The organism is Lysobacter concretionis Ko07 = DSM 16239 (assembly GCF_000768345.1).
Classification (GTDB): Bacteria; Pseudomonadota; Gammaproteobacteria; order Xanthomonadales; family Xanthomonadaceae; genus Novilysobacter; species Novilysobacter concretionis.
Window position 1 is genome coordinate 1 of the sequence record NZ_AVPS01000006.1, and the last position, 57,365, is coordinate 57,365.

A 57,365-nucleotide genomic window follows, 5' to 3' on the forward strand; every position below is an offset into this window, starting at 1 on the left:
TTCGCGGCACGGCTTAACTCTGGTGTTAGGCGCTTATGGACACTTCGTCGCTCGTCAACACGGTAGTACGGCAAGTACTGACTCCCCTGTGCGAGCCGGTGCATCCCGCCTGGATTGACGGAAACACCACGCCACTCGCCACGAGCGCGGCCGTGCTCGAGCTTTCCGACGGAGGCTTGGTCATGCTGGCTCCGTGTGAGGTGTACCTCGACCCAGATAAGTATCCTTCGCTTGGCCTCTCTTTAGAGAGGTGCGATCCGGGAGCACTACAATGGGCGAGAAACGGTAAGACCTACTCGATGAGTCCCTTTGCCGGCGCAGCTGGGCTGTTGCCGTTTCCCGTGGCTCAAGTTGTGGAGTCTGATCCGCTCGGGGAAGGAGCACTCAGCGAAGTACTGCTGATTGGGCCGCTGGGCCAACTGCTGTTTCGCCACATCATGCCGCCAATGTCGCTCGGCATTGAGGTGACGCAGTCGGGCCAAGCGCCTAACAAGTCATTCAAGCCGATGCCGCTTCGCGGCACGGCTTAATTCTGGTGTTAGCGGTCATGGGCAGATTCGCAGCACCCGCTCTTCTCATCGCGACAGCGCTGCTGTCGATGCCTGCGTTCGCCTGCCGCACCATCGAGCCGTCGGCCACCACGCTCGATCAGTACTCCTCGGTGTTCGTGGGTCGCGTCACAGGGCTTCACTTGGAGGGCTACGAGAACCGTCTACTCGGCCTCCCGGATGCCGTCGACTCTGAGCTAGGCCAGATCAGCATCACAAATGGTGCTGCGCCGGCTAGCCTGCGCGTGGCGGTCCTTCAGACTATCCGTGGGCCAGCGAACGGCGCTGTTGAGTTACGTCTAGCTGGTTGCACCTTTGACCTGCCGCAGCCCAAGGATCGCGGCATCTTTTTCGTCTTGCCCGGCGGTTCGGCCACAGTAGTCGTCTGGGAGCAGGACCAAGTTGCCTTCCAAAGTTGGCTTGCCAGGCTGGGGGTGGCGCAGAATGACCGCTAACAGTTCGTTCAAGGGGATGCCGCTTCGCGGCACCCCTTAACTCAGGCGTTAGGCGTCACTGGGCAAGCGCCGTCGTGTGCCGCGGGTTGCTCTTCGGATAATCCGCACCAGCGCGAAAGGTCGCTTCGTTCAACACCGCCTGAGCCCGCAGCGGGCTCAGCACCAACACCGTGACCTTGAGCATTTGGCGCTGCCAAGCGGCCCCGACTTCGGCAGCAGTCGCTCGTCTCAGCGGTACGCAGGTCTGCCGCAAGCAGCTTTGCGGCGCGTCCGGACGTCCCGGCCAGATTGGCCCAAGGTGTTGTAGTGTTCGGCTCAGGGGTTGGGCTGCGGTTCGTCCGGGTCGGGGAGTGCACCATCCGGGCCAGCTGCCGCCTAACAATGCGTTCAAGCCGAACCCGCTTCGCTACGCGGCCCAGGCGGCAGGTAAAGCTTGCCACCTGGTCCACTCCACTGCGCGGGTCGGCTTAACTTAGGTGTTAGGCGGCGCATGTACAGACTCGGCCACTTGGTAGAAGAGCAATGGGTGGAGCACTCGCACCCCGCAGTGTTCCGCTGCCGCATGTCTGGTTCGGGCACGCCCCGAATCACGGCTGGCGTGCCAAGTGCAGATCCGGAGATCGTCCTAAAGTTGGCGCAGTGCTTAGAAGAGCCGCTCTTCGTTTTGTATGTGCTGCACACACCTCGCGGTGAAGCCGAGCCGGGTCGCTATCAGAGCCCGGATCTATCGTTTGCTGAGGTCCAGGAGTTCTTTGAGCAGTTCCGCCCTTTCCTGTCGGGCGATGGGCGCTTTGATTTATGGCTTTACTCGCCTAGTCAGCGGGCAACGGTCGTCTGGGATCGGCACAACCTGCTGTATGGGTATGGTCCAATTCAGCGTTATCGAGCGTCACTTGTGGCCGAAGGCTTCGTTGAAGGAGAACTACCGCCCCTCGGGCAGCACACCCATCACTACCGAGCTGAGCTAGACGCCTACGCTAAGGCACTAATATCTCACTACCACTGGCTGCGATCGCCGCTGCGCCCAGAAGATGAGCAGTAGCCCGCCGCCTAACAATTCGTTCAAGCCGAACTTGCTTCGTTACACCAAACACATGGCAGAAAAAGCTTGCCATGTGTTTGGCTCCACTACGCAAGTCGGCTTAACTCAGGCGTTAGGCCGTAGGGGAAAGTTATGAGACTCGTCTTGCAGATCGCTCTCTACTTGCCGCTGCTTTACGGCTACTGGCACGTTCACTCGCGACTCGCGTTGTGGGTGCAATGGATGCCTGACTTGTTCTCCTCACGCCCATTCCAACTGTCTGGGCTTCTTGCGGCCTCCGCCCTCTGCGGTTTGTTGGCCGGCATCGCCTTCTCGGTTCCAGTTGCGCTGCTCTATCGCCAGAACGCCGTTCTTGTTGCCCTTACTATCTCGCTCATGGGCGCTGCCTTCGACTTCTATCTCATGTCGGCACCATCTAGGCCATTCACGGTCGCAGCACTGGCAGTAGACCTGCTCGCGTTCGCGGCTGCACTCCCGATTGTAGTTCTGGTGTTTCGTCGGCTGCGGCCTAACAATTCATTCAAGCCGAACCCGCTTCGCGGGTCGGCTTAATTCAGGCGTTAGGCCTCATCAACAAGCATCATCAGCCACTCACATGAAAAGCATCTTGCTGGTCGGTCTCGGAGGGTTCATCGGCTCGGTAGCGCGCTACAAGCTTGGCGGCCTGGTACTGCACCTCACGGCACAGGAGCGCTTCCCTTACAGCACGTTCGCGGTCAACATTCTTGGCTGTCTGGCCATAGGCCTTCTTGCGGGCCTCGCCGAGCGGTATGAGTTGTTCGGCCCGGGCACACGGCTGTTTCTTTTCACTGGCCTGCTCGGCGGGTTCACAACCTTTTCCGCGTTCGGTCTTGACGCAATGTTCCTTGTGCGTCGCGGTGAGCTGTTGGTGGCTGCGTTGTATGCTGGCGCCAGTGTTGTCCTTGGCATCACCGCAGTTTGGCTAGGCCTCAAGCTCATTGCAGCATTCCCGCGCTGAGGCCTAACAATTCGTTCAAGCCGAAACCGCTTCGTTACACCAAAGCCATGGCAGGAAAAGCTTGCCATGCCTTTGGCTCCACTACGCGGTTCGGCTTAACTCAGGCGTTAGGCGGTTGCTGTTGAGAGTTTCATGGCGGCTCGCTGCTTCGGATACCACATCGCAACGTGTCGGCCGGCTCCGGTTACTTCATCGCACACACTGGCTCTGCGCCTTCGTTTGGCACGGGCTTCGGCCGCTCGTTCTTCGGCTGGGTTCTCGCGTGCGTTCGCACCGGCTTGCCTGACTTCGGCAACAGGCTGCGCTTGTGGCTCCTGGCTTCTTCACTTTCCGGCTTCGGCGGCATCAGCCACATCGCATCTGGTACTGTCTCGGCTGGTGGCAGTGTTGTGGGGCCGGTTCTTGGCAAATTCGTCCATCATCCGGAGCAGCACCGCCTAACAAGTCATTCAAGCCGAACGCCACAAGTGGCGTCGGCTTAATTCCGGCGTTAGGCGGTTGCTGTTGGGAGTTTCATGGCGGCTCGCTGCTTCGGATACCACATCGCAACGTGTCGGCCGGCTTCGGTTACTTCATCGCACACGCTGGCTCTGCGCTTCGCTTGGCACGGGCTTCGGCCACTCGTTCTTCGGCTGGGTTCTCGGGTGCGTTCGCACCGACTTGCCTGACTTCGGCAACAGGCTGCGCTTGTGGCTCCTGGCTTCTTCACTTTCCGGCTTCGGCGGCATCAACAACATCGGATCTGGTAGTGTCTCGGCTGGCGGCGGGATTCTCTGGGCGGTTTCTTGCAAGCTCGTCCATCGTCCGGAGCAGCACCGCCTAACAAGTCATTCAAGCCGAACACCACAAGTGGTGTCGGCTTAATTCCAGCGTTAGGCGCGTAAGAGAGGATTTCGCATGTCACGTTTAAGCTCAGGAATTGTTACGATTGCCATCGGCGGCGCACTGGCTCTATTTATTGTGTGGTGCTGGGCATACATTGCTGCGTATAGCCCGATCCCTGGCTTCTTACTGCGTAACGGACTTCGGGGCATAGGTTTCTGGAGTACCATCACCCTCACAGACTTCTTGTTCAATATCGCTCTTTGCCTGCCCGCCGCTTGGGCTCTATGGCGCCTCAGCACAGCGCATATCCGCACCAATATCTTCTTGGCATTGGCATCCTCTGCGGGTACCGCATGGCTTGTTTTTGGCTTGCCCTTGTTCTCACACAGCATCGGGGTTGGGGTTCAGTACTTTCTTCAGCTTTCCGCACTACCTACCGCTATCTGGTTAGTGTCCAAATTTGGTCGCCACGCGCCTAACAATTCATTCAAGCCGAACCCGCTTCGCGGGTCGGCTTAATTCAAGCGTTAGCCACTTAGGGAGAGTTCGTGGCAGTTGATGATTGGGGTTCAATTGCGGATTGGGTGTCTGGCATCGGCTCGTTCGCCGCTGCTGCAGTTGCTCTTTACGTTGCGCATTCATCTCAGCGCATCAAGCTGCGCGGCTACGCTGGCCACCGCCTAATCATCGGTCCAGGTCAGCCGCGCATAGACGTTTTCTCTGTGTCTGTGACCAACATTTGTCAGCGTCCAACCGTGGTTACAAACATCGGCTTCACGTTTGGCGTCTGGCGGTGGAAGCGACATGGAATTGTTACGTTCATGCAAGACCAATTTAGCCATGGCATCCCCAAGTCTCTCGGCGATGGAGAGACTGGCAACTGGATCGTTCCACTCGGTCAAGACAATAGCTGGCTTAAGGACTTGGCGTCCAAGTTCCCAGTTGGTCGTTGGGCCGTTCTTACTTGGCGTGTGCACGTCCACACCTCAAACGGTGGCACTACTACGCTTCGTCCTGACAAAGAGACCCGGAAAATGCTGTTGGCTCTCGCAGGCACAGGGCAAAGTGGCTAACAATTCGTTCAAGCCGAACTTGCTTCGCTACACCAACAACGTGGCAGGTAAAGCTTGCCACGTTGTCGGCTACGCTACGCAAGTCGGCTTAACTCAGGCGTTAGACCGCTATGCATAAGAATCGCTCGCCCAAAGACCACGAGCTCTACCGCCGCACCGATGAGGTGCTGCATTACCTATGGGATCCGTGCGGCATCTCTGACGCACCGCAGGCTCGCGACGAGTACTCCAGCTATCTCCCCAGCGTGTATAGCTTGCTTCATGATGGCGCTGACGCGCATAAGATCGCCTCACTTCTCAGGGAGATTGAGGGCAAGTACATGGGGCTTTCCGGCAACACCGCTCGCAATCAAACGATCGGGACGCTTCTCGTGGAGTGGCGAGAGCACATCCATGGCGACGCGGTCTAACAGTTCATTCAAGCCGAACCCGCTTCGCGGGTCGGCTTAATTCAAGCGTTAGTCCTCAGCAAAGCAACATTCGGCAATGTGGTTGTGCGTCGACAAGTTCTTCGGCGTTTGTTGCAACGTAACTTCGGTCGGCATCGCGCGTCGCAGGTTCCGCAGTAAAGCCCGGTTTTTCGGCGTCGGATCGGTCAGCGGCTCGCGGATCGTTTCGCTGATAGTCTTTCGGTAAGGCCACAGTCGGACAGTCCATCGTTGCTGAGGTCTAACAATTCATTCAAGCCGAACGCGACAAGTCGCGTCGGCTTAATTCAGGCGTTAGGCAACACAAGGGAGTGAATCGTGACTTTGCCAAAAAACAAGCAAATCATCGGGTTCGTTACCTGGCTCGTGGTCAGCTTCATTGCTGCCGCCATCGGCAGCGCCGCGTCTATACAAGCTGGTCCGTTCTATACGCAACTCATACGCCCGGAGTGGGCGCCGCCGCCCGACCTGTTCGGCCCTGTCTGGACAATCCTTTACGCGCTCATGGGCATTGCGGCATGGCTGGTCTGGCGTGTCGGAGGGTTCCGTGCTGCACGTACAGCCCTTACTCTGTTTCTGGTGCAACTCGCGGTCAATGCGCTCTGGAGCTGGCTGTTCTTCGGGTGGCACTTGGGCAAATTGGCTTTCGCGGACATCGTTCTGCTTTGGGTGCTTATCGTTGCAACGCTTATTGCATTCTGGCGCGTCAGGCCATTGGCAGGGGCACTGCTCATCCCGTACCTGCTTTGGGTAAGCTTCGCCTCCGCGCTCAACTACTCAGTGTGGCAACTCAACCCGCAGATTCTGGGGTAGCGGGGTGTATTGCCTAACAATTCGTTCAAGCCGAACTTACTTCGTTACACCAAACACATGGCAGAAAAAGCTTGCCATGTGTTTGGCTCCACTACGCAAGTCGGCTTAACTCAGGCGTTAGCTGGCACTTGCCGCGTCAATGATTCGGAGCGTCACGATTTCCTCGCCCTTGTCGTCCTGCAACTCCACGTGCCGTTCGCCGTCGTCACACCAGCGGATCACTTCAAGGCCAATCGTTTCGCACCCCTCGCCAAAGGCCAGCTTGTGCAGTTCCAGGCTGTAGTGAATCTCGCGCAGGCAAACGTCCAGCTTCTCGCTCGGAACCTTCAGCAAATCATTGATCGTTCGGATTTCGTAGGTTTTCATCATCGGTTCCATGCGGGGGCCAGCTAACCAGTCATTCAAGCCGAACCAACTTCGTTGGTCGGCTTAATTCCGGCGTTAGGCGGTTGCTGTTGAGAGTTTCATGGCAGCTCGCTGCTTCGGACACCACATCGCAACGTGTCGGCAGGCTCCGGTTACTTCATCGCACACGGGCTCTGCGCCTTCGCTTGGCACGGGCTTCGGCCGCTCGTTCTTCGGCTGGGTTCTCGGGTGCGTTCGCACCGACTTGCCTGACTTCGGCAAGGGGCTGCGCTTGTGGCTCCTGGCTTCTTCACTTTCCCGCTTCGGCGGCATCAACAACATCGCATCTGGTACTGTTTCGGTTGGTGGCGGTGGTCTTTGGGCGGTTTCTGGCAAGTTCGTCCATCGTCCGGAGCAGCACCGCCTAACAATTCATTCAAGCCGAAGCCACTTCGTGGCTCGGCTTAATTCCGGCGTTAGGCGGTTGCTGTTGAGAGTTTCATGGCGGCTCGCTGCTTCGGACACCGCATCGCAACGTGTCGGCCGGCTCCGGTTACTTCATCGCACACACTGGCTCTGCGCCTTCGCTTGGCACGGGCTTCGGCCGCTCGTTCTTCGGCTGGGTTCTCGGGTGCGTTCGCACCGGGTTGCCTGACTTCGGCAACGGGTTGCGCTTGTGGTTCCTCGCGTCTTCACTTTCCGACTTCGGCGGCATCAGCAACATCGCATCTGGTACTGTCTCGGCTGGCGGCAGTGTTGTGGGGCTGGTATCTGGCAAGTTCGTCCAGGTACCGGGGGCAGCACCGCCCTTGAACGTCGCGTCGCGGCGAACCTCGCGACTGATGGTGCTGGGGCCAAGGCCTGGTTGTCCGGAAGTCTTCCGGCTATTTTCTCAGGCGCGTTTCGGGAGCACGGACTTGAAACCCGGCGGTTTCCCGGCCATACATTGAATCCACCACCACTCAAGGACGAGTCGATGAAATTCCCTGCGTTTTGTTTTCTGTTGTTGTGTCTGGTTTCCGGCGAGTTGTTCGCCGCCGAAGCCACACCTCCCCGGCTGATGCTGGCAACGGGCTATCAGGCCGGCATTGACGTCTCCGATTACTGGGTCAGCGAGAAACTGGACGGGGTCAGGGGGCATTGGGACGGGAAGGTGCTGCGCACGCGCGGTGGGCATGTGGTCACCGCACCCGGCTGGTTTACCGCGAATTGGCCGGCGGTGGCGATGGATGGCGAGTTGTGGATCGGACGGGGCCGCTTCGACGAGGTGAGCGGCATCGTGCGCGCGGAGGCGGCGGGGGATTCGGCGTGGCGCCGGGTGCGTTTCATGGTGTTCGACCTGCCGGCACATGGAGGTCCATTCGATGCCCGTGTGCATGGCATGCGTTCCCTGCTGGCCGCGACCGGGGTTGACTGGCTCCGACCGGTACGGCAGTTCCGGGTGGCGGACGCGGATCAGATCGACGCCCGCTTCGATGCGGTGGTTGCGGCCGGAGGCGAGGGTCTGATGCTGCACCATCGCGATGCGCGCTACGTGGTCGGGCGCAGCGAGGGGCTGCTCAAATACAAGCCGTTTGATGACGCCGAGGCGCGCGTAGTGGGACATACACCGGGCCAGGGGAAGTACTCGGGCATGCTCGGTGCGCTGATCGTGGAACGACCGGACGGGGTGCGGTTCCGGCTCGGCGGCGGGTTCACTGATGCGCAGCGCGCAGATCCGCCGCCACTCGGCAGCCATGTCACCTACCGTTACAACGGGTTGACGACAAAAGGGCTGCCGCGGTTCGCCCGCTTCCTGCGCGTCCGCCACCGGTTGCCGCCACCCGATCCGCAGTGACCTGCGCCAAGACCTCGTATTTATCCGGCCAACAGGGTTTCCAGCACCGCCATGCGGACGGCGACGCCATTGCGCACCTGCTGCAGCACCCGCGACTGCGGGCCGTCGGCGACCTCATCGGTGATCTCGATACCGCGGTTGATCGGGCCGGGATGCATGACGACGGCGTCGGGCGCGGCGCGGCGCAAGCGGTTGGCGGTGAGGCCGTAGTCGTGGTGGTAGTCGTCCAGCGAGGCGACCAGGCCTTCCTCCATGCGTTCGCGCTGCAGGCGCAGCGTCATCACCGCATCGACGCCGTCGAGCGCGGCATCGAGGTCGGCGACGACCGTGCAGCCATCCAGGGTGCCGTCGTCGGGCAGCAACGTGCGCGGGGCGCAGACGCGGATTTCGCCTGCGCCCAGGGTGTGCAGGGCGTGCAGGTCCGAGCGCGCTACCCGCGAATGTTTCACATCGCCGACGATCAGGACCTTGAGCTTGCTGAAGTCGTCGCCCTTGGCCTGGCGCAGGGTCAGCATGTCAAGCAGGCCCTGGGTCGGGTGCGCGCTGCGGCCGTCGCCGGCATTGATCAACGCACTGCCGGGGTTGGCGGCAGCGGCCAGCGCAGCCACCGCACCGTTCTGGTCGTGCCGCACCACGAAGCCGCGAACGCCCATCGCCTCGATGGTTTTCAGGGTGTCCTGTGCGGTCTCGCCCTTGCGGGTGGACGAGGTCGACACGTCGAAGTTGAGCACGTCGGCACCCAGTCGCTGCGCCGCCAGCTGGAAGCTCAGGCGGGTGCGCGTGGAGGCCTCGAAGAACAGCGTGCAGATGCCGGTGCCGGCGAGCGCCTGGCGGTTGTCGCGCCCCTCGGCGTAGCGCTGGGCCAGATCCAGCAAGGCGACCAGTTGCGTACGCGGCAGGTGTTCGAGCGTCAGCAAATGCTGCAACGGCAGGGCGGTGTCGGCGTGATGGCTCATGCGGTCCTTTGGCGGATCAGGTCGGTCGATCGGAGGTGGAGCTGCCGGTATCGGACTCCGGCGCAATGCGGCTGATGTCGATGGCATCGTCAGGCGCGGCGAGCCAGCGCTCGATGATCACCGCGGCAGCCATGGCGTCCAGGGCCTGCGCGTCGCGGCGGCGCTTGCGGCCTTCCGCGCGTTCGCCGGCAAAACGCTGCGCTGCCTCGATCGAGCTGGAGCGCTCGTCCACCAGCACCACCGGCAACCGGTAGCGCGCATGCAGGTCGCGCGCGAAGGCGTGGGCGCGCTCGCGCGCGGGCTGGTTGCCGCCGTCGAGGGTGAGCGGATCGCCAACCACCAGGCCATCGGGGCGCCATTCCTTGTGGAGGCGGTCCAGCGTCGTCCAGTCCGGACCGTGGCCATGCACGTCGATCACCGCCAGCGCACGCGCACGGTGGCCGAACATGCTGCCCACGGCGACACCGATCCGGCGCGCGCCGACATCAAAGCCGAACACCGTGCCATCGCGACGGATCGATAGCGGCGGGACCGGATCCTGTGCAGCCGGAGGCACGATGTCGCTCATGCGCGGCCGGAGTAGGCGGCCAGATGGGCGAAGTCGACCCCGATGCGACCGGCGGCCGCTTCCCAGCGCGCCTCCAGCGGCAGGCGGAACAACAACTCGGTATCCGGCGGCGCCGTCAGCCAGTCGTTGTCGGCCAGTTCCTGCTCGAGCTGGCCCGCGCCCCAGCCGGCACAGCCCAGGGTGACCAACGCATTGGCCGGGCCTTCTCCCTCGGCCATCGCCTGGAGGATGTCGCGGGAGGTGGTCAGGAACAGGTCGTCGGTGATGGCGAGGGTCGAGTCCCATTGCAGACCACCGTCGTGCAGGACGAAGCCCCGCTCCGGATGCACCGGCCCGCCGGCGAGCACAGTCTGCGTGCGCAACGTTTCGCTGCCGCCCTGGATACCCATTTGCCCGAGTACCTCGCCCAGCGTGTACTCGGACGCGCGGTTGACGACGATGCCCATCGCGCCATCGGCATCGTGCTGGCAGATCAGCGCGACCGTGCGTGAAAACGCACTTTCCTCCAGCGACGGCAAGGCGATCAGCAACTGGTTGGCAAGTGGAGTGGGAGCGGAAATCATGCCCGCATTCTAGCCCGGGTGCCGTGCAGCCGGCGGCATGAAGCGCGGTGGCAACGCTCCCGACGACTCCCTCGGCGACGCGGGAGCAAGGCCGGCGCGCGGTAGGATGACGCCCCACCCTGCTCCGGTTCACCGTCGTGCCTTTGCCCTGCCACCGCGACGTTTCCAGCCGTCCGATACCGCGCCGACGCTGGCGCTGCACCACCGGAGTGCAATAGCCGGCATGTCGGGTTATTGCGACATCGCGCCCGGCCATCCGCTGCATGGGCCGTATCACGACCATGAATACGGCTTCGTGCAGCGCGGCGAAGCGGTGCTGTTCGAGCGCCTGTTGCTGGAGATCAACCAGGCCGGCCTGAGCTGGGAAACCGTGTTGCGCAAACGCGAGAACTTCCGGCAGGCCTATGACGGCTTCGATGTCGACAAGGTCGCCGCCTACGGCGAGGTCGAGCAGGCACGCCTGCTGGCCGACGCGGGCATCATCCGCAACCGGCTGAAAATCCAGGCCGCGATCCACAACGCGCAGGTCATCCAGCGCCTGCGTGCGTCACACGGCAGCTTTGCCGTCTGGCTGGATGCCCAGGCCACCCACGACGGCAGCCTTCGCGACAAGGCCGGCTGGGTGGCGCTGTTCAAGCGGACCTTCCGCTTCACTGGCGGCGAGATCACCGGCGAGTTCCTCATGAGCCTGGGCTACCTGCCCGGCGCCCACCGCGAGGACTGTCCGGTCTTCGCGCGCACGCTGGCCGCCGGTGCGCCGTGGGCCCGCCATGCCCGCTGAGGTCGCTGGACTCGTCCAGACCCGTCCCGGACAAGTCCTGCCTGCAGGTGCGCGAGTGGACCTACGGCGACAACGGCCTGCTCACCACCACACCTGACGCCTGGCAACCGCTGCACCAGGATATCGAGGGCTACACCCACCAGCCCGGCGTGCGCCATGTGCGACGCCTGCAGCAATACACCATCGCCAATCCGCCCGCCGTCGGCTCGTCGGTCGCCTACGTGCTGGACATGGTGGTCGAGTCGGAACAGGTCACTCTCTGATCCGGACCGCACATTGCGCCTTCCGCCAAACGAAAACAGCCGGGTTGATCGCCCGGCTGCTTTTCATCGTGGCTTCCGGGGCGGGATCACTGCCGCCGCCCCGGCCGGGTCACCCCGGGTCTATCGCGCCTCGGCCACTTCGATGCCGTCCATGCCGGCCGACAGCGTCTTCGCGTCGCCGCCCTGCGCCAGCTTGATGCGCAGGCGCACCTCGTTCTGCGAGTCGGCATAACGCAGCGCGTCCTCGTAGGTGATCTCGCCGGCCTGGTACAGCTCGAACAACGCCTGGTCGAAGGTGCGCATGCCCAACTGCACCGACTCCTTCATCACTTCCTTGAGCTTGTGGATCTCGCCATCGCGGATGTAGTCCTGCACCAATGGCGTGCCGAGCAGGATCTCCATCGCCACCCGGCGGCCCTTGCCGTCCGGGGTCGGAATCAGTTGCTGGGCGATGATCCCCTTGAGGTTCAGCGACAGGTCCATCAGCAACTGGTTGCGCCGGTCCTCCGGGAAGAAGTTGATCATCCGGTCCATCGCCTGGTTGGCGTTGTTGGCGTGCAGTGTGCACAGCACCAGGTGGCCGGTTTCGGCGAACGCGATCGCGTGGTCCATGCCCTCGCGGGTACGCACCTCGCCGATCATGATCACGTCCGGCGCCTGGCGCAGGGTGTTCTTGAGCGCGTTCTCCCAGCTGTCGGTGTCGATGCCGACCTCGCGCTGGGTGATGATGCAGCCCTCGTGCTTGTGCACGAACTCGATCGGGTCCTCGATGGTGATGATGTGGCCGGTCGAGTTCTGGTTGCGGTAGCCGATCATCGCCGCCAGCGAGGTCGACTTGCCGGTGCCGGTCGCGCCGACGAACAGGATGATGCCGCGCTTGGTCATCGCCAGGGTCTTCAGCACCGGCGGCAGGTTGAGCTCGTCGATGGTCGGGATCTTGCTCTCGATCCGGCGCAGCACCATGCCAACCTGGTTGCGCTGGTAGAAGCAGCTCACGCGGAACCGGCCGACCCCGGCCAGGCCGATCGCGAAGTTGGCCTCGTGGGTCTTCTCGAACTCCTCGCGCTGCATCGGGTTCATCACGTTGAGTACCAGGTCACGGCTCTGCTGCGGCGTGAGCGGGTTCTGCGTGATCGGCTGCAGGGTGCCGTTGACCTTCATCGACGGCGGCATGCCGGCGGTGATGAACAGGTCGGAAGCCTTCTGGTGCGACATCAGCTTGAGGAACGAGGTGAAGTCGATGCTTTCTGCGGTGCTCATTGCGGTATTCCCCTTGCCACCGGACCCGATGCCCGAGGCGTGCTTCAACAAGGCGTGCTTCTGTCGATCAGTCGAACAGGCGTTTGTCCTTGGCGTACTCGCGGGCCTGCGGGCGCAGGATCAGGCCGCGCTTCACCAGGTCCTGCAGGTGCTGGTCCAGGGTCATCATCCCGGCGTTCTGGCCGGTCTGGATCGCCGAATACATCTGCGCGACCTTGTCCTCGCGGATCAGGTTGCGGATGGCCGGGGTGCCGACCATGATTTCCCAGGCCGCGGTGCGTCCGCCGCCGACCTTCTTCAGCAGCGCCTGCGAGATCACCGCGCGCAGCGACTCCGACAGCATCGAGCGCACCATCGGCTTCTCGCCGGCGGGGAACACGTCGATGATGCGGTCCACGGTCTTGGCCGCCGAACTGGTATGCAGCGTGCCGAACACCAGATGCCCGGTTTCCGCGGCGGTCAGCGCCAGCCGGATCGTCTCCAGGTCGCGCAACTCGCCGACCAGGATGTAGTCCGGGTCCTCACGCAGCGCCGAACGCAGCGCCTCGTTGAAGCCGTGCGTGTCGCGGTGCACTTCGCGCTGGTTGATCAGGCACTTCTGCGAGGTGTGCACGAACTCGATCGGGTCTTCCACCGACAGGATGTGCGCGTACTCGTTCTTGTTGATGTGGTCGATCATCGCCGCCAGCGTGGTCGACTTGCCCGAGCCGGTCGGGCCGGTGACCAGGATCAAGCCCTGCGGCTGGTCGATCAGCTCCTTGAAGATCCGCGGCGTGCCCAGGTCTTCCAGGGTCAGCACCTCGGACGGAATCGTGCGGAACACCGCGCCCGCGCCACGATTCTGGTTGAACGCGTTGACGCGGAACCGCGCCAGGCCGGGGATCTCGAACGAGAAGTCGGTCTCGAGGAATTCCTCGAAGTCGCGGCGTTGCTTGTCCGACATGATGTCGTACACCAGCGCGTGCACGGTCTTGTGGTCCAGCGCCGGGATGTTGATCCGGCGCACGTCCCCGTCGACCCGGATCATCGGCGGCATGCCGGCCGACAGGTGCAGGTCGGAGGCCTTGTTCTTTACCGAGAATGCCAATAGTTCGGCGATATCCATGCGTGCTCCCCTGCACTGTGGATGGTGGCATCCGGCAACATGCACAACCGTCCCGGACGATGCCGGCGCGGCTTGCTGTTGGTACGGATGAGCCCTGAGCGGCAGTATAGCCCCGGATCCGCGCCGCCAATCCAGCCCCCCATCACAGGACCAACGACGTGCCGACGCATGCCCTGGACGATACCGTCCGAATGCTCGAAAACGCAGCCACCGCCTCGGGCCGGCCAGCGCCGCGGCTGCTCGCGGTCAGCAAGACCCAGCCGGCGGCGGCCATCGCCGAGCTGGCCGGCCGCGGCCAGCGGGCCTTCGGCGAGAACTACGTGCAGGAAGCGCAGGCCAAGCAGGCCGCACTGGGCCCGGCGTCGGCCGGGCTGGAATGGCACCTGATCGGCCACCTGCAGTCGAACAAGGCGCGCGATGCCGCCACCGCGTTCGACTGGGTACAGACCCTGGACCGGCCGAAACTGGTCGGCGCACTCGCCAGGCACCGCGACCCCGCACGCGGCCCGTTGAACGTGCTGATCCAGGTCAACATCGACGACGAGGCCAGCAAGCACGGCTGCCGCCCCGACCAGATCGACGCGCTGGCCGCGCTGGTCGCCGCCGCGCCGAACCTCCGCCTGCGCGGATTGATGGTGATCCCGACGCCGCACGACGACCCGGAACTGGCCCGCCCGGCCTTCCGCCGCACGCGGGTCCTGTTCGAGTCGATGCGGGCGGGATATCCGCATGTCGACACTCTGTCGATGGGGATGAGCGCCGATGCCGCGATCGCGATCGCCGAGGGCGCGACGATGGTGCGGATCGGCACGGCGCTGTTCGGCGCGCGCTCGCCGGGATAGCGGTTTCGCCACGAACAAGGCTCCGCAGGCACCACGCGGCGCGGACTCTTACACTGGGCGCTGATTCCTATCGAAGGCCCCCACATGAAACCTCCAGCCAGCCAGGCCGAGTCCCCGATCGTCGCCTTCATCGGCGGCGGCAACATGGCGCGCAGCCTGATCGGCGGGATGATCGCGCGCGGCGCGGACCCGGCACGCGTGCGGGTCGCCGAGCCGGTGCAGGCGCTGCGGGAATCGCTGCAGGCCGATTTCGGTGTGCGCGGCTTTGCCACCGCCGCCGAAGCGGTCGCGGGCGCGACGGTCTGGCTGCTCGCGGTCAAGCCGCAGGTCATGCGCGCGGTATGCGGCGAGATCGCCACCGCCGCCCAGACCGCGCAGCCGGTGGCCATCTCGATTGCGGCCGGCATCACCTCCCGCCAGTTGTCGGACTGGCTCGGCGGCGGCATCGCGGCGGTGCGGGCGATGCCCAACACCCCGGCGCTGCTCGGCGCCGGCATCACCGGCCTGTTCGCGAACCCGCAGGTGGACGCCACCCAGCGCGACCAGGCCGCGCGCCTGCTGGATGCGGTCGGCCGGACGGTGTGGATCGAGGACGAAGCGCAGATGGACGCGGTGACCGCCGTGTCCGGCAGCGGCCCGGCCTATGTGTTCCTGCTGGCCGAGGCGCTGCAGGCCGCCGGCATCAAGCAGGGTTTGCCGGCAGACACTGCGCGCCGGCTCGCCAACCAGACCCTGCTGGGCGCGGCCCGGATGCTGACCGAGCTGGATGAGCCGGCCGAGGTACTGCGCCGGAAGGTCACCTCTCCGGGCGGCACCACCCAGGCCGCGATCGAGACCTTCGAGCAGGGCGGGTTGCGCGACCTGGTCGACCGGGCGGTGACCGCCGCAACGTTGCGCGGACGTGAACTGTCGGCGGCGAACGATGACTGACGATCCATTCGACATTGTGGCCGTTGCATCAACCTCCACATCCATCAGGAGCACCACCTTGCGCACTACCCTCACACTGCTGCTGGGCACGGCCCTGCTGCTGGGCTGCTCGGCCGAGCCTTCCAGCCCGCCCGCAGGCAACCCGGCGTCCTCCGCGAACCAGCAGGAAGCCACGGCACGCATCGGCGACACCACCGTGCGCGCCACGGTGCTGCAGACCGCGCTGCTCGGCGAACTGGTGGCGGACAAGTACGGCATCGCCCGCGCCGACAACCAGGTGATGCTGCTGGTCGGCCTGCGCCAGGGGGAATCCAGCAAAGAGATTTCGGTACCGGCCCGGATCACCGCCACCGCCACCGACCTGCGCGGCCAGCGCCACACCATCGAGCTGCGCGAACTGCACAGCGGCGAGCTGCTCGATTATCTCGGCACCGTGCAGGTGAGCCTGCCAGACACCCTGCGGTTCGAGCTCGACATCACCCTGGAGAACGGCGCGCACTCGACGATGCGGTTCAATCGCGAATTCCTGCCGCTTTGACCGGATAACGGTGCGATGCGCGGGGCGCTCCCCGAGTCGCCGCACATGAGGTAACAGCCACGCCCGTTGTAGGGGCGGCTTCAGCCGCGACCTGCACATCGCTGCCCGGGCCGCCGGGCGATCATCGGCGACGAGTGACCAGGCCGTTGTGAGAAACGCTGGGGACAGGGGAGCGCAATGACGCTGCGAATCCTGCGCGTTCGCGGCTTACGCCGCTCCTACGACCAAGCCGCTCCTACGACCGAAGGGAGTCCGGTCGGACAACACCCGGTTGCTGCGCCCTGTCTCACGGAAACTTCCTGCAGGCGTCCGTCTGGATTTCGTTTGGTCGCAAGTAGCGGCCTCAACCGTGCCGCACCGCCCAGTCGCGGATGATCGCGGCGATCGCGCCGACGCCGTCGGTCAGCGCGGCCGGGCCGGGCTGCAGGATCATCGCCGACTTGATCTCGTGCAGCTCGTTGTCGCGCACCGCCGGGATCGCCTGCCAGCCATCGCGCGCGGCGACTTTTTCGGGGCGGAACTTCTTGCCGCACCACGAGCCCAGGATGATGTCGGGCGCGCGTCGGACCACCTCCATCGGGTCTTCGAGAATGCGTTGCTTCGCCAGCGACTCGGCCGCGCGCTCGGGAAAGATGTCATCGCCACCGGCAATCCGCACCAGCTCGGCGACCCACTGGATCCCGCTGATCAACGGCTCGTCCCACTCCTCGAAATACACCTTCGGCCGACGCGGCAGCAGTGCGGCGGCCTCGGCGATGCCATCGAGTCCGTGCTGCAGTCCGTCGGCATAGGCGTTGGCCTTGCCGGCCGCGCCGACCAGTGCGCCCAAACGGCGGATGTAGTCGACGATGCCCTCGACACTGCGGTGGTTGCTGATCCACACCTCGACGCCGTGCCGGATCAGTTCGGCCGCGATATCGGCCTGGATGTCGGAAAACCCGACCACGAAGTCGGGCTGGAGCTTGAGGATCTCGCCGATCTTCGCGCTGGTGAACGCGCTGACCTTCGGCTTGGTCCTGCGCGCGATCGCGGGGCGCACGGTGAAGCCACTGATGCCGACGATGCGGTCCTGCTCGCCGATCGCATACAGCGTCTCGGTCGGCTCCTCGGTCAGGCAGACGATGCGCTGCGGGCCGGAGGTTTTCGCGGGCGCCGCATCCGCAACGGCGGTCACGGGTACAGCATCCGCTTCGACCACTCGCCGGCCGCGTCGCTCTCGTACAGGTAGCGCTCGTGCAGGCGGTACTGGCCGCCGTACCAGAATTCGATCGCGACCGGACGCACCCGCAGGCCGGTCCAGCGTGGCGGACGCGGCACGTCGCGGCCCTCGAACTCCTGTTCGAGCTGGGCGATGCGATCGTGGAAACGCGCCTCATCGAGCGTCTCGGACTGCAGGGAGGCCCAGGCGCCGATCTGGCTGCCGCGCGGACGGGTGGCGAAGTAGGCGTCCGCCTCCTGGTCGTTGACGATCTCGACCGGCCCTTCGATGCGTATCTGCACGCCCTCCTTGACCCGCGGCCAGTGGAACAGCAGCGCCGCCTGCGGGTTGGCCTGCAGCTCGCGACCCTTGCGGCCGTCGAGGTGGGTGTAGAACACGAAGCCGCGCTCGTCGTGCGCCTTCAACAGCACGATGCGGGCCGACGGTCGCGCGGTGAGGGTCGCGGTCGCCACGGTCATTGCAGTCGGGTCGGGTTCGCCGGCGATGCGGGCCTGCGCGAACAGGTCGGCAAACGTGGCGTGGGCTTCGGACAACAGGGCGGGAATGGTCATGGGCCTATTGTGGGCCGGACGCGCGGGCATCGCACCTGCCTGGCCGGGCGGCGACCCGATATGCAGTGCGTGGCGTCCCGCCCCGGGGTAACCCTGATCGGCCCCGCTTTTATCGTTATCCCCGCCTGCGCGGGGATGACGACAACGCCGCAGGCCTTTCCTAATCGACGATGAAGTTGATCTTCATGTTGGTCCGCCATTCGATGATGCTGCCGTCATCGCTGGTCACGACCTTGATCTCGTTGATCCATGCGCCCTTGATGTTCTTGACCGACTCGGCGGCCTTCCTGATGCCGCTCTGGACCGCGTCTTCCATGCTCTTTTTCGACGAGGAATTGATTTCGATGACCTTGGCAACCGACATGGCGATTCTCCTGCGGGACAAAAGTCGCACGATGCGACCGGAACCAGCACCGTAAATGCGCAAGCGTTAAGGCCGTGCAAGGCCGCAGGCACGACCCGGGGTTGGGCGTCTCCCTTGCCCCTACAATCGGCGCCATGAAGCTTGCGCCCAACCTGATCCTGGTCGGCCCGATGGGAGCCGGGAAATCCTGCATCGGCCGTCACCTGGCCACCCGCACCGGCTTGCCTCTGGTCGATCTCGACGACGAGATCGAACGGCGCGCAGGAACCAGCATCGGCGCCATCTTCGAGCACGAAGGCGAAGCCGGTTTCCGCCGCCACGAGCATCAGGCGCTGGCCGACCTGCTGGCGGTCGATCGCCCCGCCGATGGCCTGCTGCTGGCCACCGGCGGCGGCGTGGTGCTGGACGTCGGCAATCGACGCCTGTTGCGCGAACGCGGTTTCGTCGTCCACCTGCATGCCGAGCCGGCCACCCAGCTGGCGCGGCTGGCCGGCGACACGACCCGTCCGCTGCTGCAACGCGATGACCCCGGCGCGGTGCTGCGCGAACTGGCCGGACAACGCGCGCCGCTGTACGCCGAGGTCGCCGACCTGCGTTTCGCGACCGACGGGCTGGATGCCGCCGACGCCGCCGCGCTGCTGGCCGCACAACTGCGGCTGCACTGGCGACGCGGAGTCCCGGCATGAGCGTCGTACGCACCGTCGATGTCGCCGGCAGCCAGCCCTATACGATCGCGATCGGTCCCGGCCTGCTGGACGACGGCACCCGCCTCGCGGCCGCCGTTCGCGGCCGCCACGCATTGCTGGTCAGTGACGACAACGTCGCGCCGCTGCACGCCGACCGGGTGCAGGCCGCGCTGCTCGCCGCGGCGCCCGGCCTGGCGGTGTCACGCTTCGTGATTCCCGCCGGCGAGCATGAAAAGACCCTCGCCCGGTTTGCCCAGGCACTCGATGCGCTGGCCGCGCTCGGCGCGACACGCGACGCGGCCGTGATCGCGCTGGGCGGCGGCGTGGTCGGCGACCTGGCCGGTTTCGCCGCGGCTTGCTGGATGCGCGGCATCGACGTGATCCAGTTGCCGACCACACTGCTGGCGATGGTCGACTCCTCGGTCGGCGGCAAGACCGCGGTGGATCTGCCAGCCGGCAAGAACCTGGTCGGCGCGTTCCATCCGCCGCGCGCGGTGATTGCCGACACCAGCACATTGCGAACCCTGCCCGACCGCGAGCTGCGGGCCGGGCTGGCCGAGGTGGTCAAGTACGCTGCCATCGCCGCGTCGCTGGACGCCCGCGATGCCGGCTTCCTGGGCTGGCTGGAAGCCCGGGCCGACGCACTGCTGGCGCGCGACGACGCGGTCCTGGTCGAGACGATCGCACGTTGCTGCGCGTTCAAGGCCGCGGTGGTCGCGCGCGACCCGCTGGAACGCGGCGACCGTGCGCTGCTCAACTTCGGCCACACCTTTGGCCATGCGATCGAGACCGAACAGGGTTATGCCGGCACCCACGGGGACGGGCTCAACCACGGCGAGGCGGTGGCGGTCGGAATGGTGCTGGCGGCGCGCCTGTCGACCGCGCTTGGACTGGCTCCGGCCGCCGATGCCGAGCGCCTGCGCGCCCTGCTGCACCGCCTGGGACTGCCGACCACGCTGCCCGCCGGCCTCGCGCCGGCCGCGATGCTGGCCCGGATGCGACTGGACAAGAAGGCCGACGCGGTCGGTATTCGTTTCATCCTGTGGGATGGGGTCGGAACCGCGCGGGTCGTGGCCGGCGTGAACGACAGCGACGTGCGGGCGGTGCTGGCAGGCTGAACCGGCGGATCGGCACGCCGGCAAGCGAGCCAGCCGGCGCGTACGTCCGCGCGGCGCACGCGGTGGCGACAACACCGGCGAACGGCAGCAAGGCCGCAGCGGCAAGGGTCCCGTCGCGGCTTTGCCGCCGCCAGGCCCCAGCGCAAGCCCGTACAATCGAGCCATGCGCCTGCTCCTGCAACAACGCCCCGACGGCCCCGAAGCGCCCCGCTTCGTGCAACTGATGCTGCAGCCCGACCTGCTGGGCGGCTGGATGCTGGTGCGCGAATCCGGCCAGATCGGCGGACGCAGCCAGGTGCGCCGCGAGCAGTTCCTGGACCACGACAGCGCCCTGGCCGCGCTGGAACAGGCGCGCGACCAGCAACTCAAGCGCGGCTTCCACGTGATGTTCAGCCAGGGAGCCAACGCTCCACGCTGACACCCGCTGCGCTGTCCAGCCCTCTTCCTGCCCCTTTCACCATCCCCGTGCAGCCGCGATCCGGCGCCGACTTCTTCGAGGAACCCTGCCTTGTCCAGCCCTGTCCTGCCCAAGTCCGCCCTGTCCAGCCCGCTCAAGAACGACCGTTTCCTGCGCGCCCTGCGCCGCGAGCCGGTCGACCACACGCCCGTCTGGCTGATGCGCCAGGCCGGCCGTTACCTGCCCGAATACCGCGCCACCCGCGCCCAGGCCGGCAGCTTCATGAACCTCGCCAAGAACCCGGAGCTGGCCTGCGAGGTCACCCTGCAGCCGCTGCGCCGGTTCCCGCTGGATGCGGCGATCCTGTTCTCCGACATCCTGACCATCCCCGACGCGATGGGGCTGGGGCTGTACTTCGTCGATGGCGAAGGCCCGAAGTTCGAGCGCCCGGTGCGCACCGCCGCTGACATCGCCAGGCTCGGCGTGCCCGACATGGCGACCGACCTGCGCTATGTCATGGACGCGGTCAGCACGATCCGCCGCGAGCTGGACAACGCCGTGCCGCTGATCGGCTTCTCCGGCAGCCCGTGGACGCTGGCCTGCTACATGGTCGAAGGCGGCGGCAGCAAGGACTTCGCGCGGGTGAAGGCGCTGGCGATGAACGACCCGGCCGCGATGCACCAGCTGCTGGACGTGACCACCGACGCGGTGATCGCCTACCTGTCGGCGCAGCGTGCGGCCGGCGCGCAGGCGCTGCAGTTGTTCGACACCTGGGGCGGCGTGCTGTCGCCGTCGATGTACCGCGAGTTCTCGCTGCGCTACATGCAGCGCATCGCCGCCGAGCTGCCGCGCGGCGAAGGCAGCGATCGCACGCCGCTGATCCTGTTCGGCAAGGGCAATGGCGCCTACGTGGCCGATCTGGCCGACACCGGTGCTGAAGGCGTGGGCGTGGACTGGACGATCGACTTGGGCGAGGCCGTCCGCCGCAGCGGTGGCAAGGTCGCCATCCAGGGCAACCTGGACCCCGTCACCCTGTACGCCGAACCGGACGCGATCCGCGCCCACGTCGGCCGCGCGCTGGACAGCTACCGCGACGGCAACGGCGGCTCGCGCGAAGGCCACGTGTTCAACCTCGGCCACGGCATGTCGCCGGACATGAACCCCGAGCACGTGGCGGTGATGGTCGACGCGGTGCACGAGCTCAGCGCGCGCTGAGGCGGCCCCCATGTCCAATGGCGCCATGACACGGTAAGTCATGGCCCGGCCATTGAATCCCGACCCATGCCGTGGCAAGGCACCGGTCGGTATTCACGCCGGCAGCCGATTTCCGCACTCACCCGGAACGACGATGGCGGGCCGCCGACGACCGCCGTCGCTTGTCAAGACATCTGCTCAGCTTCTGACACCGGACCGGACTTTGATTCCTGCGCGACGAGCAGGTCGCGCAACATTCCGCCGGTCACCGGTTTGCGCACGAAGCGGTCGAAGCCGGCGGCCAGGGCCTGCGCTTCGGCATCGGTATCGGCGCGGGCGGTGATCGCGATCAGCGGTTGCACGAAACCCTGCGCGCGCAACTGGCGCGCGAGCGCGAGGCCGTCCAGGCCGGGCAGGTCCAGATCCAGCAGGGCGGCATCGAAATGGCTGGTCGCCGATTCCGCCAACGCGGCCAGGCCGTGGGCGGCGTGTACCACGCGGTGGCCCTGCGCGCGCAGCAGGTCGACCAACACCTCGGCAACGATCGGATCGTCCTCGACCAGCAGCAGCGACAGCCCATGCCCGGCGCGCGCGGAGGAATGCGGGCTGCCCTCAACCCGCTCCGCATCGACCAGTTCGGCATCGGCTTGCTCTGGAAGCGCCGCCTCGGCCAGCGGCAGCCTGACCTCGAACCGTGCCCCCTTGCCCGGCGCGCTCTGGACGCTGATGACGCCGCCCATTCCGGCCGCCAGTTCCTGACAGATCGCCAGACCCAGGCCGCTGCCGCCGTAGCGCGCGGCGGTGCGCACGCCATCGGCCTGCTCGAAGCGAAGGAACAGGCGCGAGATCTGCTCGTCGTTGAGGCCCGGGCCGGTATCGATCACCCGGAACACCACGCCGCCGTCATCGCCGCCGCCGGCGACACCCAGCCGGATCGTCCCGCGCTCGGTGAATTTGATCGCATTGCCCAGCAGGTTCAGCAGGATCTGGCGCACCCGCACCGGGTCGCCGCGCACGCCGCGCGGGGTGTTGTCGTCACGCTCGGCAACGAACGTCAGCCCGCGCACACGCGCCATTGGCGCGGCCATTTCCGCCAGCTCGTCCATCAAGGCATGCAGGTCGAACGCCTCGTCGGCCAGGTCGAGTTTTCCCGACTCGATCCGGGCCAGGTCGAGCGCGTCGTTGACCAGTCGCAACAGGTGCTCGCCGGCGCGGTGGATCGACCGGGTGTAGCTGCGTTGCTGCGGATCCAGCGCGGTGCCCAGCAGCAGCTCGCTCATGCCGAGCACGCCGGTCATCGGGGTGCGCACCTCGTGGCCGAGGGTGGCCAGGAAGCGGGTCTTGGCGACCGATGCCTCGCGCGCCACCTCACGCTCGTGCTCGGCGCGTTGCCAGTCCTGCCGTCGCCGCAGCTGCGCGCGGTAAACGTCGATACCCCACCACAACAACAGCGCGGCCACGGCAAGGAACCCGGCCAGCGCCCAACCGGTGTACCACCACGGCGGCAGCACCTGGAAGCGCAATGCCTGCTCGGGCGCCGCATTGCCGGCGGCGTCCACCGCCCGCGCGCGCAGCGTGTAATCGCCGGCAGGCAGGCCCGTAAACACCCGTTCGCCCTGCGCGCCGTGGTCGACCCAGCCCGGGTCGTACCCGTCCAGCCAGGTGAAGTAACGGTTTGCCTGCGGTTTGTCGTACGCCAGCAGACGCAGCTGTACGCGCAGCTCGCGGTCATGCGGCATCAGCGCCAACGGCTGGGTGCGATCGAGCGACTCCCATCGCCCGTCCCGGCGTACTTCCACCTGGTCCCAATGCAGTGCCGGGCGGATCGGCGCGGGATCGGCCGCCAGCGTGTCGATCATCACCACGCCGCCATCGGCCAGGGCCGAGACCAGCACGCCGTGCGGGGTCATCACCAGCGTACGGTCGACGAATTCCTGGCTGCCCAGGCCATCGGACAGTCCGAAAGGACGCGTGTGGTTTTCCTGCGGATCCCAGCGAAACAACCCGCGCAGGCTGGACATCCAGACCCGCCCCTGCCCGTCGATCTGCAGGCCGGCGGCTTCGACGGCGGGAATGCCCTGCCCGACGCCGACCTGCGCCACGCGCTGCCAGCCGCCATCTCCGCGTCGGTAGTGCTCCAGGCCGGACAGGCGCTGCAGCCACAGACCGTCGGGGCCCTCGAACTGGAACGCGAACACGCGCCCCTCGCCGTCGATGCCATCGACCTGCTCCAGCTTGCGGGCGACCGGGTTCCAGCGCCGCAGACCCTCGCTGCCGGCGATCCACAGCCGGCCCTCGGCGTCGAAATCCAGCGCCTCGTTGTCGCCGACGCCGAGCCCCTGCTCCGGCCCGGTCGCCATCGTGGCCAGCACGCGGCCGCTGGCGGCATCGCGTTGCTGCACCCCCGCGCCCGCGAAGGACATCCACAGGCTGCCGTCCGGAGCCAGCCTGAGCAGGTCCAGCGGACCGCCCAGGGTGGCATCGTCCGCGGAGCCGCGATGCCAGCGCCGCACACTGCCGTCGCGATCGATCCGCACCACGCCGCGGGCCTGGCCGAGCCACAAACGGCCGGCCCCATCCTCAAGGATCGACATCGCGCGCGCGCCTTCGAGCTGCGCCTGCACCGCCTCGTCCACCGGCAGCACGCGGCCGCCACTGTCCAGCCGCTCCAGTTCGGCGCGCTCGCCGGCCAGCCACACCCCGCCTTCGCGGGCCGGCGCGACACCGGGATACAACTCGGCAGCCAGGCCGTCACGCTCGCGGCTGAACTGTGCGATCCGGCGCCAGTCCGGCTGCAGGTAGCCCAGACCGACACCCGGCACCGGGAACCACATCGCGCCGTTGGCCTGGCGGATCATTTCGTAGATCGGCAGCACCGGCCCCTTGGCCCGGATCGGCACCGGCACCGGCACGCCACCCGAGGCCACCCGCCACAACTGGCGATGGCTGGCCAGCCACAACTCGTCGTCCGGCCCGGCCAGCACGCTGAAGACGGCGTTGGGGTACTCGAACATCCCCGACCACGCCGGCCGATGCCAACCGCCCGCGTCCAGACGGCGGAACACCCCGTTGCCGGCACCCACCCAGATGTCATCGCCGACCGGACTGATCGAGAAGATCATCGGCGCGGGATTCTCCTCCGGCAGCGCGATCCGCTCGAAATCGACCCCGGTCCAGCGCGCGATGCCCTTGGTGGTGCCGACCCACAGCCGGTCGGCCGCGTCCACCGCCAGCGACAGCACCACGTCCGATGGCAGGCTGCGCGGCGCGGCCGGATCCGGCCGGTAGCGGGTGATCGTGCCGTCGGCGTCCAGCCGGTGCAGGCCACCGCCGAAACTGCCGAACCACAACGCACCCTGGTGGCTGGCGATCGCCCAGACGTCGTCGCTGCCGATCTGCGGGTGGGTTGCCTGACGGTAGTGGCGGAACCCCTGCCGGCCGGGATCGAGCACGCTGAGCCCGCGCCCCTCGGGGGCGACCCAGATGCGGTTCTGCGGATCGACATGGACGACGGTCAGGTAATTGACCGGCAGCGAGGCCGGATCGCCCGGCACGTGCCGCCAGACCTGCATGCCGACGCCGTCGTAGCGGGCCAGGCCATCGGTGGTGGCCAGCCACAGGTAACCGTCGGCATCCAGCTTCAGGCTGTTGATGTTGCTGGACGGCAGCCCGGCGGCGACGTCGATGTGGCGCAGGCTGGGGATTTCCGGCACCCGGGCCGGCGCGGCGGGGCAGGTCGGAAACGCGGCAAGAAACACGGCCAGAAGCCCCGTCAGAACCCACGTCGCCATTGCAGTTGTGTGTCGCATCGGCCCTTCCCTGGTTGCAATTCCCGCCATTGCACGCCGGCCGCGACGAATGTCCGGCGCGGCAGCGCTCTTTCGATCCCCAGCGCAGGGTCGGCGATCAAGCCGGTGCGGGCAAGTCGAGTGGGTAGCCAAGGCAAGGCCCGGCTGCGCGACGAAGCCCGATGCATGAATCGACCCCCATCGAACGATGCGTTCCCGCACCGGTCTGCGCGCACGGCGACGCGCGTGTCTAGAATCGCTCCATGCCTGTTTCCCGTCCGCTCACGTCCTTCGTCCTGTCGTACCGATGCCGGACATACCGCGCCGGGACGCATCGTCGCGACTGGCACTGCGCGATCGCATTGGCCACCGCACTGGCGCTGTTGCCGGCCATGGCCAGTGCCGGGCAGGCGACCACCCCCGAAACCGGCACCGACAACCGCACGACGTGGCAACTGGATCCGGTCCATACCCGGGTGCTGTTCGCGATCTCCCATGCCGGCTTCTCGCAGGCGCTGGGAACGGTGTCCGGCAGCCAGGGCGTATTGCGGTTCGATCCGCAGGACTGGAGCCGTACGCAACTGCAGGTCACCGTCCCGCTGGATCGACTGGACCTGGGCGATGCCGACTGGAACCGCGCCGCGCTGGCCGGCAACCTGCTGGACGTCAAACACCATCCGGTGGCGCAGTTCGTGTCCACCAGCGCCACCGGGCCGGATGCCGGACACGCCCGGGTCTGCGGCGACCTGAGCCTGCGCGGGGTCACCCGCCCGCTGTGCCTGGAAGTCACCCTCAACGCGATCAAGCGCCACCCGATGCCGCCGTTCCGCCGCACCGCCGGCTTCTCCGCCACCGCCGCCTTGAGCCGCAGCGACTACGGCATCGACGCCTGGCCATCGATGATCGGCGACCAGGTCACGCTGCGGATCGAAGCCGAGGCGGTGCGCGCCAGCCGTTCGGCCGTCAATGAGCTGCCGGAACCGGGGGATCTCCAGACAGAGGGCGAACTTCCGCCGCCGGCCGTTGAGCAGCCTGCCGTCGGACAACCTGCCGTCGAGCAGCCTCCCGTCGCGCAACCCGCCGTCGAGCAACCCGCGACCGCGCCGCCGCCCGTCAACCCCACCGGGGTTGAGCCGCCTCCCGACGAGCCCTGCCCCGACCCCGAACCTGGAGCCCGATCATGAGCCTGAAAAACCCCGTCGACCGCTGGGGCCCGGTCAGCCAGCTGCTGCATTGGCTCATTGCCTTGCTGCTGCTGTGCCTGGCGGTCATCGGCCTGTCGCTGGACAGCTTGCCGAAGTCGCCGAAGTACTTCTGGGTCTACGACCTGCACAAATCGACCGGTTTGACGGTATTGGCGCTGGCGGTCGTGCGACTGGGCTGGCGCATGTACGCCGGGGCACCCAAATGGATCCCGGGCTTGCCGACCTGGCAGGCGCGGCTTGCCACGGTCACCCACGGGCTGCTGTACGCCCTCATCATCGCGATACCGCTGTCGGGCTGGCTGTTCGACTCCGCCAGCGGTCTGCGGCCGTTGCGCTGGTACGGCCTGGTCGAGATGCCCAAGCTGATCGCACCCAATGCCGGCATCCGCGAACTCGCCCGCAGTGCGCACGAGTGGCTGTTCTGGGTGCTGGCACTGCTGGTTGTGATCCACGCCGGCGCGGCGCTTTACCACCATTATTTCGAGGGCGATGCGACCTTGCGGCGGATGCTGCCGCGGCGACGTCAGCCCCTGCCTGCGGAGACTCCCCATGATTCCTGACCGACACACGTCGTCTTGTCGTCCCGCGCTGCTGGTCGGCGCGCTGCTGCTGGCCATGGCCACCCGCCCCGCGCTGGCCGCCGATTACGTGCAGGCACCCGGCTCGACGTTGACGTTCGCCTCCCAGTTCGAAGGCGAGATCTTCACCGGCCACTTCAGCCGCTTCACCACCACGCTGAGCTTTGACCCGCAACACCTGGATCAGGCCAGGCTCGAGGTGACGATCCCGCTCGCCAGCGCGACCACCGCCAATCCCGAGCGCGACAGCACCTTGCAGGGCAGCGACTTCTTCAGCAGCGCGGTGTTTCCGCAGGCTCGCTACAGCGCCAGCAAATTCCGTCACCTGGGCGACAACCGCTACGCCGCCGACGGCACCCTGACCCTGCGCAATGTCAGCCACCCGGTGACCCTGACATTCTCCTGGACCGATGGCGCCGCGCCGGTGCTGGCCGGCAAAGCGACCGTGCAGCGGCTCGACTTCGGCGTCGGTGGTGGCGACTGGGCAGATCTGAAGATGATCCCCAACGCGGTCGCCGTGAGCACCCGGGTGAACCTGCAAGCCGCTCCCTGAGCGCCGTATCCCGCTCAGGCCCCGGACTGCAGCAGCCCGGCCAACCGCCCGGCATCGAACGGCCAGTCCAGCTCCACTCCGCTCGCCTCGTTTCGCAGCACCGGCACCCGCACGCCGTAACGGGCTTCGAGCCCGTCGTCGCCGTCGATGAACACGCTGTCGAAGTCGGGCACGCCGGCCCCTGCCAACACCGCCAGGGCGAGGTCGCACAGATGGCAATCGTCGCGCTGGAACAGGGTCAGGACCGGGGCGGCGGGCGTCGTCGGGTTCATCGGTAAAAGAACAGGATTGGCGGCGGGCTATGATAGGCCGCTGCGTCATCCACCCGCTTCCCCACACCATATTCCACCTCATTGGATCGCCATGTCTGTCAGCAGTTTCGACCTGTTCAAGATCGGTATCGGGCCAAGTTCCTCGCACACCGTCGGGCCGATGCGCGCGGCCGCGCGTTTCATCGAACGCTGGATCATCGACAACGGCGATCTTGAGCGCACCGCGCGCGTGCGGGCGGAAGTGTTCGGCTCGCTGGCGATGACCGGCCGCGGCCACGGCACCGACAAGGCACTGATGATGGGCCTGGAAGGCCATTGGCCGAACGAGATCGACCCGGACATCATCCCGCTGGCGCTGGAGCGCATCCGCGGCGAGAAACGCCTGCGCCTGTTCGGCCGCCACGAGATCGGCTTCGACGAGAAGCACGACCTGATCATGAACAAGCGGCAGAAACTGCCGTTCCACACCAACGGTATGCGCTTCACCGCCTATGACGCGGACGGCGAGGTCATCGCCACGCGCGATTACTACTCGGTCGGTGGCGGTTTCGTGGTCAACCAGGACGAGGCGGCCGAAGACCGCATCGTCGCCGACACCACCGCCGTCCCCTACCCGTTCTCCTCCGGCGACGAGTTGCTGGCGCGGGCGCAGGAAACCGGCCTGACCATCGCCCAGATGATGTACGCCAACGAGCAGGTCTGGCGCACCCCGGCCGAGATCGACGCCGGCCTGGACGAGCTGTGGGAGGCGATGAAGTCCTGCGTCGAGCGCGGCATCCGCTCGCCCGGCACCCTGCCCGGCGGCCTGCGCGTGGGCCGCCGCGCACCGCGGCTGCATGCCGACCTGACCGCACGCCCGCCGTCCGACCACGACGATCCGCTGACCATGCTCGACTGGGTCAACCTGTTCGCGCTGGCGGTCAACGAGGAAAACGCCGCCGGCGGCCGCGTGGTCACCGCGCCGACCAACGGCGCGGCCGGCATCATCCCGGCGGTGCTGCATTACTACGACCGCTTCATCCCCGGCGCCAACATCGAGGGCGTGCGCACCTTCCTGCTGACCGCGGCCGCGGTGGGCATCCTGTACAAGGAAAACGCCAGCATTTCCGGGGCTGAAGTCGGCTGCCAGGGCGAGGTCGGCGTGGCCTGTTCGATGGCCGCGGCCGGTCTGACCGCCGCGCTGGGCGGCAGCCCGAGCCGGATCGAGAACGCCGCCGAGATCGGCATGGAGCACAACCTCGGCCTGACCTGCGACCCGATCGGCGGGCTGGTGCAGATCCCCTGCATCGAGCGCAACGCGATGGGCTCGGTGAAGGCGATCAATGCCTCGCGCCTGGCGATGCGCGGCGACGGCCAGCACAAGGTCAGTCTGGACAAGGTCATCAAGACCATGCGCGAAACCGGCCGCGACATGCAGGACAAGTACAAGGAGACCTCGCGCGGAGGACTCGCGGTGAACGTCATCGAGTGTTGAGGATTGAGGGGAAAGCGCCGCATCTGCGGGGTGGCCGGGGCGCCGGGAGCGAATGCCCTCGGGTGCGAATGTCCCCCGGCACCGATGGAGCCGGTGCCTCCTCCTTTATTTCACACCCAAGGGCATTCACACCCGTCGGTCCAGTACCTCTGCGATCCGACCGTACCGACGTGACCTGCATGCGTGGCCTGCAGACTTTCGGGGCGAAATAAAGGAGGAGGGATCCGCCGCAGGCGGAGACCGGGGGACATTCGCCCCGAAAGTCTGCAGGTCGCGCCCCGCCCCGCCTTCAGTCACGGGTTGACCTCGCAATCCGCAACGCGTCATCCAGCAGGCCCGCGGCAGTGACGTGGGCGCCCGCACCCGGGCCCTGGATCACCAGCGGTTGCTGCTGATAGCGATCCGACCAGATGGCGACCTTGTTGTCGGTTCCCGCACCACCCGCCAGCGGGTGATCTTCCGGCAGGGATTCCAGGCCGACGCGGGCCTTGCCCCGGCCGCTGCCGGCACTGTCCAGGCGCGCGATGAAACGCAAGACTTCACCGCGCTTGCGGGCCGCCGCAAAGCGGGCGCGCAACGGGGCATCGAGTGCCGGCAAGACCGCATCGACCTGCTCGCGGGCCACGCCAGCCAGTGCTTCGGGCACCAGCGATTCAACCTCGACTGCATTGGCCTCCAGCTCGACGCCGGCGGCACGGGCCAGGATCAGGATCTTGCGTCGCACGTCCTCGCCCGACAGGTCTTCGCGCGGGTCGGGCTCGGTGTAACCGGCATCGCGTGCCTGGCGGACGAACCCCGAGAACGGGCGCAGTCCGTCGTAGCGGTTGAACAGCCACGCCAACGATCCCGACAACACCCCGGCGATGGCATGGATGCGGTCGCCACCGGCCTGCAGTTCGCGGATCGCGCGCAGCAACGGCAGGCCGGCACCGACGGTGGCGCTGTCGCCGTACTGCGCGCCACCGTGCTCGGCCGCGTCGCGGATGGCGCGCCAGCGGGCCAGCGACGTGCCCTGCCCGAGCTTGCAGGCGGTGACAACATGGATGCCCTGCGCGAGCCAGGCGGCGTGGTGCGCGGCCACCTCGTCGCTGGCCGTCGCGTCGATGACGATGCGATGGCCGTTCCCCTCCAATACCCGTGGCAACCGGTCCAGCTCCACCGATCCGCGACCGGCGGCATCCATCGCCGCACCGGCGACGCCGACTCCAGCGCCACCCGCAAAGCACGCCTGCGCAAAGGCCGGACACAGCCCCTGGTCCTGCAGTGCAGTGCGTGAATTGCCGACGTGCGTCAACGTCAACACCTCACCAAACCGCGTACCCGACCAGCCGGCCAGCCGCGCCAGCACCGCCTGGCCGACATTGCCGGTCCCCAGCAGCGCGACCCGCGCGGTCGGCAGGCCACTGTCGCCGCGTGCAATGGGGCGAGCGATGCCGACGGCGTGCATCCTGTCGCCGCGCCCGGCGATCACGGCATTCATGTCGCCACGCGCGCGATGCCGCCGGTCACCGCATGCACGCGGTCCAGCGCCGCAGCGATGTCGGCGACCAGGTCGTCGACATGCTCGATGCCGACCGACAGCCGCAGCAGGCCGTCACCGATACCCGCCTCCGCCCGCGCCTGGGCCGACATCGCCGCATGGGTCATCGTGGCCGGGTGCGCGACCAGGCTTTCCACGCCGCCCAGTGATTCGGCCAGGGTGAAGTACGCCAGTCCGTCCAGGAACGCGCGCGCCGCCGCTTCGCCATCCAATTCGCCATGCTCCAGTTCGCCATGTTCCAGCTCGATACTCAGCATCGCGCCAAACCCGGTCTGCTGACGCGCGGCGACCGCGTGACCCGGATGGCACGGCAGCCCCGGGTAATGCACCACGCGCACGGCCGGGTGCGCGTCCAGCAACTCGACCAGGGCGAGGGTGTTTTCCTGATGCACGCGCAGGCGCGCATCCAGAGTGCGCAGTCCGCGCAGGGTCAGGAAGCTGTCGAATGGCGCACCGGTGATGCCCAGGCAATTGGCCCACCACGCCAGCGTCTCGTGCACCTGGGCATCTTTGGCGATCACCGCGCCACCGACCACGTCGCTGTGGCCGTTGATGTACTTGGTGGTGGAGTGCACCACCACGTCGGCGCCGAACGCGATCGGCCGCTGCAGCGCGGGCGACAGGAAGGTGTTGTCGACCACCACCCGTGCGCCGGCCGCATGCGACGCCTCGATCACGAAACGCAGGTCGGTGATGCGCAGCAGCGGATTGGACGGCGTCTCGACCCAGACCAGCGCCGGGCCTTGCGCCAAAGCCTCGCTGAGCGCGCGCGGATCGGTCAGGTCGGCCGTGATCAGCTGGAACGCGCCCTTGGCGGCCAGCGCATTGAACAGCCGCCAGCTGCCGCCATACGCATCGTGCGGCACCACCAGCCGGTCGCCGGGCTTGAGCAGTGCATTCAACACCAAGGTGATCGCAGCCATGCCGGTCGCGGTGATCACCCCGCCGGCGCCGCCTTCCAGCTCGGCCAGAGCCTCGCCGAGCAGGTCGCGGGTCGGGTTGCCGCTGCGGGTGTAGTCGTAGGTGCGCTTGTCGTTGAAGCCCGCAAAGCTGAAGTTGGACGACAGCACCAAGGGCGGCGTCACCGCGCCGAACGCAGGGTCGCGGTCGATGCCGGCACGTACCGCGGTGGTGGAGCGATGGCCGCGACCGCGGTCCAGCGAATGCAGGCTCATGCGCGGGTCTCCACACAGGTCTCGGCAGCGGCGACATCCAGCAGCGCCTCGCGCAGGATGCCGTCGATGGCCGCAGGCTCCTTGAGGAACGCGTCGTGGCCGTACAGCGAGCGCAGCACCTGCAGGCGGGTCTCGCCGCGCAGGCGTTCGACCAGTTCATAGGCGTCGGCCACCGGCACCAGCCGGTCCTCGGCCACTGCGACCACGGTCACCGGCACGCGCACCGTTTCCGGCGACAGCACCTGCAGGTCGATCGACTCCGACAGACGCACGAACGCGGTCGCGGCGGTGCGGCCGGCATAGCGGTTTCCGCAGTGCTCCAGGTACTCCTCGGCCGCCACCCGCACCTGGCCATTGACCACTTTGGCGACGCCGAAACGGCTGTCGAACTCCTCCGGCGTGCGGTAACTCAGGATCGCCAACTGGCGCGCCAGGGCGAGGCCGTGGGTGTCGTCGCACTGCAGCGCGCCCAGCGTGACCGCGCGCCGCTGCAACGCACGCCATGCGCTGGCGTAGGGGTGGGAGCGGTGGCAGCCACTGATCGCCACCAGCCGGTCCAGCCGCGCCTCGTGCAAGGCCGCGAACTGCAGCCCGACCATCGCCCCGTACGAGCAGCCGATGAAGGCGGCGAGCCGGTCGATCCGCAGGGCATCCAGCAATGCCGCGATCGCATCGGCCTGGTCGGCCGGATCCAGCGGCACGTCCAGCGTGCCGTCGCTGCCGAGCCAGTCGAAGGCGAGGATCGCGTGGCGCGCGGGATCCAGGGCGCGATCCGGCCCACACTGCGCATCCCACCAGCCCCCTTCACCGAAGGCCGCGCTGGCGGCGACATGACGATCGGCGGAGATCCCGCCGGCCACGAACACCACCGGCAAACCGGGATCCCCGATCCGCTCGTACCGCAACCTCAGCGGGCGCCGGCCGGCATGGCGCAGCTCGAGCTCCACCCGGACCTCGCCGCGCTTGGCGGTGTCCAGCACGAGCGATGAGGACGGGGCATCCCTGGACGCGGCATCGTCTTCGCGGGCGGAAAGGGATTCGGTGGCAAACGGGGCGAACTGCAGGCTCATGGCGGGCTTCCGGAGTGGCGGGAGCCATCGAGCAGGATGGCCGGCACCCCCCGAGGGCGAGCCGGACAACCATCTTCCGGTGACCGGCCAGACGACCGGGTCACCGCAGGAATTGGCACCTTCGCGCCGCTTGCGCTGCGCTGGGTTGCCCCGGCTTCAAAGGGCCTGTCCCTCTGCCGGTCTCGATGGATGCGGGGAGTCTGCCTACGCACTTTCGCCATGTCAATCGCTTTATCCGCATCGAGCGATTGATAAAAAGCACGACCCCGGATATCTCGACCCCGGCGACAAACCACTACACTGCCGCTCCATCGCCACCGCCACGAATGCGCCGCCGCATGACCTGCCGCCTACTTGCCATCGCCTGTACCAGCCTCCTGCTGGGTGCATGCGCCTCGCTGCCGCACGAGACCGGGACGCCCGCCAATGCGGCGTCCGCGCCGTCCAACCAGGCCATCGAACTCCACACCGTCGCGGAGCGTTACGTCTCCGCATCGCATGTGGAAGCCGAGCTGGATTCGCTGGCCACCTGGCCCGCGCCCGACGGCGGCACCTGGCTGATCGGCAGTGCCAAATCGACCCACTCGCTGATGGTGTTCGACGCCGACAGCGGCGCGTTGCTGCGCACCATCGGCGGCAAGGGCAAAAGCCCCGGCCAGTTCAACCGGCCCAACGGCGTCGCCGTCCACGGCGACCGACTGTTTGTCGTCGAACGCGACAACCACCGGTTGCAGGTGCTCGACCTGCCCGGGCTGCAACCCGTCGCCAGCTTCGGCGATGACGTGTTGCGCAGCCCCTACGGTCTGTGGATCAACGAAACCGCGCCCGACGAGCTGGAGATCTACGTCACCGACAGCTTCATGTACGGCGAGCGTTACCAGATCGTTCCGCCGTTGTCCGAGCTCGATCAGCGCGTCCGCCGTTTCCGCGTGCAGACCGATGCGGCCGGCGAACTGCAGATCGACTACCTGGGATCGTTCGGCGAGACCCGTGAGCCCGGCGCGCTGCAGGTGGTCGAGTCGATCGCCGGCGACCCCAGCCACAACCGGCTGCTGATCGCCGATGAGTATGTCCCCGGCAAATTCGCCCCGGAGGAGCCACGTTCCCCGCATGCCGCCGACAGCGGATCGACCCTGCGCGAGTACACCCTGGACGGCCATTACACCGGCCGCAGCCTGCCGGCGGACACCTTCGCCACCGAAGCCGAAGGCGTCGCGCTGTGGTCCTGCCGCGACGGCGCCGGCTACTGGATCGCCGTCGACCAGCGCAATCCGCTGACCGTGTTCCATCTGTTCGAGCGCAACGGCCTGGCCCCGGCCGGCAGTTTCCAGGGCCACACCACCGGCCAGACGGACGGTATCGCCCTGCACGCCGCCAGCACGGCAGCGTTTCCCGACGGCGCGCTGTTCGCGGTCCATCACGATGAGGCGGTGGCCGCGTTCGACCTGGCCGACATCGCCCGCACCCTCGGGCTGGCCGAGGCATGCACCGGCGACCCGTGACATCCGCATGGCGACCGGCGATGCGATCGCTGGCCTCGACCGCCCTGCTGGCCGTGATGCTCATCGCCGCGGCCGCACTCCCTTCGCTGCTGTCCGCCGGCACCGTGTACCGCTGGACCGATGCCAACGGCGTCAGTCACTACGGCGACCGCCAACCGCAGCAGGCCACCGGCCCGGTCAGCACTGTCGGCACGTTCACCAACACCTCCGTCGAGCCGGCGGCGATCGCCCGGCTCCGGGTCCAGGCGAACCGGGACGGCGAATACTTCGCCTGGGCCGACAACCTGCTGGCCGGGCCGATCGAGGTGATGCTGCATTACCGCCATCGCCGCAACACCGGCAGCGCTCCGGCCTTGCCGGCACGTGCCACGGTGCCGGCCGGTGGCAGCGCGGTGGTATCGGTATTCCGGGCCGATGACCCCGACCGGCCGTTCGACTTCGCGTTGCGCATGGACAGCCTGCCCGGCCATCCCAGCGCCGCGCCGCGCGACACGCTCTACCTGCTGCCATTGGCTCGCGATGCCGCGCAGGAAAGCGCGCAGATCGACCAGGGCTATGGCGGCACCTTCAGCCACGACGATCCGGAAAACCGCTACGCGATCGATTTCGCCGTACCGGTCGGCACCGTGGTGCTGGCCGCGCGCGCCGGGGTGGTGATGCAGGTCGAGAGCGGTTTTGATCGCCCCGGCCTGGATCGCGCTGCCTACGGCGGCCGCGCCAACTTCATCCGCCTGCTGCACGACGACGGCACGATGAGCGTGTATGCCCACCTGAAATCCGACGGCGTGCTGGTCCGGCCCGGCCAGCGGGTAACGGCCGGCCAACGGATCGGCCTGTCGGGCAACACCGGCTTCACCACCGGCCCGCACCTGCATTTCGCGGTGCAGGTGAACCGCGGCATGCGGCTGGTGTCACTGCCCTTCCGCATGCAGGGCGTGGACCTCCCGCCGCCGCATTGAATGTGCCAAGTCGACGGCGGGATCGATGCCGGAAGTGTCAGGCCGCCTCGGCGTTGTGCCCGATCTGCTCCGCCATCAGGCGCCATTGCGGCAGCTTGTCGAGCATGCCGACCGAATGCAGATAGCCCTCGTCGACCGGCGTGCCCTTCACCAGGGCGGCGGCGACGTGGACTGCGCCGGTCACCCAGAAACCGGTCGAGCGCATGCGACGCGGACGTGACTGGTGCGCGACCGCCTCCACGATCGGGGTCGGCAAGCCCCACAGGCCCAACAGATAGGCACCGGCTTCGGCATGGCCGGGGCTCGCGGCAACGATGTCCGGGTCGGCACCGTCTTCCGACGCGGCGGCCGGATCGACATCGCCGATGCCCGGCAACAGCAACCCCACCTCCGCCAGCAAGCCGGCGGTCGCGGCGAGTTCCGCGCTCGGCCCTCCCAGCAGCTTGCCGGCCAGTTGCGACGTCGCCAGTGCGCGCGTCTGCATGGCCTCGCGGTCGATGCCGGACGGCCCTTCGCTGCGGCCGAAGGTCTCGCTGGCCAGCACGAGCTGCCGCAGCATCCCCAGCCCCAGACGGGTCACCGCGGAACGGATGTCGGTGATCTCCCTGCCGGCGGAAAAGAAGGCCGAGTTGCACAACCGCAATACCTTCGCCGCCAGCGCAGGATCCTGGGAAAGCACGTAGGCGATCTCGGCCATGCTGACATCGGGGTCGCGCATCAACTGCACCAGCTCGATATACATGCGCGGCGCCGGCGGCAGCGAATCGATGCGACCGATCGTGTTCTTGAGCTCCTCGCTGTCGAACAGCTTGCGCAGGTCGACGACGCTTTCGACCGCATCGATGAGCTCGCCGGCGTCCAGCGGCTTGTTCAAGACCCGGTGCGCGCCGTCCAGGGCGTGCATCGCATCGCCTCCCTGGCCACGCTCCAGCAGCAGGATCCGGATGGCATGGGGATTGCGTTCGCGCAGTTCGAGCTGCGCCGGCGAACCGTGCGTCTCCAGGTCGGTGACCAGGACGTCCGCGCTCTGCAGCGACGCATTCGCGGCCACCGGATCGGGTGCCCACTCGACCTTCCAGTCCAGTTCGAAATCGACGAGCGCCGACTTCAGCTCCTCGGCCTGGACCGCATCCCCACCGGTGATAACTATGAGCATTGATGATTCTCCACAGGATTTCGTGCGGTAGCTCCGCCCACCTGCGGTAGCGGCCGGCGCCGGGCGGACTTTAGAGCGATCCGGACGGCCGTCACATTTGCCGGCAACTTTCTTCCAGGCGAGGCCATTGACGGGGCCGGGCCTTGGATTTTTCTGTGCCGGGCGCGATGGTGGCCGCCCCGGCTGACGGGCCGATCCGCAAGCCGGATCTCATCCCGTCGTCCCCGACACCGCCCGCATGACGACGGCTCGCCGGCAGCCTCTATAATTGCGCCCTTCCCCGCTCTGCTGGCGCGCCCGCGCGCGCCGTTCCCATGTCCGATGTTTCCCAGCAGGCGCTGCGCCGCCGCACCTTCGCGATCATTTCCCACCCCGATGCGGGCAAGACCACGCTGACTGAAAAGCTGTTGCTGTTCGGTGGCGCGATCCAGATGGCCGGCTCGGTCAAGGGCCGCAAGGCCGCCCGCCACGCCACGTCCGACTGGATGAAGCTGGAGCAGGAGCGCGGCATCTCGGTGACCAGCTCGGTGATGCAGTTCCCGTACGACGGCCGCATCGTCAACCTGCTCGACACGCCCGGCCACGCCGACTTCGGCGAGGACACCTACCGGGTGCTGACCGCGGTCGACTCCGCGCTGATGGTGATCGACGTGGCCAAGGGCGTGGAGGAACGCACGATCAAGCTGATGGAGGTCTGCCGGCTGCGCGACACACCGATCATGACCTTCATCAACAAGCTCGACCGCGAGGGCAAGGAGCCGATCGAGCTGCTGGACGAGGTGGAGAGCGTGCTCGGCATCCAGTGCGCGCCGGTGACCTGGCCGATCGGCATGGGCAAGCGGCTGAAGGGCGTGGTGCACCTGCTCACCGGCGAGGTGCACCTGTACGAGCAGGGCCGAAACTTCACCCGTCAGGACTCGACCATCTTCCCGTCCATCGACGACCCCGCGTTCGAGGCGCGCATCGGCCCCAAGGTGCTGGCCGACCTGCGCGACGAGCTGGAGCTGGTGCAGGGTGCGAGCCACCCGTTCGAGCTGGAGAAATATCTGTCCGGCGAACAGACCCCGGTGTTCTTCGGCTCGGCGGTGAACAACTTCGGTGTCCAGCTGCTGCTGGATTTCTTCGTCAAGCACGCGCCGGCGCCGCAGCCGCGCGCGACCACCACCCGCGACGTGGATCCGACCGAAGACAAGCTCACCGGCTTCGTGTTCAAGATCCAGGCCAACATGGACCCGCAGCACCGCGACCGGGTCGCCTTCATGCGGATCTGCTCGGGCAAGTTCACCGCCGGCATGAAGGCCTTCCACGTGCGCACCGGCAAGGAACTCAAGCTCGCCAACGCGCTGACCTTCATGGCCAGCGACCGCGAGATTGCCGAGACCGCGTATTCCGGCGACGTGCTGGGCATCCACAACCACGGCACCGTGTCGATCGGCGACAGCTTCAGCGAAGGCGAGCCGCTGATCTTCACCGGCATCCCCAACTTCGCCCCGGAGCTGTTCCGCCGCGCGCGCCTGCGCGACCCGCTCAAGCTCAAGCAATTGCAGAAGGGCCTGGCCCAGCTCAGCGAGGAAGGCGCGACCCAGTTCTTCCGGCCGCTGATGAGCAACGACCTGATCCTGGGCGCGGTCGGCGTGCTGCAGTTCGAGGTGGTCGCCTACCGGCTGAAGGCGGAATACGGGGTGGATGCGATCTTCGAGCCGGTCAACGTCTCCACCACGCGCTGGATCCGCTGTGGCAACGAGAAGAAGCTGGAGGAGTTCCGCGACAAGAACGCCAGCCACCTGGCGCTCGATGCGGCCGACCAGCTGGTCTACCTCGCGCCGACCCGGGTCAACCTGCAACTGGCGCAGGAGCGCGCACCGGACGTGGAGTTCCTCGCCACCCGCGAGCAGGCACATGCGGTGAGCGTGAGCTAGCAAACCGCGTGACCGGCTGGCGCGGGCCGGACAGTGCCGCACTGAACCGGCCGCAACATATTCACTCCCGCTTTACCGGACGGTATCGAAGGTGGACGTCGCGCTCCCTGATGGTTCCGACCGATGCCAGCCCCCGCAGCCGCGGAGACGCCAAAGCCCGACCCGCCCGCCCACCGCCGCAACGATGGGCGCTGGTGGCAGTGGCCCCGCCGCCGCCCCTGGCTGACCGCGCTGGGCGTGCTGGTACTGGGACTGGTCGTGCTGGCCCTGCTCTGGGACTGGAACTGGTTCAAGGGGCCGATCGAGCGCCAGGTCGAAGCGCGCACCGGACGCGAGTTCAAGATCGGCGGCAACCTCGATGTCGATCTGGGCTGGGTGCCGACGATCCACGCCGACAAGCTGAGCTTCGGCAATGCCGACTGGTCACGGCAACCGGTCATGGCGACCACCGACCGGCTCGAGTTCCGCATCGACCTTCGCCGGTTGTTCCGCGGCGAGATCCGCATTCCCGACCTGCGCCTCGCCGCGCCACGGCTGAACCTGGAAGCGAACCCGGAAGGCGGCGGCAACTGGCAATTCGGCGACAGCGGCGGCGACAGCAACCTGCAGTTCCGCCGGGTGTGGATCGAGGATGGCAAGCTCGCGTTTCTGGATGCCGCCGGCAAGACCGACATCACCCTCGATGTGACCAGCACGCAGCCACGCGACCCGCACAACGCCGCGCCGATCAAGGTCGACGGTGGTGGCCGATGGAAGGGCAACCGGTTCACCCTGCAGGGCACCGCCGAGTCGCCGCTGGCGTTGCGCGACACCCAAGCCCCCTACCGCATCGACGCCCACGCGCAGGCAGGCGCCACCAAGGCCCACGCTCGCGGCACCCTGCTGGACCCGCTGCGCCTGCGCGATTTCGACCTGCAGCTGACACTTGCCGGGCAGAACCTGGACGACCTGTATCCACTGATCGGCGTGGCGCTGCCACCGAGCCCGCCCTACACCCTCGACGGCCGCCTGACCCGCGACATCCAGGGTGCGGGCACCACCTGGCACTACGACAAGTTCACCGGCACGGTCGGCGACAGCGACGTGGCCGGCGACGCCGCCTTCACCACCGGCGGCGAGCGGCCTTTCCTGAAAGCGAACCTGCACTCGCGGCGGCTGGATTTCGACGATCTCGCCGGCTTCATCGGTGGCGCACCGAAGGCGGGCGATGGCGAGACCACCAACCCCGATCTGGCCGCCCAGGCGGCCCAGCAGAAGGCCAGCGCACGCGTGCTGCCCGACGCGCCCTACAAGCTCGAAAAACTGCGCTCCATGGACGCCGATGTGCGCCTGAAAGCCACGCGCATCAACGCACCGTCACTTCCGCTGGACGACATGGACGCCCACCTGAAACTCGATGCCGGCTTGCTGCTGCTGGACCCGTTGAACTTCGGCGTCGCCGACGGCCAGATCCGTTCGACGATACGCATGGACGCGCGCGAGGCGATCATCCACACCCGCGCCGACGTGACCGCCAACGGCCTGAATCTCGCAAAACTCCTACCCCGGGTGGAACTGGCGCAGAACGCCATCGGCAAGGTCGGTGGCCATGCCAGGCTTGCCGGCAGCGGCAACTCGATCGCCAGGATGCTGGGCAGCAGTGACGGGGTGATCGACGTGGGCATGGGCCGCGGCAAGATCAGCAACCTGCTGATGGAAGAGGCCGGTATCGACATCGCCGAAATCATCAAATTCAAGTTGGCCGGCGACCGCGTGATTCCGATCCGCTGCGCGTTCGGCGACTTCAGGGTCGACAGCGGCGTGATGACGACGCTTGCGCTGGCATTCGACACCACCGACACGATCCTGATCGGCGAGGGCACGATCGATCTGAAGAACGAGCAACTGGACCTGGTCATCAAGCCGCGGCCGAAGGACCGCAGCCTGCTTGCCTTCCGCACGCCCCTGGTCGTGGACGGCAGCTTCCGGCATCCAGGCATCCACCCCGATCTTGGCCGCATCGGATTGCGTGCGGCGATCGCCCTGACCTTGGGCAGCATCGCCCCGCCGGCCGCGCTGCTGGCCACGCTGGAACTCGGCCCCGGCAAGGACAGCGGCTGTGGCGGCCAATACGCGAAATAGCGACAAGCGCCGACGGATCCGCGGCGGGAACCGCTGCCGCCCATCAACTGCCCGCTCAGCTGGTGATGTACTTCTGCAGCTGCTCCAGCTCGACCTGCTGGTCTTCGATCACCGCCTTCACCAGGTCGCCGATCGACACCACGCCCAGCACCTCGCCATTGACCACCACCGGCAGATGACGGATGCGCCGGTTGGTGACCAGCTCCATGCAGTGCTCGGCGGTGTCGTCCAGCCCGACGGTGCGCACATCGGCGGTCATCACGTCACGCACCGGGGTGGTCGCCGACGAGCGGCCCTGCAGCACGATCTTGCGGGCGTAATCCCGCTCCGACACGATCCCGGCCAGTTTTCCGTCCTGGATCACCAGCAATGCGCCGATGTGTTTCTCGGCCATCAGCCGGATCGCATCGATCATCGGCGCATCCGGACTGATCGCGTAGATCTCAGGCGCTTTCGCTTCCAGCAGGTGCCTTACGTTGTGCATGGCTTGCTCCTTCCACGAGGTGAACCTGCCCCGAGCATACCCCCGGGGCCGGCTGCCAGACATCCACCAGATACAGCGGGCGCCGCTTGGACTCCTCGTACAGCCGGCCCAGGTACTCGCCGATCAATCCCAGCGCGATCAACTGCACGCCGCCCAGGAACAGGATCACCGCCATCATGGTCGGCCAACCTTGCACCGGATCGCCCCACAACAACGCCTTGGCGATCACCCAGATACCGTAGGCAAACGCAAAGCACGCGGTCAAAAGGCCCAGGTAGGTCGCCAGCCGCAACGGCGCGGTGGAGAAGCTGGTGATCCCTTCCAGCGCAAGGTTCCACAGCCGCCAGAAGTTGAACTTGCTCGCCCCCGCCAGCCGCGGCCCGCGGTGGTAGGGCAGCGAAATGCGGTTGAAGCCGACCCAGCCGAACAGCCCCTTCATGAACCGGTGGCGCTCGCGCAACTGGCGCAATGCATCCAGCGCACGCGGCGACAGCAGCCGGAAATCGCCGGTGTCGGCCGGGATCGGCGTCTTCGACAACCGGCCGATCAACCGATAGAACGCATGCGCGGTCGCCCGCTTGAGCCAGCCCTCTCCTTCGCGCACCAGCCGGGTGCCGTAGACATCGTCGTAACCCTGCCGCCACCGGGCGACGAACTGCGGGATCAATTCCGGCGGATCCTGGCCGTCGGCATCCAGGATCAACGCCGCACCATGCTCGACCCGATCCAGTCCCGCGGTCAGCGCCAGCTCCTTGCCGAAGTTGCGCGACAGGCGCAGCAATGCGATCCGCGGATCGGCCAGCGCCAGTGCCTGCAACACCGGCCAGGTCGCATCCGCGCTGCCGTCATCGACGTACAGGACCCGGCCATCGATGTCGTGCTCTTCGCGGACGGTATCCAGCGCCCGGGCGATACGCGGCTGCAGCAGCGGCAGGCTGTCGGCCTCGTTGAAGGCGGCGACAACGACGGTCAGGCGGTCATCCAGGGCGGGGTTTTCACTCATCCGCGCATGGTATCCGACCGTTCCGGGCATCGCCGAAAGCCACCGGCACGTGTCCGGATCGCTACTCGAACTGCTCCAGGTACCCGACCCCGCCGATCTGCCGCATCTGCTGCTGGATCTGCCGCGTCCGCCGCTGCACATAGGGCCCCGGCTGCGCGACGCTGTAACGCTTCGGGCTGGGCAGCACCGCCGCCAGCCGCGCAGCCTCGGCCGCTGTCAACTGGCTGGCATCCTTGCCGAACCAGGTCCGGGCCGCCGCCTGCGCGCCGTACACGCCGTCACCGAACTCGGCGACGTTGACGTAGACCTCGATGATCCGCGACTTCGGCCACATCAGCTCGATCAGCGCCGTGTACCAGGCCTCCAGACCCTTGCGCACCCAACTGCGGCCGCTCCACAGGAACAGATTCTTCGCCGTCTGCTGGCTGATCGTGCTGGCACCGCGCAGCTTGCCGCCCCGCTCGTGACGCGCACGCGCCTTCTCGATCGCCTCCAGGTCGAAGCCGTAATGCTCCGCGAAACGCTGGTCCTCGGATGCGATCACCGCCAGCGGCAGGTTCGACGACACCTGCTCCCGGTCGCGCCAGTCGTAGGCGATCCGGAAATCCCAGTCGCCCTTGCTCCACGCGTCCAATTGGCGGGCAACCATGAACGCACTGAAAGGCGGGTCGACAAAACGCAGCGCCGCCACCTGCAGCACGCTGGCCAGCATCAGCAACAACGGCACCGCGAGCACCCAACGCAGCCAACGGCGACGCCGGCGCGGCACTGCCCCCGAGGCCTGCTCCTCCTCTTGCATCGCTTGATCTTGCCCCGCTTCCACCACGCCCCCATCTCCAGGCAATCGACAGTCCATCCTTTCCGCGCATTATCGATCATGCGCCCCCTGCCACATGAGCGTCCCATGCCCCACAACGACAACCGCCCCGCCGACCACAACGACCAGCTGACGCGCTTCATGATCGACCGTGCCGGGGTACGTGGCGTGCATGTGCATTTGCAGCACACCTGGCAGCAGATCCGCGAGCGGATGGCCGAAGCCACCGCCCAGGCGCCCGCCTCGCTGGAGCTGCTGGGTGAAGCCACGGCCGCCGCCGCGCTGTTCACCGGCCACGCCAAGATCGACGGTCGCCTGTCGGTGCAATTGCGCAGTGAAGGCGCGCTGCGCACGCTGTTCGTCGAATGCACCTCGGCAGGCACCCTGCGCGGCATCGTCCAGATCAGCGCGGAGGCAGGGGTCCGTCCGGTGTCACGCGACCTGCGCGAACTCGGCGACGGCGCGATGCTTGCCATCACCATCGAGAACCCCTCGGCCGGCGGTCGGGATCCGGTGCGCTACCAGGGCATGGTCGCGCTGGAGTCGGACTCGCTGGCCGGGGCGTTCGAGGACTATTTCCGTCAATCCGAACAACTGCCGACCCGGTTGCTGCTGGCCAGCGATGGCGACCGCGTCGCCGGACTGATGCTGCAGAAGCTGCCCGGCGACGAAGGCGATGCGGACGGCTGGATCCGCAGCGGCGCGTTGTTCGACACCCTGGACACGGCGGAACTGCTCGACGCGCCCGCGCAGACCCTGCTGACCCGCCTGTTCCATGAGGACGGCGTGCAACTGCTGGGGGAGAAGCCGCTGGCCTTCGCCTGTTCGTGTTCGAACGAGCGGGTCGAGTCGATGCTGGTCTCGCTGGGCGAGGAAGAAGCGCTGGCTGCCGCAGCCGATGGCGATGCCGAGATCCGCTGTGAATTCTGCGGCCAGCACTACCGTTTCAGCGAAGGCCGCATCCGGGAGTTGCTGGCGATCTCGGCCGCGCAGGTGAGCCCGCCGGAACGCCTGCAGTGAACACTTGCAGAAAACCGGACCGCCTTCACACCACGTTGATTGTTAAAGAAACATAAACGCCCTAGTATCTAGGTTCTTGTGATAGGGGAACTCCGCCGGGCACGCCCGGTCGTACTGACGTCCATGAAGAACCGCCTCCTCCGACTGCCGCTTGCCCTGCTCCTCGCCCTAGGCGTGGCCGCGGGCGCGCACGCGCAATCGCCGAAGAAGGCCTCCAAGGACGCCACGGTACTGCCGGTCTGGAACCACTCCAGCGGAAAGCTCGAAGCCCTGCTGCTGCTGGAGCCCACCGGCACCTCGGCAGCCGGCGCACGCTGGCGCGTGGGCAGCACGACCCTGGACGCCGCGTTCGGACTGGAAGCCGGCAACACCCTCGGCCTGGTCTGCGACCGTCGCAGCGGGCTGGCCGGCACCATCGGCAACCTGGCCAATCATTGTCTGCTGGCCGCCATGGAAGACGATCGCAGCAATGGCAATGGCCAGGCCACTGCAGGTGCCAGCCTGAGCAACGGCGGTACGCGCCTCGGGCTCGCCATCGGCAAAAGCCGCGACACCTTGCCGGCCTGGCTGAATCCCGCTGGCCACAACAAACAGGTCGACCAGAACACGTTGACCGTCTACGGCCAGCAGAACATCGGCCGCGAAGCAACCGTCTCGATCGGCGGCACCTGGGCACGCGCGCGCCTGATCCCAGCGGGCGAAGTACCGGCACTGGCCGATCGCTGGAGCAGCCGCACCCTCACCGTCGGTGCAGGTTACGGCGACTTCGATGCCAACATCATCGGCCGGGTGATCGACACCCCCAGCCAGCCCGGCAGCTGGGAAGGCCTCGGCATCGGCCTGACCTGGCGCACGCCATGGAGCGGCAGCCTCACCGTGGGCGCGGAAAAGATCACCCGCGGATCCAACCCGTTCGCACCCAACTCGGACAGCGACGAAGGCACCGTGCCCTACGTCCGCTACGAGCAGGACCTCTGAGTCAGTTCTGACACCGGCCTGATGCTGGCGTTGACCTTGGCCTGACACCGGCACTGTCCACCACCCACGCCGCAATGGCGGGGCACCCGCTCACACCTTTCGCTTCCCGCCATGCCGTCATTGATCGACGGCAGGTTGGCTATGGCGTGCCTGAGAGCCGCCGATCGGTGATTTCCGTGTCCGTAATCAAGCCCAAGGCCAGGCAGGCTCCCTTCCCCGACCACCCGGATTCGGCCTCTTCGGACGGGTCTTTCATGCAAGACAACCTCTTTTTTGATCCAGACAGCTTGATTAACAGGGACAAACCGCCCACAAGGCTCTTTCGCATCCCGGCAAGTGATTGTTTTTCAACATATTTTTTTGATTGTCGGAAATTGCATCGGCAATCGTTAACAACACTTTAATTTTTGACCGCAGGCGGCTACCATCGACCGGCCTTGCCGACTTTGGCGTTCCACTTGGCTCCATCGGCGGGTTCCCTTGGGAAATTACCAAGATTGACTTGGAGAGAGACTCACATGACCCACAAGACCACACAGCTACGCGACGCGATTTCCTTCGCGCTCATTGCGGGCACCACGGCCCTCGCCGGCACCGGCGTTGCGTTTGCACAAGATGCCCCGCCCGCCGAACAGCAAGCCACCACCCTCGACCGTATCGAAGTCACCGGCTCGCGCATCCGCTCGGTCGATGCCGAAACCTCGCAGCCGGTGCTCGTGCTCAGCCGCGAAGACATCCAGAAGCAGGGTGTGACCTCGGTCGCCGAAGTGCTGAACCGCATCTCGGCCGCCGGTCCGGCGATCAACCGGACGTTCAACAACGGCGGCGACGGTTCATCGACCATCTCGCTGCGCAACCTGGGGGATTCGCGCACCCTGGTTCTTGTCGATGGTCGCCGCTGGGTTTCCAGCCTGGGCGGCGCGGTCGATCTGAATACCATCCCCTCGTCGATCGTGGAACGCATCGAAGTGCTGAAAGACGGCGCGTCCGCGATTTATGGATCCGACGCCATCGCAGGCGTGGTCAACATCATCACCCGCGACAACTATGAAGGTGCCGAAGTCTCCACGCACCTCGGCCAGTTCGACAAGGGCGATGGCGACCGCAAGACGATCTCCGCCACCATCGGCGCCAATACCGACCGCAGCAACGTCGTGATCAACCTGTCGCGCGTCGAAGAAGGCTCGGTCATGGCCGGTGACCGCGAGCAGTCGGCCGACCCGGTGTTTGGCCTCAAGACCCGCAGCGGCTTCTCCGCCAACGGCAAGATCTGGAACAACGCGCCTATTGTTGACGGCGACCCGGACGCGGACGATTACAACCCGACCGGATTCGGCAACCTCACGGTTGTCCCGCCCGGCAGCACCGGCATCGGTCCTGATGGCCAGCAGCGTTATGGCCTCGACCAGTTCGTGCCCTATACCTCGGCCGCGCACGGTTACAACTACGCGACCGACAACTACCTGCTGACTCCGCAGACCCGTACCGCGCTGTACCTGAAAGGTCGCTTCGACATCACCGACAGCATCAGCTTCGTCACCGACGCGCTGTACAACGAGCGTCGCTCGGAGCAGCAGCTGGCCGGCTTCCCGCTGAGCGGCGGCACGGACCTGGGCAACGCCCCGGACACGGCACTGAGCGGCGAAAGCTACTTCAACCCGTACAACGTCGCCTACGGTGGCGACGGCCGTGACGTGCAGTGGAGCCGCCGCCTGACCGAGCAGAACCGCGTCTACCAGCAGAACGTCAAGACCTTCCACACCTATGTCGGCTTCACCGGCAACTTCCAGTTCGCCGACCGTTACTTCAACTGGGATGTCGGTTACAACTTCAACAAGTCCGACCAGGAAGACGCGCAGATCGGCGACGCCAACATGCTCGCCGTCACTGCAGGCGTGGGTCCGTCGTTCCTCGACACCGACGGCGTGGTCAAGTGCGGCGCCCCGGGCGCCGTGATCGACGGCTGCGTACCGTTCAATCCGCTGGCTCCGGCCGGCACGATGCCGCAGGAGCAGTTGGCCGCCATCCTGTTCACCGCGCAGGACGCGTTCCAGAGCCGCAGCGAGAGCTTCACTGCCAACCTCAGCGGCGAGATCGTCGCGCTGCCGGGCGGCATGATGGGCTTCGCCGCCGGCATCGAGTCGCGCAAGGAAAGCGGCTTTGACCGTCCGGATGCATTCGTCGCCGCCGGCTACACCTCGGGCAACGCCCGTCTGCCGACTGCCGGTGCATACGACCTCGATGAAATCTACGCCGAGTTGCTGCTCCCGGTGCTGTCCGATGTTCCGTTCGCCCAGCTGCTGGAGTTCAGCCTGGCCTCGCGCTATTCGGACTACAGCAACTTCGGCGACACCGTCAACAGCAAGTTCGGTTTCAAGTGGAAGCCGATCGAGGACCTGATGGTCCGCGGCAACTGGGCCGAAGGCTTCCGCGCCCCGTCGATCCAGACGCTGTTCCGCGGCACGGCCGACAGCTTCGAGAGCTTCGGTGACATCTGCTCGGCCGACAACCCCGGTCGCACCTCGACCATCGCCGCCGCCTGCGCCGCCGATGGTGTTCCTGCGAACTTCATCCAGCAAACCAACGCGGGCTTCGGCTTCAACGGCCAGACCATCTACCCGTTCTCGTTCGGTGGCAACCCGAATGCCGGTCCGGAGACCTCGACCAGCAAGACGTTGGGCCTGGTCTACAGCCCGTCGTACGTGCAGGGCCTGGACATCACCCTCGACTGGTGGAACGTCGAGATCGAAGGCGCGCTGTCGACCCCGACGGTGGCCACCATCCTCGACCAGTGCTATGCACAGGGCAACCAGACGGCCTGTGCGCTGTTCTCGCGTCGCGCCGATAACCACCAGATCGACCAGTTGCTGATGGCGCCGTCCAACCTGGCCGTCATCGACGTCGAAGGCTACGACCTGGGCGTGAACTACCGGATGCCGGAAACGGCGTACGGCCGGTTCAACCTCGGCCTCAACGCCTCCTACACCGCCAAGTACGACATCCAGAGCACGCCGGATGCGGAGGCGGAGAACGTGGTCGGCATGTACTTCGACCGCGACCCGAACTGGCGCCTGCGTGCCAACGCCTCGCTGGACTGGAGCATGGGTGACTTTGGCGTGACCTGGATCAGCCGCTACTACTCCAGCCTGGTCGAGGACTGCGGGTTTGGGGCTCTGTGCAGCGACCCGGACCGTCGTATCGACGCGGGTCCTGCTCCGCGCAACAAGCTCGGCGCGACCACTTACCACGACATGCAGGCCCGTTATGAGCTGCCGTGGAATGGCACCGTCAAGGTGGGCGTGAACAACGTGTTCGGCAAGCGTGCGCCGACCTCGTACACCGCGTTCGCGAACTCGTTCGACCCGCAGTACGACATCCCGGACTCCAGCTACATCTACATGGAGTACGTGCAGCGCTTCTGATCGATCCATTGATCTGGTGTTGTGAGAAGCGGCCCCGGCAACGGGGCCGCTTTTTTGTTGCGTACAATCGACATGGTCCCTCGCCAGCCCCGGCCGCCATGCCCGACACCGTCCAGTCAGTCCCCGATACGCAACGCGCCCAAGCGCGCCGGGCAGCGGAAGCGGGGCAGCTGTCCGCCGCCCAGGCGGCCTATGCCGCGCTGCTGCAGGCATCGCCGGATGACGTCGAGGCACTGAACTTTCTCGCCGTCCTTGCCCTGTCCGAAGGCCGCCACGTTCGTGCCCGCGAACTTCTCGAGCATGCGCTCGCGGTGGAGCCCGGCGATGCCCCCACGCGCAAAAACCTGGGGCTCGCCCTGCTGCATTCGGGTGACCCGGAGCGCGCGCGATACGTTCTGCAACCGGCGGTGGACGAGCTTCCTAACTATTACGTGGCGCGGTTGTACCTTGGCGTTGCGCTGGAGCGAATGGGCCAGCAGCGCCAGGCCGTGACCGAATACCTGCGCGCCCTGACCGCCGCCCACAGCGAGGGACAATGGCGCGATGCAGCCGGCACCCCCGCCGGCCTGCGCCCGGTGGTGGCGCACGCCGCCGAGGTGGTCCGGAGCGGATACCCGGCGTTGCTGCGCGCGGTCCTCGCGCCGCTGCGCGAGCGGCACGGGGCGGCGGCCATGGCGCGGGTCGAGAAGTGCCTGGCCGGCTACCTCGGCGAGATATCGGTCCAGTCGGACCACCCCGACCAGAAAGCCACGTTCCTGTATTTCCCGGATCTGCCGGCGATGCCATTCCTGCCGCGCGAGCTGTTCCCGTGGTACGCGGAGATGGAGGCGTCCACCGATGCGATACGTGACGAGCTGCTGGCGGTCCTGGAGGCCGACGCACAACTTGTACCCTTCCTGGGCGAACCACCCCCGGGGATGAAATCAAGCTATCTCGATGGTCGCGGCGACATCACGCCCCAGTGGGATGGCTTGTTCTTCCACCGCCATGGCCTGCGACACGACGCCAATTGCGATCGCTGCCCACGGACCGCGGCAGCACTGGATGCGGCGCCCACCGTGCATATCCGCGGGCACGCACCGGAGTCACTGTTCTCGGTGCTGGGCGCCGGCTCGCACATCCTGCCGCATACCGGAGTGACCAACACCCGCGTGGTCACCCACCTGCCGTTGCTGGTACCGGGCGAGTGCGCGCTGCGCGTCGTCGACCAGCGACACGAGTGGCAGGAGGGACGTTGCATCACATTCGACGATACCTTCGAACACGAGGCCTGGAACCACAGCGACCGGACCCGGGTGATCCTGCTGTTCGATGTGTGGAACCCCTATCTGAGCGAAGTGGAGCAGGTCGCAATCACCGAGCTGGTCGCGGCGATCGGCGATTTGAAAGGCGACCAGCTGTAGGCCCAGCCAAAAGGAAACCCCGGGGATCCCCGGGGTTTCCTGCATGAGTCCAGCAGTTCAGCCGGCCAGCATGGCCGCGATACGCTGCTGCTCGTCCTTCAGCGCCTGCGGCATGCGCGGGCCGTACTCGTCGAGGTACTCGCCGATGCTGGCGAATTCCGCCTGCCAGCCGGACTTTTCAAATCCGAACAGTTTGGTCCGCGCTTCCTCGTCCAGCTCGATGCCTTCCAGGTTGAGGTCGGCAACGGTCGGCAGGTTGCCGATCGGCGTCTCCACCGCGCCCGCCTTGCCGTCGACCCGGCCGATCATCCATTCCAGCACGCGCAGGTTGTCGCCGAAGCCGGGCCACAGGAACCTGCCGTCGTCGCCCTTGCGGAACCAGTTGACGTGGAAGATCTTCGGCAGCTTCGCACCGGCCTTGTCGAACGACAGCCAGTGACTGAAGTAGTCGGCGAAGTTGTAGCCGCAGAACGGCTTCATCGCCATCGGATCGCGGCGCATCACGCCGACCGCGCCGGTCGCCGCAGCGGTGGTTTCCGAGCCCATCGCCGCACCGACCAGCACGCCGTGGGTCCAGTCGCGCGCCTCGAACACCAGCGGCACCAGCGAAGCGCGACGACCGCCGAACACGATCGCGGAGATCGGCACGCCGGCCGGGTTTTCACTCTCGTGCGAATAGCTCGGGCACTGCCGGGCGGACACGGTGAAGCGCGAGTTCGGGTGCGCGGCCGGTCGCTTGGTGGCGTCATACGGCTCGCCGCGCCAATCGGTCACCGGCTCGCCTTCGCCCAGGCCTTCCCACCACGGCTGGTTGTCGGCGGTGACACCGACGTTGGTGAAGATGGTGTTCGACTGGATCGAGGCCAGCGCGTTGGGGTTGGACTGCTTCGAGGTACCCGGGGCGACGCCGAAGAAGCCGGCCTCGGGATTGATCGCGTACAGCCGGCCATCCGCGCCCGGGCGCATCCAGCAGATGTCGTCGCCAACGGTGGTGATCTTCCAGCCGTCCTTGAGATACCCCTGCGGCGGAATCAGCATCGCCAGGTTGGTCTTGCCGCAGGCCGACGGGAACGCGGCGGCGATGTAATGGATTTCACCCTGCGGATTTTCCAGGCCGAGGATGAGCATGTGCTCGGCCAGCCAGCCTTCGGATCTGGCCTGGTGGCTGGCGATGCGCAGCGCGTGGCACTTCTTGCCCAGCAGCGCGTTGCCGCCATAGCCCGAGCCGTACGACTTGATCGTCAGCTCTTCGGGGAAATGCATGATGAAGCGGCGGTTCGGGTCCAGCTCGCCGGTGGAATGCAGGCCCTTGACGAAGGTGTCGATCCGCTCGCCGCGGGCGGCTCGCTCACCCTCGCGCTCGATCCGCGCCAGCGCCGGCGCGCCCATGCGGGTCATGATGCGCATGTTGGCCACCACGTAGGGGCTGTCGGTGATCTCCACGCCGCAACGCGACAACGGGGAATCGATCGGCCCCATGCAGTACGGAATGACGTACATCGTGCGCCCTTCCATGCAGCCTTCGAACAGCGCATCGACTTTGGCGTGGCCATCGGCCGGCGACATCCAGTGGTTGTTCGGACCGGCGTCATCCTGCTCGCTGGTGCACACGAAGGTCAGGTGCTCGACACGGGCCACATCGTCGGGGTCGGAACGGTGCAGCCAGCAGCCCGGATGGGTCTTGTCGTTGAGCTTGACCAGGGTGCCGTCGGCCTGCATCAGGGCATTGAGCGCTTCGCTTTCCGCATCGCTGCCGTCGCACCACTGGATCCTGTCGGGGCGGGTCAGCGCGGCCACCTGCGCGACCCAGTTGTCCAGGCCTTCGAGTTTGCTGCCCGCGGGCACGGACAGGTTGTTGGATTGAGCGTTCACGGCATCGGCCTCCAGCCAGTAGGGATTTCGGGTACGGAGACGCCCATCGAAAGGGCGTCTCTGGAAAGGGTTTGTCGGATCGGGGTAAGGCAGTCGGATCAGGGCCGCTGTGAGTCAGGAAGCGGGACCGGGAGGAGGAATCAACGTCTCCATCATGTGGTCGACGTAGGCTTCGAACTCGTCATGCTGCAGGCGCGTCTGCTTCAGTTGCAGGTTCAGCTGCAGGAAGCCGACATACGCCGCATAGGCCAGCCGCGCGCGGTTGCGGGCGTCGTCGCGCCCCAGGCCGGCCTGGCGGAACGAGGCGGTCAGGTACTCGAGCCGGCGCTCGGACACTCGGCCAATCACCGGCTGCACCGCCGGGTGGTCCAGCGCCTTGAGCAGTTCGGAGTAGATGATGTGCGCCTTGTATTCGTGGGCGACCATCGAAAACAGCGCGCGCAGGCGCTCGCGGGGATCGGCCACGGCCTCAAGCTGGCCGAACACGGTTTCCTGCTCCATCTTTTCCCAACGCTCCAGCGCCGCAACCAGCAGCGCGTCGCGCGAAGGAAAGTGCCAGTAGAAGCTGCCCTTGGTGACGCCCAGGCGGCGCGCGAGCGGTTCGACGGCAACAGCGGAGACGCCCTGTTCGGCAATGAGGTCGATGGCCGCTTGCGCCCAATCGTCGGCACTGAGGCGGCCGACGCGCTCGGATTTGCCGGCGGATGATTTGCCGGCGGATAAGGTAGTTGCAGTCATAAGGGCCGAGTGTAGCAACCGTACGCCACCGACGGGAGCCGTATGCAAGCCCCGAACCCATCCCCATGCCCTCGTCATGCCCGATTGACACGGGGCCAACAACTTGAACATACTCAAGCGTATGTTATTGCTTTGATCATAGGGTCAATGACCCGGCGGGGAAGCCGGGCCCGGCAGGCGGGCTGCCCTGCCTCGATGCAGTCACTGCCGTGACCACCTGTTGCCATTCCGCCGCACCTCCGCTGGAGCGTCATCATGAGTATCGCCGTCCCCTTTCTGGTCTTCCTGCTGATCGCCGGCATTGCCGCCTACCACCGTCTGCGACTGCCGACCTGGATCGCATTGACGGCGGTGGGGCTGATGGCCTGCTGGTTGCTGGACGCGAACGCCACCGCCGTCATCGTCGCGGCTGTCATCACGGCGGTGATCGCGGTGCCACTGCTGCTCCCGCAGATCCGCCTGCCGTTGATCACCAAGCCGTTGCTCGGGTTCTACACCAGGATCCTGCCGCCGCTGAGCGAAACCGAACGGGTCGCGCTGGAAGCCGGTACGGTCGGTTTCGAAGGACAACTGTTCTCCGGCAAACCGGACTGGAAGGTGCTGCTCGACCAGCCCGCCCCCGTGTTGACCGAGGAGGAGCAGGCCTTCCTTGACGGGCCATGCGAAGAGCTGTGCGCGATGACCAACGACTGGGACATCACCCACGTGCGCGCCGACCTGCCGCCGGAAATGTGGGAGTTCATCAAGAAGAACAAGTTCTTCGGCATGATCGTGCCGAAGGAATACGGCGGCCTGGGCTTCAGTGCGCTCGCCAACCACAAGGTGATCCAGAAGCTGGCGTCGATCTCCTCGGTGGTCAGCTCGACCGTCGGCGTGCCCAACTCGCTCGGCCCGGCCGAACTGCTGCTGCATTACGGCACCGAGGAGCAGAAGGACCATTACCTGCCGCGCCTGGCCGATGGCCGCGAGGTGCCGTGCTTCGCCCTGACCGGTCCCTGGGCCGGCTCGGATGCGACCTCGATCCCGGACTTCGGCATCGTCTGCATGGGCGAGTGGAACGGCGGGAACGTGGTCGGCGTCAAACTGACCTTCGACAAGCGCTACATCACCCTCGCCCCGGTCGCGACCCTGATCGGCATGGCGTTCCGGATGTACGACCCCGCCGGCATCCTCGGCGACCAGCGAGACATCGGCATCAGCCTGGCGCTGTTGCCGCGCGATACTCCCGGCATCGATATCGGCCGCCGCCACTTCCCGCTCAACAGCCCGTTCCAGAACGGCCCGCTGCACGGCCATGAGGTGTTCATCCCGCTGAGCCAGCTGATCGGCGGCGAGGCACAGGCCGGCAAGGGCTGGCAGATGCTGGTCGAGGTGCTGTCGATCGGCCGTTCCATCACCCTGCCCTCCACCGCCAGTGGCGGCGGCAAGATGGGCGCGGTCGTGACCGGCGCCTACGCGCGCATCCGCAAGCAATTCGGCCTGTCGATCGGGCGGTTCGAGGGCGTGCAGGAAGCGCTGGCCCGGATCGCCGGCAACGCCTACACGATCAGCGCGCTGTCGGAGTCGACCGCCGCAGCGGTGGCGCGGGGCGAGAACCCGGCCGTGCCGTCGACGATCGCCAAGTACCACTGCACCGAACTGGGCCGCCAGGTCGCGCAGGATGCGATGGATATCCACGGCGGCAAGGGCATCATCCTGGGTCCGAAGAACTACCTCGGCCGTTCGTGGCAGGCCGCGCCGATCGCGATCACGGTCGAGGGCGCCAACATCATGACCCGCTCGCTGATGATCTTCGGCCAGGGCGCGATCCTGTGCCATCCGTGGGTGCTCAAGGAGATGAAGGCGGCGATGCTGCCGGACGGTCCCGGGCGCGTGCGCGAGTTCGACCGCAACCTGTTCGGCCACATCGGTTTCGCCATTTCCAACGCCGTGCGTTCGCTGTGGTTCGGGTTGACCGGCGCCAGCATCGGCAAGGCGCCCGGCGATGCGTACACGCGCCGCTACTACCGCAAGCTCAACCGCTACTCCTCGGCGCTGGCGCTGTGTGCGGACACCTCGATGCTGTTGCTGGGCGGCAAGCTGAAGTTCAAGGAGTCGCTGTCCGGACGCCTGGGCGACGTGCTCAGCCAGCTCTACATCGCCAGCGCGCTGCTCAAGCGGTACGAAGACCAGCGCCGCCCTGAAGCCGACCAGCCGCTGCTGGCCTGGTCGATCCTCAACGCCGTGCACAAGATCGAGCTGGCGCTGTCGGATGCGTTGCGCAACTTCCCGGTGCGTCCGGTCGGCTGGCTGCTGTGGGCGTTGATCTTCCCGCTCGGCCGCCGCGCCACGCCGCCGGGCGACCGCCTCAGCCGCCGCGCCGCGTCGCTGCTGATGACGCCCAACGAGGCGCGCGACCGGCTCGCTGAAGGCATCTTCCTCACCCCGACGCAGAACAATCCTGCCGGCCGCATCAACAGCTACCTGCCGGCAGTGGTGCTCGCCGAGCCGGTGGAGCGCAAGTTCCTGAAGGCGCTGAAGAACAGCGACATCGAGGCGCTGACGTTTGCCGAGCAACTCGACGAAGGCGTGCGCGAGGGCTGGATCACTGCCGACGAGCGTGGCCAGCTGCAAGCGCTGCGCGAGATGACCATCGACACCATCAGCGTGGATGACTTCGATACCGGGGAACTGCGCTCGGCCGGTTACCAGCGCCGCTGCGCAAACCGCGATGACCTCGCCACGGCGTAGGGTGCAATAAGCGAAGTACCCGTAGGGCGCAATAAGCGAAGCGCATTGCGCCAGAGTGCCCAACGACGCGGCGCCCCGGCATCCGGCGCAATACGCCGCCAAGGCGGCTATTGCGCCCTACGCCTCGTCCGGCTTGTTCCGCTCGTCGGGCAGCTCGCGTTGTGCGCGCACCACCTGCCACGCCCCGGCGGTCATCCCCAACGCGACGAAGATCCCGGTGGCAAACACCATGCTCGACCCCAACACCGCCACCAGCTTGTGCAGCCACACGAATGTCAGGTCGCCGCCGCGATAGACGACCGTATCGATCACTGCCTTGGCCTTGTAACGCGACTCCCGGTCGACCCGGGTGTACAGGGTTTCGCGGCCGGGCTTGGCGAGCGAGAACTCGCCGGCGCGGGTGATCACCTGCACGATCGCGACCAGCACCGGCAGCGGTGACGCGGCCAGCATGCAGTACCCGAGCAGGATCGCGACCGCCGGCCCCAGCAGCGCCGGCGCGACGCCGTAGCGCCGCAACAGCCAGCGTGTCAGCAGCAACTGGATCAGCAGCGTCAGCCCATTCACCGCCCAATCGACGGTCGCGTAATAGCGCGTGCCCGCTTCCGGGCTGGGGTAGAACTGCTTCACGATCGCCGCCTGCTCGTTGTACAGCAGGGTGCCCACACCTACGCCGAAGAACAGGGTGACCGCCAGCGCGCGTAGCAGCGGGCGTTGCCACACCAGCTTGAGCCCGGCCAGCACCGATCCGCCCATCGCCTGCTCGCCGTTCGCCTCGCCATGCAGGCGCTCACGCCGCATCGCCCAGGGCCGCAGCCGGAGGATGCACAGCAGGCACACCGCCAGAAATCCCGCCGACACCAGCAACAGGTTGGCAATGCCCAGCCGCCCGACCAGGACCTGGGTGATCAGCGGCCCCACCAGCGCGCCGATGGTGCCGCCGGCACCGATGTACCCGTACACCAGCTTGGCGTGCTGGTTGTCGAACACATCGGCCATGAAGCTCCAGAACACCGTCACCGCGAACAGGTTGAACACGGCCGTCCAGATGAAGAACGCGCCGCCCCGGCCGGATACACCGGTGTGGAACAGCCAGTAGAAGCCCACCAGGCAAGCGATGAAGACCAGGTACACCACCGGCAGGAACACCCGTCGCGGGAACCGCGCCACCAGCCCGCCGTACACCGGCTGCAATACCAGCATCGCCACGAAGGTGCCGGTGAACAGGATCTGCAGGGTGTATTCGCCCAAGGCGAACCCCGCCCCTTCCGCCCATGCGAGCAGCCAGCGCGGGAACACGGTCGCGGCATCGCCGGATGCGCCCATCGCGTCGCGCACCGGCCGCAGCACGTAGTAGCCGCACAGCAGGCTGAAGAAATACAGCAGCGACCACCACAGCGGCGGCGAGTCAGACAACGCGGCGCGGAAGCGGTGCAGGCGATGGAATCCGCCGGGACGGTTCACGCGTGGCCCAACATCGGTGGCAGCGGACAATGCAACACACCGCAGATCGTGCGCAGCAATTCGGCCTCGGCCACGGTCACCCGACCGTCATGACCGATCGCAATCGTGATTGCCTCCACCAGCAGCCGCTTGGCCAGCGGATCCAGTGCATCCAGCGGCACCCAGCCGTCCTCGAGCGCGAGCACGCCTGTCGCCGAAGGCGCATACGCAACGCTGTCGTGCGGCAGGATCCGCTGCAGCCCCGCCAGATAGGCATGTCGCGCCAGAGCTGGATCGGCATGTCCGGCCTGGGCGACGACCGCCAGCAGCACCGCGATCTCGGCCTTCAACTTCCCCGGCTTCACCCGTCCGATCCGGGCATAGCGCGAAGGATCGAGCGACTCGCGCAGCTGCACGGTCAGCAGCCGGCCCAGGCAATACTCGAACAGCGACACATCACCAT

Annotated in this window: 52 protein-coding genes, 1 pseudogene and 1 riboswitch (1 of these 54 running past the window's edge); of the genes and pseudogenes, 30 read left to right on the forward strand and 23 right to left on the reverse strand. The window is 66.6% G+C overall.

The genetic code is table 11. The features are described from left to right. Positions 1–299: 299 nt before the first annotated feature. Both N792_RS14100 and N792_RS08225 read left to right on the forward strand, forming a co-directional pair. Complete coding sequence (locus tag N792_RS14100; RefSeq protein ID WP_191150471.1) at positions 300–530, forward strand: hypothetical protein; 231 nt, start codon at positions 300–302, stop codon at positions 528–530. A 17-nt stretch (positions 531–547) separates the two neighbouring features. Continuing rightward, a complete protein-coding gene (locus tag N792_RS08225; protein ID WP_036194063.1) occupies positions 548–1,003 on the forward strand; it encodes a hypothetical protein in 456 nt (151 codons plus the stop codon). A gap of 55 nt (positions 1,004–1,058) precedes the next feature. Here the strand turns inward: N792_RS08225 and N792_RS14270 are convergent, their stop codons facing one another. Then, positions 1,059–1,187 (reverse strand): hypothetical protein, encoded by a 129-nt coding sequence (locus N792_RS14270; RefSeq protein ID WP_255516641.1) that lies wholly within the window; start codon positions 1,185–1,187, stop codon positions 1,059–1,061. Between the two features lie 306 nt (positions 1,188–1,493). Between N792_RS14270 and N792_RS13810 the strand changes: the two genes are divergently transcribed. From N792_RS13810 to N792_RS08245, 5 genes are all read left to right on the forward strand, one after another. Beyond that, the gene (locus N792_RS13810) at positions 1,494–2,045 is read left to right on the forward strand and encodes a hypothetical protein (protein WP_198025584.1); all 552 of its coding nucleotides are present in this window, start codon (positions 1,494–1,496) and stop codon (positions 2,043–2,045) included. 144 nt (positions 2,046–2,189) lie between these two features. After that, complete coding sequence (locus N792_RS08230; protein ID WP_156969355.1) at positions 2,190–2,597, forward strand: hypothetical protein; 408 nt, start codon at positions 2,190–2,192, stop codon at positions 2,595–2,597. A 43-nt stretch (positions 2,598–2,640) separates the two neighbouring features. Beyond that, positions 2,641–3,024, forward strand: a complete 384-nt coding sequence (gene crcB / locus N792_RS08235) for a fluoride efflux transporter CrcB (protein ID WP_036194065.1) — start codon at positions 2,641–2,643, stop codon at positions 3,022–3,024. A gap of 2,008 nt (positions 3,025–5,032) precedes the next feature. Further along, positions 5,033–5,332 (forward strand): hypothetical protein, encoded by a 300-nt coding sequence (locus N792_RS08240; protein WP_036194066.1) that lies wholly within the window; start codon positions 5,033–5,035, stop codon positions 5,330–5,332. Between the two features lie 342 nt (positions 5,333–5,674). Beyond that, positions 5,675–6,163 (forward strand): TspO/MBR family protein, encoded by a 489-nt coding sequence (locus N792_RS08245; protein ID WP_036194322.1) that lies wholly within the window; start codon positions 5,675–5,677, stop codon positions 6,161–6,163. A gap of 117 nt (positions 6,164–6,280) precedes the next feature. On the opposite strand, the gene N792_RS08250 is transcribed toward N792_RS08245, so the two are convergent. Beyond that, positions 6,281–6,529: a hypothetical protein gene (locus N792_RS08250; protein WP_156969356.1), complete on the reverse strand. Its 249-nt coding sequence runs from the start codon at positions 6,527–6,529 to the stop codon at positions 6,281–6,283. Between the two features lie 655 nt (positions 6,530–7,184). Between N792_RS08250 and N792_RS08255 the strand changes: the two genes are divergently transcribed. Next, the gene (locus N792_RS08255) at positions 7,185–8,345 is read left to right on the forward strand and encodes a DNA ligase (protein ID WP_224743861.1); all 1,161 of its coding nucleotides are present in this window, start codon (positions 7,185–7,187) and stop codon (positions 8,343–8,345) included. Positions 8,346–8,365: 20 nt separating this feature from the next. Here the strand turns inward: N792_RS08255 and N792_RS08260 are convergent, their stop codons facing one another. Genes N792_RS08260 through N792_RS08270 form a run of 3 tightly spaced genes read right to left on the reverse strand, consistent with a single transcriptional unit; the run spans position 8,366 to position 10,432 of the window. Then, complete coding sequence (locus N792_RS08260) at positions 8,366–9,301, reverse strand: aspartate carbamoyltransferase catalytic subunit (protein ID WP_036194069.1); 936 nt, start codon at positions 9,299–9,301, stop codon at positions 8,366–8,368. Between the two features lie 16 nt (positions 9,302–9,317). Then, positions 9,318–9,869, reverse strand: coding sequence for a Holliday junction resolvase RuvX (ruvX, locus tag N792_RS08265; protein ID WP_052103786.1), 552 nt, complete (start codon positions 9,867–9,869; stop codon positions 9,318–9,320). Next, positions 9,866–10,432, reverse strand: coding sequence for a YqgE/AlgH family protein (locus N792_RS08270; RefSeq protein WP_036194070.1), 567 nt, complete (start codon positions 10,430–10,432; stop codon positions 9,866–9,868). Before N792_RS08270 ends, ruvX begins: the two co-directional genes overlap by 4 nt. Before the next feature lie 223 nt (positions 10,433–10,655). Here N792_RS08270 and N792_RS08275 point away from each other — a divergent pair, with 223 nt between their 5' ends. After that, complete coding sequence (locus N792_RS08275; protein WP_036194071.1) at positions 10,656–11,213, forward strand: DNA-3-methyladenine glycosylase I; 558 nt, start codon at positions 10,656–10,658, stop codon at positions 11,211–11,213. Further along, on the forward strand, positions 11,192–11,476 hold the full coding sequence (locus N792_RS08280) for a DUF4377 domain-containing protein (protein ID WP_224743862.1): 285 nt from the start codon (positions 11,192–11,194) through the stop codon (positions 11,474–11,476). Before N792_RS08275 ends, N792_RS08280 begins: the two co-directional genes overlap by 22 nt. Positions 11,477–11,596: 120 nt before the next feature. On the opposite strand, the gene N792_RS08285 is transcribed toward N792_RS08280, so the two are convergent. Both N792_RS08285 and N792_RS08290 read right to left on the reverse strand, forming a co-directional pair. Beyond that, the gene (locus N792_RS08285) at positions 11,597–12,736 is read right to left on the reverse strand and encodes a PilT/PilU family type 4a pilus ATPase (protein WP_036194073.1); all 1,140 of its coding nucleotides are present in this window, start codon (positions 12,734–12,736) and stop codon (positions 11,597–11,599) included. A 67-nt stretch (positions 12,737–12,803) separates the two neighbouring features. Continuing rightward, positions 12,804–13,841: a type IV pilus twitching motility protein PilT gene (locus tag N792_RS08290; RefSeq protein ID WP_036194074.1), complete on the reverse strand. Its 1,038-nt coding sequence runs from the start codon at positions 13,839–13,841 to the stop codon at positions 12,804–12,806. Positions 13,842–14,032: 191 nt separating this feature from the next. Between N792_RS08290 and N792_RS08295 the strand changes: the two genes are divergently transcribed. The 3 genes from N792_RS08295 to N792_RS08305 all read left to right on the forward strand — a co-directional run bounded on the left by N792_RS08295 (position 14,033) and on the right by N792_RS08305 (position 16,151). Continuing rightward, positions 14,033–14,683 carry a YggS family pyridoxal phosphate-dependent enzyme gene (locus N792_RS08295; protein WP_036194075.1) on the forward strand — a complete coding sequence of 217 codons (651 nt, stop codon included), beginning with the start codon at positions 14,033–14,035 and terminating at the stop codon, positions 14,681–14,683. Between the two features lie 84 nt (positions 14,684–14,767). Next, positions 14,768–15,613: a pyrroline-5-carboxylate reductase gene (gene proC / locus N792_RS08300; RefSeq protein ID WP_036194076.1), complete on the forward strand. Its 846-nt coding sequence runs from the start codon at positions 14,768–14,770 to the stop codon at positions 15,611–15,613. Between the two features lie 58 nt (positions 15,614–15,671). After that, positions 15,672–16,151, forward strand: coding sequence for a DUF4426 domain-containing protein (locus N792_RS08305; RefSeq protein WP_036194077.1), 480 nt, complete (start codon positions 15,672–15,674; stop codon positions 16,149–16,151). Between the two features lie 343 nt (positions 16,152–16,494). Here N792_RS08305 and N792_RS08310 read toward each other — a convergent pair whose 3' ends face one another. The 3 genes from N792_RS08310 to N792_RS08320 all read right to left on the reverse strand — a co-directional run bounded on the left by N792_RS08310 (position 16,495) and on the right by N792_RS08320 (position 18,285). Beyond that, positions 16,495–17,325 (reverse strand): ABC transporter substrate-binding protein, encoded by an 831-nt coding sequence (locus N792_RS08310; RefSeq protein ID WP_052103788.1) that lies wholly within the window; start codon positions 17,323–17,325, stop codon positions 16,495–16,497. After that, positions 17,322–17,915, reverse strand: a complete 594-nt coding sequence (gene pdxH, locus N792_RS08315; RefSeq protein WP_156969364.1) for a pyridoxamine 5'-phosphate oxidase — start codon at positions 17,913–17,915, stop codon at positions 17,322–17,324. The genes N792_RS08310 and pdxH overlap by 4 nt, the downstream gene beginning before the upstream one ends. A 166-nt stretch (positions 17,916–18,081) precedes the next feature. Then, positions 18,082–18,285, reverse strand: coding sequence for a dodecin family protein (locus N792_RS08320; RefSeq protein ID WP_036194079.1), 204 nt, complete (start codon positions 18,283–18,285; stop codon positions 18,082–18,084). A 134-nt stretch (positions 18,286–18,419) separates the two neighbouring features. On the opposite strand from N792_RS08320, the gene N792_RS08325 reads away from it, so the two are divergent. The 4 genes from N792_RS08325 (at position 18,420) to hemE (ending at position 21,701) form a co-directional block, all read left to right on the forward strand. Beyond that, positions 18,420–18,971, forward strand: coding sequence for a shikimate kinase (locus N792_RS08325; RefSeq protein WP_036194080.1), 552 nt, complete (start codon positions 18,420–18,422; stop codon positions 18,969–18,971). After that, positions 18,968–20,089 carry a 3-dehydroquinate synthase gene (gene aroB, locus N792_RS08330; protein WP_036194081.1) on the forward strand — a complete coding sequence of 374 codons (1,122 nt, stop codon included), beginning with the start codon at positions 18,968–18,970 and terminating at the stop codon, positions 20,087–20,089. Before N792_RS08325 ends, aroB begins: the two co-directional genes overlap by 4 nt. Before the next feature lie 163 nt (positions 20,090–20,252). Continuing rightward, a complete protein-coding gene (locus N792_RS08335) occupies positions 20,253–20,507 on the forward strand; it encodes a WGR domain-containing protein (RefSeq protein WP_036194082.1) in 255 nt (84 codons plus the stop codon). A 120-nt stretch (positions 20,508–20,627) separates the two neighbouring features. Further along, the gene (hemE, locus tag N792_RS08340; protein WP_036194325.1) at positions 20,628–21,701 is read left to right on the forward strand and encodes a uroporphyrinogen decarboxylase; all 1,074 of its coding nucleotides are present in this window, start codon (positions 20,628–20,630) and stop codon (positions 21,699–21,701) included. Positions 21,702–21,865: 164 nt separating this feature from the next. Here the strand turns inward: hemE and N792_RS08345 are convergent, their stop codons facing one another. After that, entirely contained in the window at positions 21,866–25,471 is a 3,606-nt protein-coding gene (locus N792_RS08345; RefSeq protein ID WP_084105592.1) for a hybrid sensor histidine kinase/response regulator, read from the reverse strand. A 389-nt stretch (positions 25,472–25,860) separates the two neighbouring features. On the opposite strand from N792_RS08345, the pseudogene N792_RS08350 reads away from it, so the two are divergent. From N792_RS08350 to N792_RS08360, 3 genes and pseudogenes are all read left to right on the forward strand, one after another. Beyond that, a pseudogene (locus N792_RS08350) lies at positions 25,861–26,451 on the forward strand (YceI family protein); the annotation flags it as partial. Positions 26,452–26,648: 197 nt separating this feature from the next. Next, a complete protein-coding gene (locus N792_RS08355) occupies positions 26,649–27,233 on the forward strand; it encodes a cytochrome b (protein WP_036194084.1) in 585 nt (194 codons plus the stop codon). Positions 27,234–27,288: 55 nt separating this feature from the next. Then, positions 27,289–27,804 carry a YceI family protein gene (locus N792_RS08360; RefSeq protein WP_191150540.1) on the forward strand — a complete coding sequence of 172 codons (516 nt, stop codon included), beginning with the start codon at positions 27,289–27,291 and terminating at the stop codon, positions 27,802–27,804. A gap of 14 nt (positions 27,805–27,818) precedes the next feature. Here N792_RS08360 and N792_RS08365 read toward each other — a convergent pair whose 3' ends face one another. After that, complete coding sequence (locus N792_RS08365; protein WP_036194086.1) at positions 27,819–28,076, reverse strand: glutaredoxin family protein; 258 nt, start codon at positions 28,074–28,076, stop codon at positions 27,819–27,821. Positions 28,077–28,167: 91 nt separating this feature from the next. On the opposite strand from N792_RS08365, the gene N792_RS08370 reads away from it, so the two are divergent. Beyond that, a complete protein-coding gene (locus tag N792_RS08370; RefSeq protein ID WP_036194087.1) occupies positions 28,168–29,550 on the forward strand; it encodes an L-serine ammonia-lyase in 1,383 nt (460 codons plus the stop codon). 289 nt (positions 29,551–29,839) lie between these two features. Here the strand turns inward: N792_RS08370 and N792_RS08375 are convergent, their stop codons facing one another. Genes N792_RS08375 through metX form a run of 3 tightly spaced genes read right to left on the reverse strand, consistent with a single transcriptional unit; the run spans position 29,840 to position 33,335 of the window. After that, positions 29,840–30,997: a homoserine dehydrogenase family protein gene (locus N792_RS08375; protein ID WP_036194327.1), complete on the reverse strand. Its 1,158-nt coding sequence runs from the start codon at positions 30,995–30,997 to the stop codon at positions 29,840–29,842. 29 nt (positions 30,998–31,026) lie between these two features. Then, the gene (gene metB, locus N792_RS08380; protein ID WP_052103792.1) at positions 31,027–32,265 is read right to left on the reverse strand and encodes a cystathionine gamma-synthase; all 1,239 of its coding nucleotides are present in this window, start codon (positions 32,263–32,265) and stop codon (positions 31,027–31,029) included. Beyond that, entirely contained in the window at positions 32,262–33,335 is a 1,074-nt protein-coding gene (gene metX, locus N792_RS08385) for a homoserine O-succinyltransferase MetX (RefSeq protein ID WP_052103794.1), read from the reverse strand. Before metX ends, metB begins: the two co-directional genes overlap by 4 nt. Before the next feature lie 66 nt (positions 33,336–33,401). Next, positions 33,402–33,527: riboswitch (SAM riboswitch) on the reverse strand. Positions 33,528–33,673: 146 nt separating this feature from the next. Here metX and N792_RS08390 point away from each other — a divergent pair. Both N792_RS08390 and N792_RS08395 read left to right on the forward strand, forming a co-directional pair. Further along, a complete protein-coding gene (locus N792_RS08390; RefSeq protein WP_191150472.1) occupies positions 33,674–34,837 on the forward strand; it encodes an NHL repeat-containing protein in 1,164 nt (387 codons plus the stop codon). Between the two features lie 20 nt (positions 34,838–34,857). Then, complete coding sequence (locus tag N792_RS08395) at positions 34,858–35,796, forward strand: peptidoglycan DD-metalloendopeptidase family protein (protein ID WP_052103795.1); 939 nt, start codon at positions 34,858–34,860, stop codon at positions 35,794–35,796. A gap of 37 nt (positions 35,797–35,833) precedes the next feature. Here N792_RS08395 and N792_RS08400 read toward each other — a convergent pair whose 3' ends face one another. Beyond that, positions 35,834–36,952, reverse strand: a complete 1,119-nt coding sequence (locus tag N792_RS08400; RefSeq protein WP_036194089.1) for an HDOD domain-containing protein — start codon at positions 36,950–36,952, stop codon at positions 35,834–35,836. 314 nt (positions 36,953–37,266) lie between these two features. On the opposite strand from N792_RS08400, the gene N792_RS08405 reads away from it, so the two are divergent. Together N792_RS08405 and N792_RS08410 are read left to right on the forward strand one after the other, a co-directional pair. After that, positions 37,267–38,871 (forward strand): peptide chain release factor 3, encoded by a 1,605-nt coding sequence (locus N792_RS08405; RefSeq protein ID WP_036194090.1) that lies wholly within the window; start codon positions 37,267–37,269, stop codon positions 38,869–38,871. A 123-nt stretch (positions 38,872–38,994) separates the two neighbouring features. Beyond that, positions 38,995–40,992, forward strand: coding sequence for an AsmA family protein (locus N792_RS08410; protein ID WP_052103801.1), 1,998 nt, complete (start codon positions 38,995–38,997; stop codon positions 40,990–40,992). Between the two features lie 55 nt (positions 40,993–41,047). Here N792_RS08410 and N792_RS08415 read toward each other — a convergent pair whose 3' ends face one another. The 3 genes from N792_RS08415 to mtgA all read right to left on the reverse strand — a co-directional run bounded on the left by N792_RS08415 (position 41,048) and on the right by mtgA (position 43,278). After that, on the reverse strand, positions 41,048–41,476 hold the full coding sequence (locus N792_RS08415) for a CBS domain-containing protein (RefSeq protein WP_036194091.1): 429 nt from the start codon (positions 41,474–41,476) through the stop codon (positions 41,048–41,050). Further along, on the reverse strand, positions 41,436–42,479 hold the full coding sequence (locus tag N792_RS08420; RefSeq protein WP_036194092.1) for a glycosyltransferase family 2 protein: 1,044 nt from the start codon (positions 42,477–42,479) through the stop codon (positions 41,436–41,438). Before N792_RS08420 ends, N792_RS08415 begins: the two co-directional genes overlap by 41 nt. Positions 42,480–42,540: 61 nt before the next feature. Further along, positions 42,541–43,278, reverse strand: coding sequence for a monofunctional biosynthetic peptidoglycan transglycosylase (gene mtgA, locus N792_RS08425; protein WP_036194093.1), 738 nt, complete (start codon positions 43,276–43,278; stop codon positions 42,541–42,543). Positions 43,279–43,383: 105 nt separating this feature from the next. Here mtgA and hslO point away from each other — a divergent pair, with 105 nt between their 5' ends. From hslO to N792_RS08445, 4 genes are all read left to right on the forward strand, one after another. Further along, a complete protein-coding gene (hslO, locus tag N792_RS08430) occupies positions 43,384–44,316 on the forward strand; it encodes an Hsp33 family molecular chaperone HslO (protein WP_036194095.1) in 933 nt (310 codons plus the stop codon). Positions 44,317–44,439: 123 nt separating this feature from the next. Beyond that, on the forward strand, positions 44,440–45,294 hold the full coding sequence (locus N792_RS08435) for an XOO1806 family protein (RefSeq protein WP_052103805.1): 855 nt from the start codon (positions 44,440–44,442) through the stop codon (positions 45,292–45,294). Between the two features lie 518 nt (positions 45,295–45,812). Next, on the forward strand, positions 45,813–48,716 hold the full coding sequence (locus N792_RS08440) for a TonB-dependent receptor domain-containing protein (protein ID WP_036194096.1): 2,904 nt from the start codon (positions 45,813–45,815) through the stop codon (positions 48,714–48,716). A gap of 98 nt (positions 48,717–48,814) precedes the next feature. Beyond that, on the forward strand, positions 48,815–50,119 hold the full coding sequence (locus tag N792_RS08445) for an aspartyl/asparaginyl beta-hydroxylase domain-containing protein (protein ID WP_036194098.1): 1,305 nt from the start codon (positions 48,815–48,817) through the stop codon (positions 50,117–50,119). A 57-nt stretch (positions 50,120–50,176) separates the two neighbouring features. On the opposite strand, the gene N792_RS08450 is transcribed toward N792_RS08445, so the two are convergent. Both N792_RS08450 and N792_RS08455 read right to left on the reverse strand, forming a co-directional pair. Next, a complete protein-coding gene (locus N792_RS08450; protein WP_224743864.1) occupies positions 50,177–51,991 on the reverse strand; it encodes a phosphoenolpyruvate carboxykinase (GTP) in 1,815 nt (604 codons plus the stop codon). A gap of 114 nt (positions 51,992–52,105) precedes the next feature. Further along, entirely contained in the window at positions 52,106–52,729 is a 624-nt protein-coding gene (locus tag N792_RS08455) for a TetR/AcrR family transcriptional regulator (RefSeq protein ID WP_036194099.1), read from the reverse strand. A gap of 255 nt (positions 52,730–52,984) precedes the next feature. Here N792_RS08455 and N792_RS08460 point away from each other — a divergent pair, with 255 nt between their 5' ends. Next, positions 52,985–55,459: an acyl-CoA dehydrogenase gene (locus N792_RS08460; RefSeq protein ID WP_036194100.1), complete on the forward strand. Its 2,475-nt coding sequence runs from the start codon at positions 52,985–52,987 to the stop codon at positions 55,457–55,459. Between the two features lie 117 nt (positions 55,460–55,576). Here N792_RS08460 and N792_RS08465 read toward each other — a convergent pair whose 3' ends face one another. Further along, positions 55,577–56,923, reverse strand: a complete 1,347-nt coding sequence (locus N792_RS08465; protein WP_052103807.1) for an NTP/NDP exchange transporter — start codon at positions 56,921–56,923, stop codon at positions 55,577–55,579. After that, positions 56,920–57,365 carry the 3' end of a M48 family metallopeptidase gene (locus N792_RS08470; RefSeq protein WP_036194102.1) on the reverse strand. The gene runs 1,462 nt beyond the window's last position, so 446 of the gene's 1,908 nt are visible here — the last part of the coding sequence; its start codon lies off the right edge, out of view; the stop codon is at positions 56,920–56,922. Before N792_RS08470 ends, N792_RS08465 begins: the two co-directional genes overlap by 4 nt.

Coding starts and splice junctions, on each gene's coding strand:
- N792_RS14100 (WP_191150471.1), top strand. CDS start 300: ATGAGTCCCTTTGCCGGCGCAGCTGGGCTGTTGCCGTTTCCCGTGGCT.
- N792_RS08225 (WP_036194063.1), top strand. CDS start 548: ATGGGCAGATTCGCAGCACCCGCTCTTCTCATCGCGACAGCGCTGCTG.
- N792_RS14270 (WP_255516641.1), bottom strand. CDS start 1,187: ATGCTCAAGGTCACGGTGTTGGTGCTGAGCCCGCTGCGGGCTCAGGCG.
- N792_RS13810 (WP_198025584.1), top strand. CDS start 1,494: ATGTACAGACTCGGCCACTTGGTAGAAGAGCAATGGGTGGAGCACTCG.
- crcB (WP_036194065.1), top strand. CDS start 2,641: ATGAAAAGCATCTTGCTGGTCGGTCTCGGAGGGTTCATCGGCTCGGTA.
- N792_RS08240 (WP_036194066.1), top strand. CDS start 5,033: ATGCATAAGAATCGCTCGCCCAAAGACCACGAGCTCTACCGCCGCACC.
- N792_RS08250 (WP_156969356.1), bottom strand. CDS start 6,529: ATGAAAACCTACGAAATCCGAACGATCAATGATTTGCTGAAGGTTCCG.
- N792_RS08260 (WP_036194069.1), bottom strand. CDS start 9,301: ATGAGCCATCACGCCGACACCGCCCTGCCGTTGCAGCATTTGCTGACG.
- ruvX (WP_052103786.1), bottom strand. CDS start 9,869: ATGAGCGACATCGTGCCTCCGGCTGCACAGGATCCGGTCCCGCCGCTA.
- N792_RS08270 (WP_036194070.1), bottom strand. CDS start 10,432: ATGATTTCCGCTCCCACTCCACTTGCCAACCAGTTGCTGATCGCCTTG.
- N792_RS08275 (WP_036194071.1), top strand. CDS start 10,656: ATGTCGGGTTATTGCGACATCGCGCCCGGCCATCCGCTGCATGGGCCG.
- N792_RS08285 (WP_036194073.1), bottom strand. CDS start 12,736: ATGAGCACCGCAGAAAGCATCGACTTCACCTCGTTCCTCAAGCTGATG.
- N792_RS08290 (WP_036194074.1), bottom strand. CDS start 13,841: ATGGATATCGCCGAACTATTGGCATTCTCGGTAAAGAACAAGGCCTCC.
- N792_RS08295 (WP_036194075.1), top strand. CDS start 14,033: ATGCTCGAAAACGCAGCCACCGCCTCGGGCCGGCCAGCGCCGCGGCTG.
- proC (WP_036194076.1), top strand. CDS start 14,768: ATGAAACCTCCAGCCAGCCAGGCCGAGTCCCCGATCGTCGCCTTCATC.
- N792_RS08320 (WP_036194079.1), bottom strand. CDS start 18,285: ATGTCGGTTGCCAAGGTCATCGAAATCAATTCCTCGTCGAAAAAGAGC.
- N792_RS08325 (WP_036194080.1), top strand. CDS start 18,420: ATGAAGCTTGCGCCCAACCTGATCCTGGTCGGCCCGATGGGAGCCGGG.
- aroB (WP_036194081.1), top strand. CDS start 18,968: ATGAGCGTCGTACGCACCGTCGATGTCGCCGGCAGCCAGCCCTATACG.
- N792_RS08335 (WP_036194082.1), top strand. CDS start 20,253: ATGCGCCTGCTCCTGCAACAACGCCCCGACGGCCCCGAAGCGCCCCGC.
- N792_RS08345 (WP_084105592.1), bottom strand. CDS start 25,471: ATGGCGACGTGGGTTCTGACGGGGCTTCTGGCCGTGTTTCTTGCCGCG.
- N792_RS08355 (WP_036194084.1), top strand. CDS start 26,649: ATGAGCCTGAAAAACCCCGTCGACCGCTGGGGCCCGGTCAGCCAGCTG.
- N792_RS08360 (WP_191150540.1), top strand. CDS start 27,289: ATGGCCACCCGCCCCGCGCTGGCCGCCGATTACGTGCAGGCACCCGGC.
- N792_RS08365 (WP_036194086.1), bottom strand. CDS start 28,076: ATGAACCCGACGACGCCCGCCGCCCCGGTCCTGACCCTGTTCCAGCGC.
- N792_RS08370 (WP_036194087.1), top strand. CDS start 28,168: ATGTCTGTCAGCAGTTTCGACCTGTTCAAGATCGGTATCGGGCCAAGT.
- N792_RS08375 (WP_036194327.1), bottom strand. CDS start 30,997: ATGCACGCCGTCGGCATCGCTCGCCCCATTGCACGCGGCGACAGTGGC.
- metB (WP_052103792.1), bottom strand. CDS start 32,265: ATGAGCCTGCATTCGCTGGACCGCGGTCGCGGCCATCGCTCCACCACC.
- metX (WP_052103794.1), bottom strand. CDS start 33,335: ATGAGCCTGCAGTTCGCCCCGTTTGCCACCGAATCCCTTTCCGCCCGC.
- N792_RS08390 (WP_191150472.1), top strand. CDS start 33,674: ATGACCTGCCGCCTACTTGCCATCGCCTGTACCAGCCTCCTGCTGGGT.
- N792_RS08395 (WP_052103795.1), top strand. CDS start 34,858: ATGCGATCGCTGGCCTCGACCGCCCTGCTGGCCGTGATGCTCATCGCC.
- N792_RS08400 (WP_036194089.1), bottom strand. CDS start 36,952: ATGCTCATAGTTATCACCGGTGGGGATGCGGTCCAGGCCGAGGAGCTG.
- N792_RS08405 (WP_036194090.1), top strand. CDS start 37,267: ATGTCCGATGTTTCCCAGCAGGCGCTGCGCCGCCGCACCTTCGCGATC.
- N792_RS08410 (WP_052103801.1), top strand. CDS start 38,995: ATGCCAGCCCCCGCAGCCGCGGAGACGCCAAAGCCCGACCCGCCCGCC.
- N792_RS08415 (WP_036194091.1), bottom strand. CDS start 41,476: ATGCACAACGTAAGGCACCTGCTGGAAGCGAAAGCGCCTGAGATCTAC.
- N792_RS08420 (WP_036194092.1), bottom strand. CDS start 42,479: ATGAGTGAAAACCCCGCCCTGGATGACCGCCTGACCGTCGTTGTCGCC.
- mtgA (WP_036194093.1), bottom strand. CDS start 43,278: ATGCAAGAGGAGGAGCAGGCCTCGGGGGCAGTGCCGCGCCGGCGTCGC.
- hslO (WP_036194095.1), top strand. CDS start 43,384: ATGCCCCACAACGACAACCGCCCCGCCGACCACAACGACCAGCTGACG.
- N792_RS08435 (WP_052103805.1), top strand. CDS start 44,440: ATGAAGAACCGCCTCCTCCGACTGCCGCTTGCCCTGCTCCTCGCCCTA.
- N792_RS08440 (WP_036194096.1), top strand. CDS start 45,813: ATGACCCACAAGACCACACAGCTACGCGACGCGATTTCCTTCGCGCTC.
- N792_RS08445 (WP_036194098.1), top strand. CDS start 48,815: ATGCCCGACACCGTCCAGTCAGTCCCCGATACGCAACGCGCCCAAGCG.
- N792_RS08455 (WP_036194099.1), bottom strand. CDS start 52,729: ATGACTGCAACTACCTTATCCGCCGGCAAATCATCCGCCGGCAAATCC.
- N792_RS08460 (WP_036194100.1), top strand. CDS start 52,985: ATGAGTATCGCCGTCCCCTTTCTGGTCTTCCTGCTGATCGCCGGCATT.